The organism is Sulfurovum sp., assembly GCF_015493435.1.
Lineage (GTDB): Bacteria > Campylobacterota > Campylobacteria > Campylobacterales > Sulfurovaceae > Sulfurovum.
The window spans coordinates 1-44,036 of record NZ_WGDD01000022.1; the positions used below are offsets into that span (position 1 = coordinate 1).

The following is a 44,036-nucleotide window of genomic DNA, read 5'->3' on the forward strand; positions in this document are numbered from 1 at the left end:
ATTTTGTATCTGGAGGTTTTTATAGATGAACTCTGCCCTGTAAGTGTTGTTTGCAACAATCCCCCCTACTTTGGCAGCTGCCAGAAAAACATATTCAGGCTTTTCTGTTTCAAAAAAATCGGCTACGGCTTGTTGGTTTGTAAGATCAAGTTCCTGATGTGTTTTGCAAACCAGATTTGTGTAGCCTTTTTGTTGCAGGTTTTTAAGTATAGCACTACCAACCAGACCTCTATGCCCAGCCACATAAATTTTACTGTTTTTATGCATGCTTTTATTCAAAATAACTCATAATTTTATACCCACCCTCTTTGAGGTAGAGGTCTTTTTGCATCAGTTTCAGATCTGAAGCCATCATATCGTTCACGAGTTCCTCAAGCCTGTACTCACGTTTCCAGCCAAGTTTCTGTTCTGCCTTGGCAGGGTTTCCAAGCAGCATATCGACCTCTGTAGGCCTGAAGTATCTTTTGTCCACTGCAACAACAGGAGTGCCCGTGGTCAAGTGTTTACCGTCCAGGGAAAGCATCTGCATGCGTGCCTGATCGATCGATTTTATGTAACCGACTTCATCAACGCCTTTCCCTTTGAATTCAAGCGCTATTCCCACATAGGCAAACGCCATACGGACAAAATCACGTACTGCCGTGGTTTTCCCTGTGGCGATCACCCAGTCTTCAGGTTCGTCTGCCTGCAGGATCATCCACATCATACGCACATAATCTTTTGCATGTCCCCAGTCTCTTTTTGCATCAAGATTTCCAAGATACAGCTTTGCCTGAAGTCCCAATGCTATTTTCGATGCAGCCCGGGTGATTTTCCGTGTCACGAATGTTTCTCCCCGTACCGGAGATTCATGGTTGAACAATATGCCGTTGCAGGCAAACATGCCATAGGCTTCTCTATAATTTACCGTGATCCAGTAGGCATACATTTTCGCTACGGCATAGGGAGAACGCGGATAAAAAGGGGTGCTCTCAGTTTGCGGTACCTCCTGAACCTTTCCATACAGTTCGGAAGTAGAAGCCTGGTAAATCCTGGTCTTTTTCTCAAGGCCCAGCAGCCTCACTGCTTCCAAAATACGCAGTGTCCCGGTGCCGTCTGCATTGGCAACATATTCCGGTGTTTCAAAAGAAACAGCAACATGCGACATCGCTGCCAGATTGTAAATTTCATCAGGCTGCACTTCCTGTATGATACGTGTCAGGTTCATACTGTCCGTCATATCACCGTAATGCAGGATGAAATCCCTGTTCTTGATATGAGGATCCTGGTAGAGATGGTCAATACGGTCCGTATTGAAAAGACTTGAACGTCTTTTGATACCATGGACGATATATCCTTTTTTTAAAAGAAATTCTGACAGATAGGCACCATCCTGCCCTGTCACACCTGTGATCAATGCTACTTTACCCATTGTCTGCTCTCCTGTAGTCATCTTCTATTCTAATTATATCATCTTCTCCCGTATAGCTTCCTACCTGTGCTTCGATCAGAACGATAGGTTCATCCGTCTTGTTCGACAGTCTGTGCAGCTTCTCTTTCTCGATATAGGTTGATTCATTTTCATAAATGGTTTTAAGCGTATCACCTACCTGTACCGTAGCTTCTCCCCTGACTACGATCCAATGTTCATTCCGGTGCAAATGTTTTTGCAGCGAGAGTCTCTTGCCCGGATTTACCACAATGCGCTTGATCTTGTAGTTCTCATGGGTATACAGCACTTCATATGTTCCCCAGGGACGGTGTACAAGATTGTGCAGCCTGGTCAAGTTTCCCTTGTGTCCATTTAGCCGAGTGACGACCTCCTTTACTTTTTGCGAACTTCCTTTTTTGGAAATGAGCAGTGCATCAGGAGTATCTACAATGATACTATCCTCAATATCTACCAGTTCCACCACTTTGTCTGCAAGTATGAAATTATTGTTTTCATCGTTTGGCAGTTCTTCTGCCAAAGCATCGAAACTGCCTACATCCGACCACCCTATATCGGAGGGAATGACCTTTACCCTGTCTGATTTCTCCATCAGCGCATAGTCGATACTGTTATCCGGTATCTTCATCATATCCTGATGTTTGATCCGAACCATTATTCCCTCTTTGTTCGCATTTTCATAGGCATACAGTGAAGCACTGTAGATTGCCGGGGCATATTTTTGGAGTTCATCCAAAAAAATACCTGCTTTGAAACAGAACATCCCGGAATTCCAATAATAATTGCCTGCCTTATAGTAGGATTCCGCAGTTTCGGCATCCGGCTTTTCATGAAAAGCTTTGACATCATAACCATCTGCTTCAATGTATCCAAATCCTGTTTCCGGAAAGGCAGGGCTGATACCAAAAGTTACCAGGGCATCATTCAAAGCAAATTCTTTCGCCTGTTCAAGTACACGGGCATAGGCTGTTTCATTTTTAATAAGATGATCCGAAGGCGTGACCAATACAATTTCCTCAGGGTTCAGTGAAAAACAGGCCAGCGCAATAGCCGGTGCAGTATTGCGGCCTATGGGCTCCAGCAGGTATTGGCTGTTTTTCTTCTCCAATGCTTCAAGCTGGTCGAGCGCAAGGAAATACTGCTCTGCATTGGAAACGATATACTGGCGTTCGCATATCCTGGAGTTTCTTTCTACCGTTAATTGAAACAGAGATTTGTCATTAAACAGTTTTACAAATTGTTTAGGCATAAGTGCACGGGAAAGCGGCCACAACCTTGTTCCGTTTCCCCCACATAAAATAATATTTGTCATGTATGAGCCTCGTCAAAAGAATAAACGATTATACCTAAAAGCACTTATCTTCTATGCTTTTTGATCATCCCGTATTTATCAAAAAATGACACGGTGATGCCATATTTAGCCTATATCCTGATATAATTTGACCCAACGGTTTAGCATCAGGAAAAATATGAAACACAAAAATCTTTTTTTACCTTTATCGGAGTCAAGAAAATCTTTCTTGCTTGCCACAATGCTCAGTGCCATTCTGTTCTGGATCGGCCTGGGGGTCGGCAGCAACCTGTCAGATACTTCTTTCTGGATCAACAGTACCTGGCAGACAGTAAAACTTGAATGGCTTTTTATGCTCGCATATATTGTCCTGTACCAAAAGCTTCCGTCTCTGAAAAAATTTTGGAAAAATTATAGATTTGTTACCCTTCTGTCTGTTTTGTGGCTGACCGTTGTTGTTTCCTCCTACCTGCTGTCTCCCGTTTACAGTTGGCAAAACCCTTTGGCTTCCATGCGACTGGCAGAAACGGTTACCCATTTTCTTTTTTTCCTGTTTCTATGGGATTTTTTTGCCCAAAACACTGTCAGTTACCGTATGATCTTTGCTGCTGTCATCCTCTCCACACTGGTTGTTATGGGCTATTTTATCTACATCCATTTTGCTTTCCCCCACCTGGAAGCAGAGAAGCATGTTTTCAGTATGCGCTCAGACAAGCTGATCTTAAATACTCATTTGCATAGAATCGGGTATCAGGTAGAGACAGCTATAGGATTTGCTGTAGCATTTCTCTTTATGAAGAAAACAAAATATTTTTCCCTTTTTCTCATAGGATCCCTGTTTGTCTTTTTATTGTGGCTGGGAGGCCGTGCAGCTATTCTTGGAAGCATTATTACATTGCTTATATGTCTGTTTTACTTTAGAAAAAACATTTCTGGGAAAACACTTATCTGGTTTGGAGCTTTTTCCATCTTGTCGCTGTCTGCAACTACTTACTTTCATTTGATAAACCTTGACTATTTTTTCCATGCTCTGAACAAAACATTTCAGGCGGGTTCTTTGGACCACCTTCTGACCGGTCGTCTCGAAGTGTGGTCCCTTGTACTGAAAGAACTTCAGGGACATTGGCTTCTGGGTACCGGGCCGCAAAGCTATTTTTTTTATCTGCACAGACATACAGATGTGGTTCATGCCCATAACTTTATATTGCAGATGCTTGGAGAATGGGGTATTGTCGGTACGGCCCTTTTTGCTATTTTACTCTATCGGGCTGTCAGATACGGGGTACTGCTGCATTTGCACAAACCTGTCTCTGCGGAAAAATATCATATTGCTGCAGGTCTGGTTCTTCTTTCTTTAAGCATTACAGGGCTTTTTGGCGGCATTTATTTTTTTGTTCAGACATCCGTCTATCTGGCTGTCGCTTTTGCTTTATGGGTCATACCTTCCGACTCAGCCGGAAATCTGCACCCGGTAAAAGAATAAGCACTAATATGAAATCAGAGCCCCGCCGAACACAATCAGCTTGGTTCCCTCCAATCCTTTTTGGGCAGCCGCCTTCTGTGCAGCGTCGCAGTAAGGTTTGCCATCATCACTCCCGCCATTTGCAACAGAAAGTGACAAAGTCTGATTGGCTATCAATACATTTGGTGCAAAACAGTTCAACTTGACATTGGTATGGTTTGCCGATACATTTCCTGTTGCCATATAATAGGTTGTGATATCGTTCAGATACACTGACAGATTGTTCAGCTCCTTGCTGGTTTTGGCATCATCTCTGCTTGCAGCAAGTCTGGGTATGGCAATGGCTGCCAGTATTCCTATGATCACTATGACAAAGATAAGCTCGATCATTGTAAATGCATTTTTCATGACTGTTTTCCCCTTTTTGTATTTATATTATTCATTTGCCCGCTTAACCCTGAAAATCTTCATTCTTCCTGTCTCACCCACTTTTTCAAACAGCTTGTGGTCATAGACATCCAGCAGCATTGCCTGTATGTAAAAAGCATTGTAAGCTTTTTTGTTCATCCAGAGCAGCAATCCTTTTGCATCGAGTAAATTCATATTGGAATTCTTATGAAAGGAAAAAGACTCTTTGCGCGTATTGTTTTGTGCAATCATCAGAGTATTGACAGGTGTTTTGTTCCCGTTTGCGTCTACTACCATACCGTCACTGCTGTCAAGAATATAGCTGTATCCCTCCAACAAACTGTAATTATGGGAAAAAGGCCTTGTAACTGGTGTGGCTTTGTAGATAGGCATTGCCTTATATTTACCTCCTCTGAAATCCCAATAGGCATACTTCATTAGAATTCCAATATAGCTTAACATATTTTGATGAAGTATAATATAGACGTTACCTTCTTCTCCGGGTAAAGAAATCTTTTTTTGCTGATGAAATGACTTGAAAAGCTTGGTCAGGTTATGATCTTTTGCCAGTTTCGGCAGGGTAAACCCTGCTCCTGCACTGTTCGACGGCGGTCGGTAATAACTGAGATATCGTGCAGCATTTGCTGTAAAGTAAGGGTCATCACTCAAAAGTATCTGTGCAACCAGATGCGAATCCGGACCGCCATGATAGCCATTGTCTGTCAGTGTATTGTTATATCCCGTATAGTACCAAAGCGGCCAGCCGTAATCCCACCATGTTACAATGGTGTCTTTTTTACTGAGGTTTTTGGAAAAAGATTTCAGGAGTGCCTTGTCCCAGCTGTAAAACTGCAAGCCCATTGCCGCAGAGGTATTGAAGGCAAAAATATTATATATCATGAGAAGCAAAACCAGCGTTGTCCCGTAGTAGGGAAGACGACGGACATAGCAGGAACGTTCATATCGTTTCAACAGTATATTTTTGAACAAAAAAAGCAGATAGACAAAACCAAACGCCAGTACCGGCGTTGCATACATTGCAAAGCGTAAGCCTGCCCAGGTCGACATATATCCCAAAATCATCAAAGGAAGTGTCAACAGCATCAATGGGTAGGCTGTAAGCATAATAAAGTATCCGCCGGTTGCCACCAGTACATAGATCACCGAAATAAAAAGTGGAGCATAGGCTTTCCACAGATCAACACCGCCCACTTCACTGACAAACTTCAAGTCATTGAGATAATGATAGGTAATGCCCTTTCCGCTGAAAATCTTTTCATTTGCCGGTGTCAGATAGGTTACAGCCCTGTGGATATATTGATCCGGATGCACCAAAAACAGTGCTGCCACAAACCCTATCGACAGCAGTATCCAGTAAAAACGATGGTCTACCTTCTCATACCGGTTCAGTACAGAAAAAAAGCTATAAAACAGTACGATGACGACAAGCTTTGTCAGGACTGCTGCAGGGGCTATGGCCAATACCAGCAGGATAAAACCGCCAAGCATTGTTTTGTTTTTTCTATGATAAAGAAACAGGTACACCAAAGCAGTCAGGACGATAAGAAGATTGATAATCGGTGCCGAATGGTACCACCATCCGAAAAGCAGCAGGGCAAGTGCCCCTAAAAAAGTATAAAACAGACTTTTGTGTTCAAACCCTTTAATGATCCAGGCGATGCCCATCATCATCAAAAAAAGGTTGACACCATCGGTATCCATATAGCCTATATGGGTACGCATATAGAAAAATGTCCCGCTGACAGCCACAAGAGCACTCAGCAGCCCCAGTACCGGCTGTCTGATCGATGTACCGATCATTACCATAGGGATGGCTATAAGAGGTGCTATGAAAATGGGCAGCAGTACCATTGTCCAGTCCAACGACAGATGGAAGAACCCCGATACAAAAGCGATCAGGTGGCCCAGCAGATAGTCATCTCTAAAGGGCAATTCCACACCCGCAAGAATTTCTTTGGCATAAAACCCATACCGGCCTGCATCCGGCGTCCAGATAGCGATGGGGTCGCTGCCATCCCAAAGAGGTCCGATCTGTCCGGCTTGATAGAACAGTATCAGGCGAATCAGTACACCAAACAGATAAACAATAAAAATATAAATAAACAGCTTCGCAAAAGAGAGCTGTTGCGGGGGAAAGTGAATATATCTTTTAAATGTATTATCCATTATAAATCGCCTTTGGTTTCATATAGTGCAATAAAATATTATTATAGCAGAAGTAAGGTATGGAGAATAGATAAAGATTGAAGATAGGAAAAAACCGTACTGAAATACCCGGTCTGCGCAAAGACAGACCGGACTGTAAGTTTGGGAAACTGCAGCTTAGTAAGAAACACCTGTACCGGCAAACACATGGGTACCTCTCATCCCTTTTTTGTTTGCCGCTTTCTGTGCAGATACACAATATGGATCAGTATTAGTACTATTAGCAACTGTCAGGTTACCCCCTGTATTTGTCACATCAAAACAGCTTGAAACAGCATTACATGCCGTTGTATTACGATTCAAAGTCCCTGTTGCTGTATATGAACTACCTGCATCATTGATACATGTTGAAAGGTTATTCAATACTGTAGATGCTTTTGCATCATCTCTTGTCGCTGCCAGTTTTGGAATGGCAACTGCTGCCAAAATACCGATAATTACGATAACAAAGATCAATTCGATCATTGTAAATCCGCGTCTCATGTTAGTCATGATTAACTCCTGAAATTTTTTAGTACCAATTCAATAATTGGTCTACTCTAATTATACCTATAGTAATCTTTAATGAATATAAAATACACACTATATATAATATTTTTTTATACAACTGCCTATTTGACATGCATGCAAATTTTTAGTTATACTAAATTTATATTTCAAACTTGTTTATGATTGCATAAAAGAAAAGGGGATGGATTTTATGTATCTGTCTAAATCACGTGAAGCTTTCACACTCATAGAATTCATCTTTGTTATCATTATTATTGCACTGCTGGCAGGGATCGCCATACCGAAATTTGCGGCAACAAGAATGGATGCAAAACTTTCAACCAAAGCACAGAATATTATGACGGCTGCCAATGAAATAGCTTCCTACGCAGTAGCCAAAGGATATACCGAGGCCAATTTGTCGAAAATGTCAAGCAGCATTGCCAATATGGTAAGAAGAGGCGAAGCAGTCGATACAGGTGCTTACAGAGCAAAGATAAAAGTAGAAGATATAAACGACTGTATTCTCATTAAGATAGACAATCACGGTAGCAATACCGAAACACTGGTCATTGACTACGGAAGCAGTACAAACCATTATTGTGACAGGTTACGCAGTTTAGTGGATAGTGAAGCCTTCCCGATGGCCTTACATGGTATTTTGGTCAGCTATTGATATTATCGGGTATTCATATTTAGAACAGGAGAAAAAATGAAACAGGATCTATCTACTTATCGTATTACTTTATTGCTCTATTTGGGGGTACTGCTTCTTCCTTTCAGCTTTTACTATACGTATTCTTCCATGCAGAATTTAGCCTCTGACACCACTGCTATAAAACAGGTAAGCCAAACCGGTGGTGACATGCTTGCTTTTGTGGCAACATCCGATCAGCAGACCAAAAAACAAATACAGCTGAAAATTGACAAAAACCTGAAAGAACTTGGCCTCTGGATCACATCCAATAATAAAAAAGAATTTTATGTGGGAGGCAGAACACTCCAAAAAGATTTTAACCGTTTGAAGCAGCAGTGGAATACATTGAAAAAAAATCCGGATAAACCCCTGGCACTGAAAGAGTGGAAAGCAGCAAATTCTCTCAGTTTCACGATCGATAAAATGCTTTTGCTCAAGCAGGACAAAATGAGCAACATTTTCTATATCAATATAATTGGAGCAATGGTATTTTTACTCCTGCTGATTTATTTTACCAGAATGTACATTCAGCAGCAAATAAAAAAACATGCCATTTACGACTATGATACACACCTTTTCAATCAAAAGTATTTCCTTGCCAGACTTCATACCGCTGTAGAAAGGGCCAAACGGGAAAACACTCCTCTTTCAATTCTCTTTTTATCTATCAATAACTTCTCCAATGATGACTATAATGAAAAACAGCAAAAACATCTTTTGCAAAAAGTTGGACATATACTTGCCACTGCTACCAGAGACAGCGACACGGTTTGCCGCTATGATGACAATCATTTTGCCGTACTGATGTCCCAGACAAAGAAAGAACAAGGTTCGCCGCTTAAAAAGCGTTTAAAAAGCGGTTTGGAGAGTTATGACTTCGAGCTGAACCCAAAACCTGTATTCCATTGCGATATTACACAATTTGAAATGAATGAATCAGAAGAGTCATTTGTAAAGAGAAGCAGAAACTAAACATCATGAGGCATTGGCTGATGCCCCAATTCCTTACAGTCCATCCAAAGTTTCAATAAGCAGTTCGATCTCGTCTTCATAGGATGTAGCCTGTTTCGCAAGGCGGAGGTAGGCTTTAAGCAGTTTGTCCGGTTTGTTGTCTGTATGCAGATTCACCCCGGCTTCTGTAAGATCTTTATTGATAAAATCTGCAAAATCATCCTCGAGTTTGATTTCATACCGGTTGCCGCAGACAGTCACTCCAACATTCTTCATATTTGATCCCTTGTGTTAGCTTTACAAATGACGAATCGGAAATACAGGAGTGGAACTTATGATTCCTGACCCTTCATTACCGATTCAAAAAACTTTAAGACAGCAGTGCCTCGACCTGTGCAATGATCTTTTCGATCTCCGCATCTTTTTCTTCCAGTTCTCTTCTAAGCTGTGCGATCTGTGCCTCTTTTTCATTTTGCGAACCGGATACACTTGCCAACTCTGTTTTCAACTGTTCATTTTCACTTTTCAGCGCTTCATGATCTGCTTTCCATTGGGTGATCTTTTCCTGTAGTCTATGTAATGCGCTCATACTTTTTCTCCATGAATATTTTGTTGTGTTATAATAGCAAAAAGAGTTGAAATTAAGCATCTATGCTATAATTTAAAAAAGAGGCGAAGAGTTCTATGCCCAGTCAACATCAAATATTATCTTCTCTGCTTCAAGAGAAACTTGACAGCCTTATGATCAGTTTATTGTTTAGTTCGATATAATCACTCCAAAAGAATACTATGGCAGCCGTAGGGTACAACACCCTACCTCATAAATGATAGAGATAATACTAATAAAGGATGAAAATGCCAGACTTTACTGTGAACAGTCCCTACAAACCTGCCGGTGATCAGCCGACTGCCATTGAGACACTTTCAACTTCTATTGAAGCAGGGAACAAGTATCAGACACTGCTGGGAGTGACAGGTTCAGGGAAAACCTATACCATGGCAAAAGTCATAGAAAAGACAAAAAAGCCTACGCTTATTATGACACACAACAAGACGCTGGCAGCGCAGCTCTACTCCGAGTTTAAAAGTTTTTTTCCCAACAATCATGTAGAATATTTCATCTCATACTACGACTACTACCAGCCCGAAGCCTACCTTCCGAGACAGGATCTTTTTATAGAGAAGGATTCTTCCGTCAACGAGGAACTCGAGAGGCTTCGGTTAAGTACCACCGCTTCACTGCTGAGCCATGATGATGTCATAGTCATCGCTTCGGTCTCTGCCAATTACGGGCTTGGTTCACCGGAAGACTACAAAACCATTGTACAGAAACTGACTGTGGGTGAAGAATACAACCAGAAAGAACTGCTGCTTAAATTTGTCGATATGGGATACAAGCGCAATGATGAATTCTTCGATATCGGCAATTTTCGTGTCAGTGGCGAAGTTGTGGACATTTATCCTGCCTACTCGGACGAATTTGCCATACGCATCGAGTTTTTCGGAGATGAGGTGGAAGCAATCTACGAATTTAACTCCCTGACAGGGGAGAAGAACAAGGACCTCAAAGAAGTCACCGTCTACTCTGCCAACCAGTTTATCGTCTCCAAAGAGAAACTGGCACGTGCCGTCAATACCATAGAAGAAGAACTCGGAGAACGGCTTGCCTACTTTCAGAGGGAAGACCGGATGATAGAATACAACCGGCTTAAACAGCGTACCGAGTTTGATCTTGAAATGATAGAAGCCACAGGAATGTGCAAGGGAATAGAGAATTATTCACGTCACCTGACAGGCAAAAAACCCGGTGAAACTCCCTACTCCATGATGGACTATTTTGAAGCTATGCATGATGACTACCTGGTGATCGTCGATGAATCACATGTTTCTCTCTCTCAGTTTCGGGGTATGTATGCCGGTGACAGAAGCCGGAAAGAAGTACTGGTAGACCATGGGTTCAGACTTCCCTCGGCACTTGACAACCGTCCTTTGATGTTTGACGAATACATTAACAAGGCACCCCACTTTCTTTTTGTCTCCGCCACACCGAACGCATTGGAGCTGGAACTCTCTTCTGTCGTGGCAGAACAGGTTGTACGACCTACCGGACTGCTTGACCCACTGATAGAAGTGGTAGATTCCACCTATCAGGTGGAAGACCTTCATGACCGAATGAAACCGGTGATAGAACGGGGCGAACGGGTGCTTGTCACTGTGTTGACAAAAAAAATGGCAGAAGAGTTGACACATTACTACAATGACCTTGGCTTGAGAGTACGTTATATGCACTCCGACCTTGACGCCATAGAGCGAAACCAGGTCATCCGTTCTTTGCGTTTGGGAGAATTTGATATTCTTGTCGGTATCAACCTGCTGCGTGAAGGACTTGACCTGCCCGAAGTCAGTCTCGTTGCCATACTCGATGCAGACAAGGAAGGATTTCTGCGTTCAAAAACATCGCTTATCCAAACCGCAGGGCGCGCAGCAAGAAATACCAACGGACACGTGCTCATGTATGCCAGAAAAATAACCGATTCCATGAAAGCAACCATTGAAGTCACACAAAAACGGCGTGAAAAGCAGATCGCTTACAACAAAGAACACGGTATTACACCCAAAACCACGATCCGTGAACTCGATACCAATCTCAAAGTCGAAGATGCAGGTGAACTCTACAACAAACGCAGCAAACTGGACAAAATGCCCAAAGCCGAACGACAACAGCTTGTCAAGGAACTTAAAGCGAAGATGCTTGCAGCGGCAAAGAACCTGGAGTTTGAAGAGGCAGCACGACTGCGCGATGAGATAGCAAAGGTCAAAAAACTGTAATTTTACGGGATACGATAAAAACCATACACACAAAATTCATATTCATGGTGTTGTCGCGGGACAATACCCTACAGGTACCCCCTATAGGATATGATGATTTCCCACCCTGCAAAAAATTCGCTATAATACGCAAAAAATATACATTATACAGGCGAATTACATGGCATTGGACTTAAATTCATCACAACTCTACTTCAACCGTGAACTCTCATGGCTTCAATTTAACTCCCGCGTACTTGCACAGGCACTCGACGAAAAACTTCCTCCGCTTGAACGTTTAAAATTTTTAGCCATTTACGGAACGAATCTGGATGAATTCTACATGATCCGTGTTGCGGGGCTCAAAGCCCTGTTCAAAGCACGCATTCAGGAAAGCGGTGCCGATAAACTGACGCCGACAGAACAGCTCGATGCCATACGGAATTATCTGCACAAAGAACAGGAAGTGCTGGAGAACTGTTACACATCCATCATTTCCGAGCTGCATACACACGGTGTGCATGTCAAAAACTTCGATGCTTTGCACAAAGATGAAAAAATACAGATAGAAGAAGTCTTTTTTAATGAAATCTTTCCTGTCATCATTCCCATTGCCGTAGATACGACACATCCTTTCCCCCATCTGAACAACCTGAGTTTCGGTCTGGCAATGACACTCGAGGATGATTCAAAAAACATTAAGCACGGGCTGATCCGAATTCCCCGTATTCTTCCGAGATTTATCCAGCTTGAACAAACTTTTGTGCCTGTAGAAAGTGTTGTGCAGCATTTCTCTTCCGAACTTTTCCCCGGCTTTACCCAACTTGCTTCTGCCTCTTTCAGGGTGACAAGAAATGCCGACATCGAGATAGAAGAAGAAGAGGCAGACGATTTTCTTGAAATCCTTCAGGAGGGTCTGCGTTCCCGTAACAAAGGTTCTCTTATACGCCTTGAACTGATGGAAGGCGCAGACAAAGGTTTGCTGAATTTCCTGCTTTCACATCTCAACCTCGATGAGGATGATATCTATTCGTACAAAAGTGTCCCGTTGAATCTGGGAACTCTATGGCAGATCGTCGGAGACAAAGCACTTTCCCATCTGGTACTTCCGACCTTCACCCCCAAGACACTGCCGCCGCTTGACAGCGAAAACATTTTCGAAGCCATCGAAAAACAGGACATACTGCTCTACCATCCTTTTGACAGCTTTGAACCTGTCATACAGTTTATCAAGATGGCTGCTGCCGATCCAGAGACACTTGCCATCCGTATGACACTTTACCGTGCAGGACAGAAATCTCCCATTGTCAAAGCCCTGATCGATGCAGCCCGGGACGGGAAACAGGTAACCGTACTGGTAGAACTCAAAGCCCGTTTCGACGAAGAGAACAACCTGCGTTGGGCCAAAGCACTTGAAGATGCCGGTGCACATGTTGTATACGGGATCCCTGGACTGAAAGTTCACGCAAAAATCGCCCAGATCATTAAACGCAAAGGAAAAAAGCTTCAAAGCTATGTTCATCTTGCAACAGGAAACTATAACCCGACCACCGCAAAAATCTATACCGATATTTCCTACTTCACTTCCAAAGAGGCATTTGGAAATGATGCCACACACTTTTTCCATTTTCTGACAGGTTTTTCGACCTATACCAAACTGGACACACTTTTTATGGCACCGGTACAGATCAAACCCAAACTGATCAAGCTGATAGAAAAAGAAGGCAGGGAAGGCAGGAACGGACATATTATTCTCAAAGCCAATTCACTGGTCGATACCGATATTATCAAGTCACTTTACAAAGCTTCACAGGCGGGATGCAAGATCGATCTTATTATTCGCGGTATCTGCTGTCTCAAACCGGGTATCAAAGGTGTTTCCGACAATATTGCCGTTTCTTCGATCATCGGAAAATATCTGGAACACCCGAGAATTTACTATTTTAAGAACCACAAAGTGAACTGTTTTATTTCCAGTGCGGACCTCATGCCCAGAAACCTGATCCGCCGTATTGAACTCATGACACCTGTTTTGGAAGAAAAGCTGGCACAAAAGATCGTGCAGATCCTGATGCTCCAGCTTGCAGACAATCAGCTTAGATGGGAACTCCGGGAAGACGGAAACTATATCAAGGTGCCGCTTCTGGGAAAAGCGGTCAATAACCATGAGGTACTTGAACAGTATGTCAACAAAATTTACGACAAAACAAAAAAAGAGACGCCGGACTATGTCAGCCGGCTTGCCAGCAAAATACTCAAAGAAAGCTGAGACAAAGGAAACGATATGTTATTGAAATTTAAAGAATGGACACCGAAAATCGGTAAAAATGCATGGATCGCCGAAGGGGCATCGGTCATAGGAAGAACCACTATGGGAGAAGATTCTGCGGTATGGTTCGGCTGTGTTATCAGAGGAGATGTACACTTTATCACCATTGGTGACAGAACCAATATTCAGGACCTCAGCATGATCCATGTCACACACTATAAAAAAGAAGACATGTCAGACGGGCATCCCACTGTCATCGGCAATGATGTCACGGTCGGCCACAGGGTGATGCTGCACGGCTGTACTATTGAAGATGCCTGCCTCATCGGTATGAGCGCAACCATTCTCGACGGAGCCGTCATCGGGAAAGAATCTATTGTAGGTGCCGGAAGTCTTGTCACCAAAAACAAAAAATTCCCTCCGCGTTCGCTTATCATGGGAAGCCCTGCCAAAGCAGTCAGAGCACTTACAGACGAAGAGGTGGCAGAACTTTATGCCTCGGCCAAACGATACGTAGCATTTAAAAATGAATATATGTAGGGTGTTGTCCCCCGACAACACCCATATCATGTATGCACAAAAATTTCAATAAGAAAGGTTAGGATGACACAAATTATCACCAAAAGCTTTAAAGATATTTTTTCAGGGGACGTCCTGTTATTTACGGTAAAGGTTACCCTCCTCTCTGCTGTAATCACCGCTGTTGTCGCATGGCTCTTCGGCGGAATACTCAGCAGTTTCATTAAAAATTACCTGAGCTGGATACCCTGGGAGTGGCTCCAGACAACCGGTGCCTCGGTAGCAACTATTGCGGTCGCCTACATGCTCTTCATCATCACTATCGCCATTGTTACTTCACTCATGGTCGAACCGCTGCTGATAAAACTGGCTGCAAAGCACTACCCCGGCAAACCCGTGGTAGGCAGCCCCAGCATCACCAAGTCCCTTCTGCTCAGCCTTAAGGCAGGGGCAATCTTTCTTCTCATTTTTCTTTTTACTTTTCCAGTTATGTTCATTCCTCTTGTCGGTGCGGTCTGGATGCTCTGGCTTTGGTCGATACTCATCAAGGAACCTACACTTTACGATGTCGGTTCATTGTTTATTGCTGACAAAACAGTCATGAAACAGAAAAAGAAAAAAACGACAATCCTTGCTATGATCGCTGCGGCATTCAACTACATTCCCGTCATCAATATCTTTGCAGCTGTTTTTGGGCAGATACTTTTTTTGCATCATGTACTGGGCGAAGAAGAGAAATAGATACTTTTTTTAAGTATCGTTTTTCCGTTTGGTTATCAGGACCTATTGCCTGTTCTTTTCGCTGCATTCCTTCTTTATCCGTCTTGTTTTTTTACTTGATGTAGAGAACCGCAGCAGATCATCTGTCGTTTTGACATAATCCGGTACGTTTTCAAAACTTCTCTCCAGTACCTTGGAAGCACAAAGTGCATCGCTGTAGGCACGGTGGTGTGTAGCTGTTTTGATTTCGAGAAAATCTATCAGATAAGCCAGGCCGTAACGTTCGCTTTCAAACGTTCTTTTGGCAAGCTCGATAGTACAGAGTTTGGGATTGCCGATACCTCCGAGACCGAAACGCTCGAAAGAAGCTGTCAGAAAACTGTAGTCAAAGCTGGCATTGTGTGCGACAAATACTGCATCGCCCATAAATTGGCGCAGCTCTGTCAATGCTGCTCTTCTTGTCGGAGCATCAATCAGGTCGGTCGGCTCGATGCCGGTGATCTTCGTAATATATTCCGGAAGAAAAGCACATTCGACAAATGTTTCAAACCTGTCAACAATATTTCCCTCTTCAACCATGACCGCCCCGATCTCTATGACCTGGGAGGTACCTGGTTTACTGCCATTCGTCTCAATATCTATGACACAGTAGCGCTGAGTTGTATACGGGGTAAAAAAAGTATCAAGCCTGTATTTTCCTGCTTCATCCATACTGATCGGATACCCGGAAGCCTGAAGCAGAAAAAAGATCGTATCACTGTCTTCCAGCAATGTAGTATGCTTTTCCGCTATTGCTTTATACTGCGTTTCATCAAGTATGCCGTCGTGTTTACGAAAGGCCGAGGTAAGTTCATCAAAGACTTTTTGCATTGCGCAGGAACCGCTCCACTTTATGGGGATCTTTTTTTCCCTTGACCGATTCGACACCGGAACTGACATCGACCCCGTAGAAACCGAAGGTTTTCACCTCAGCTATATTTTCAGGAGTCAACCCTCCCGCAAGGATGATCCGTGAACAGTCCACACCCTCAAACCATTCAAGGTTCAGACGCTTTCCGCTGCCGCCGTACCCTTCACAGAATACATCGACAAGACGATAGCGGTCAGCAAATGTTTGCACATCTTCTGCTGATCTTGCGCGTACCACGGGAAGTGTTTTGGGCGCAATGGCATCAAGAGATTTTTCATCGACATCAAAATGGATCTGTGCAAGCGAAATATTCGAATATCGGCACACCGTATCGATAGTTTCAACCCCTTCATTGACAAACAGTCCCACTCTCTCTACAAAAGGAGGAAGCTGATCGATGATACGTTTAGCCTCTTTGGGGGTAATATAGCGCGGCGACTGGTTGTAAAATACAAACCCGAGTGCATCCGCTCCGCATTCAACTGCATGCAGGGCATCTCTCAAATTGGTGATACCGCAAATTTTTACTCGCATTGTTCAACCTCGTAGGGTGTGTACTGCCCGCGGGGAATACCCCTGGGCACACCTCATTGATTATATTTCAGCCTTTCGGCAATATAGGATACCTATAGTGTTCTTTCTAAAGGGAACCTCTAATAATAAGTAATTCCATACCGTGCATAGTGGTGCACCCTGCATTATTTCAAAGAAGCAATCGCTTCCGCAACCCCTTCAGGATGTTTGTACACATAGGACCCCGCAACCACAACATCCACACCAGCTGCAGCAAGCTCCCTGACATTGATGTTGTTCACACCGCCGTCTACTTCAATAAGACAATCCGGGTTTCGCTGTTCTATCAATCTTTTCAGTCTTTGCGCCTTTTCAATCACAGAAGGAATAAACTTCTGTCCGCCAAAACCGGGGTTGACACTCATCAACAATACCATATCCAAATCTTCTATCAAAAACTCCAATTCTTCCGGAAGCGTATTGGGATTGAGTGCAATGGAAGGCCTGATCCCCAGTGAACGAATCTTCTGGATCATTCTGTGGGGATGTCTCTCTGATTCAAGGTGAAAAGAGATAGACTCCGGTTTCAGAGGAGCAAAAAGATCCACGAAAAAGTTATTGTCTTCAACCATTAAATGTACATCGAGCGGTTTGGAAGCCGATTTTGCCACTGCTTCCACAACAACGGGGCCGATTGTCAGGTTGGGAACAAAATGCCCGTCCATCACATCGACGTGAACAAGGTCACATCCGCCTTCACAGATCGCTTTGACATCATGTGCGAGATGCCCAAAGTCTGCAGAAAGTATACTGGGTGCCACTAACATGGATCTCCTTTTGTTCATCCGGAATAAATTGGCGCATTATAGCATAATGCAGGTAATATTCACGTGCGCCTACAAAAACGTTTCATGTGTAATGGTGATCAGTTTGATTCCGCTTTTGCGTATCATATCCGCAATATCAGTTACAATTTTATGCCGCATATCACTGTACAATGCTTCTTTCTGTGCCTTGACAAAAAACCGCAGTTCAAACAGTATCCCCCTGAGTGTATAGTCGTTCACCCCTGTCAGAATCACTTTTTCATTATCTATATCGGGATGGGTATGCAGAAAGTCTGACACTTTCTGATCGATCTCGTCGAGAAGGGTTTTGGGAGTATCAAGATCAAAAAGAAATTGTGTATCGACCCTCATTGCATCACGCGCACTGTAATTGTCGATCATTTTCTGGGTGACCATATTGTTCGGGATCGTCAGTACGGTATCAAAAGTGGTTCGTATCTTGGTTGAACGTATTCCCACATTGATGATTACACCTATATCATCCCCTATTTTAATGCGGTCTCCCGTTTTAAACGGTCTGTCCGCAATAATAATAGCCGATCCGAAGAAGTTTGCAATAGTATCTTTGGCAGCAATAGCGAAGGCCAGACCACCGATACCCAGTCCGGCAAGCACTGTTTTGTACGGTATGTGAAATATTTCTGCAATGATGAACAGTGCTGCGGTAATCAGAAGTATACGCAAGATACTTCCAAGGAGGGAAATGATGATCTCATCAACATCCGTCGATGTCTTTCTGGCATGGATCTGAAGCCTCGAGAACATGATAGAGATCAGATTGTAAAGGATCCATGTTATACCGATGACAGTATCCATAGGCTTTTCTTCTGCACAGTTCCACCTTCCGTATTTACGTTCTTTTATTATAACAAAAAGTTTTTCTCTTCCGGGTTCCATTAAGCAAAATTTATGCTGTTTTTGTCTATAATCGCACAAAATTTTCACGTTTGTAATTTTAAAACGTAATCAACTTAAGGAATAATTATGTCAAGAAGATGTTCAGTCTCCGGAAAAGGCCCATTGGTAGGAAACAATGTTTCTCACGCTAACAACAAAACAAAAAGAAGACAACTTCCAAACCTGAGATCAGTAAAGATCACTATGGAAGACGGTACAACCAAAAGAGTCAAGATCGCCGCTTCAACGCTCAGAACCATGAAAAAGAAAGCTGCGCAAGCTGCAGCAGCGAACTAAACCTTTTAAGATAAGGGAGGGTATACTCTCTTATCATGACTTCTATAGAAAAGCTTAAAAAGTTTCTCGGCTGGAGAAGCACTCCAAAACCGCATATTACCCTGAATGATGAATTTTATTCTCACTTAGCCCCTTTTAGATTTCCTCTGATCCTCACCGTTCTTATTATGCTTCTGGGTACCATAGGCTATATGGTCATTGACCATTTTCCGCTCATGGATGCTATTTACCAGACAGGGATTACTTTTACCACTGTCGGTTTTGGAGAAATAAGACCTATCTCGGATATGGGACGTATTTTTACCATTACACTGATTATTTTCGGGTTCATTGTTTTTTCCGTCGCGGTAGGTATTATCGCTGAAGTAGTGAAGAAGGGAGACTTTCAAAAAACTGTCAAGGAGCGTAAAATGCTTTATGAGATCGCCAGACTGAAACAGCACTTTGTTGTCTGTTACCACAATGAATTTACCATACAGGTTACCAAGCAGCTTCGCGCCAATCACATTCCGTTTGTAGTCGTAGACCCCAGAGACGATATGGAAGAGATCGCCAAAAAGTACCACTATCCCTACTTTGTAACCGCAGAACCGCATACTGAAGCCGGCATATTGAAATCACACCTCTCTTCAGCCAAAGGTGTCATCACGCTTGCAGACAACGTAGCAGACAATATTGCAACCATTGCCTCAGCGCGCCTTTATGAAAATGAGATAGGACGAAAAAGAAAATTCCTCATCATTGCAAATGCCAAAAGCAACGAAGATGATCAGAAACTGCTCAAGCTCGGTGCTGACAAAGTCGTTACGGCAACCAAGCTGATGGCTGAGCGTATCAATGCCATGGCGGCACGTCCCGATATGGAGAACCTGCTGCAGGAATTTCTGTACAAAAAGGACACTCCTCTGGACCTGGAAGAAGCAAAAGTCTCCAAAACTTCCTGGCTGGTGTTGAAAAAGATCAGGGCAGCCCGTTTCAGAGATATTGCGAATGTAACGATCATCGGTATTCGGCAAAAAGACGGAAAATTCATTCCCATGCCGAAAGGCGATACTATTATTATGCCCGAATCGCGGCTGCTTCTCATCGGTACGGAAGACGGCATCAGACATGCCAAGAAGATCATCCGTAAAAAAGAGAAGCCTGACGAGTTAAAATATATTTAAAAGGAAAGTGTTATGTCCAACTATACTGTTTTACCGCTTGAGGGCGGACTTGCAAATGTCAAAGGTTTCTTTTGTGATGCCGTAAATGTCGGCATGCGTACCAATCCGGCCAATTCAGGGCCTACAGATGTTGACGGCGATGTAGCCTTTATCCGCTCTGAAGTTCCCTGTGACATTTCAGCTGTGTTCACAAGCAATACCTTTCAGGCAGCACCCATCAAACATTTTAAGCGTTACGGAAAAGAATTTCAAACAGATTTTGTACTGGTCAATGCCAAAAATGCCAATGCTATGACGGGAGAGAAAGGCATAGAAGATATTGACATGATTATGTCAACTCTGCAGCAGAAACGGAAAGTGACAAACCCTGTCATGAGTTCTACCGGAGTGATCGGCTACCGTCTTCCCGTGGACAAGATTTGTTCTGCATTTGATACACTGGACTTCAATGCCAAACATTCCAGCAAGACGGCAAGAGCCATCATGACGACTGACAGTTTTAAAAAAGAGCTGGCATACCGTGTAGAACTTTCCAACGGTACCCACTTCAATATTGCCGCCATCTGCAAGGGGGCAGGGATGATCAACCCCGCCATGGCCACTATGCTCTGCTTTATTATCACTGATGCAGATATCCCAAAGCCGGAGATGGATAGTTTGCTGACGGAAGGAACCGGGCAATCGTTCAACCGTATCTCTGTTGATGGCGATACCTCCACCAATGATACGGTTATGCTGCTTGCCAACAGACAAAGCGGCACTTACGACAAAAAGGCTTTTGCCGATGTTTTGAACACACTCATGTTTGAACTGGCCATGATGATACTCAAGGATGGAGAAGGTGCCAACAAACTGGTCGCCTTTGAAGTCAAAGGTGCCCTTACAGAGGCAGAAGCACAGAAAGCTTCTCGTGCATTGAGCAATTCCCTGCTGGTCAAAACAGCACTTTTCGGAGAAGACCCCAACTGGGGGCGCATCGCTTCGACCATCGGTGCAAGCGGGATATCCTGTGACGAGACAAAGCTGACCATTCACTACGATGATCTGCTTATCTACTCCGATACTTTCAGGGAGCTGGACAAAGAGCGGGAAGAAGAAGCTTACAGGATCATGAAGCAGGAGCAGTTCAAAGTCACCTGTGACATTGGCCTCGGAGATGCTTCATTCACTTCCTACGGCTGTGACTTGAGCTATGAGTATGTGAAGATCAATGCAGAATACCGAACCTAGTTCCGGTTTAACAAAGCTCTAACCACAAAGAAGATAAAATACGGACAAAATACTACAGATCAGGAGTAACAATGTTACACGAATACAGAGATGAAATACATGAACTCAAGCAGAAAGATGCACACTTTGCACATATTTTTGAAAAGCATAATGAACTTGATAAAAAAATAGCACATGCTGAGCAGGGAGATGTACCCATGACAGATATGGAACTGGAAACATTGAAAAAAGAAAAGCTGCTTCTCAAAGATGAAGCATACAAAATCATCATGGATTACAGAAAATCCAAAGCATAATTTGTCTTTAGCGGGCTTGCTGCCCGCGTATCCGCCTTTTTATTCCATACATCTTCTTATCACAAATTTCAACTATAAAACATTATTTCAGGATAGTCTGCCATGAAAGCATTTCATACAATTCCCCACATTGACAAAGCCCTTCTTTCCACATTAGAGACACTGCACTTTACCACCATGACAGAAATACAGCAAAAAAGTATTTCCCCTGCACTGGAAGGAAAGGATATTCTGGCACAGTCCAAAACCGGTTCGGGAAAAACACTTGCCTTCGGTATCCCTGCAGTCATGCAGACCGATATGGGCAAGAACAAACCACAAACCATCATTATCACCCCGACACGGGAACTGGCAGAACAGATCGCCGTAGAACTCAGAAGAATTGCTTCCTACAAAGCAAATCTCAAGATCCTGACCCTCTATGGCGGTGTACCCCTTAGAGCACAGGCAGACTCTTTAGCCCAGGGAGCCCATATTCTTATCGGAACCCCCGGACGCATACAGGACCATCTTGCCAAAGGGACATTGACACTTGAAACTATCAGGAGACTGGTACTTGATGAAGCAGACCGAATGCTTGATATGGGATTCTATGACGAGATCGTCAAAATAAGTTCAAACATGCCCAAAGAAAAACAGACACTCCTTTTTTCTGCTACTTTCCCGCCCAAAATAGAAACGCTGGCAAAAAAGCTGCTGAAAGCGCCTTTGACCATTAAAGCAGACACACAGCAGCAGGCAGACAAGATCGATGAACGTGTCTATGAGACAGAAGACAAGTTCAGAACACTTAACGCGCTCATTCAGTCCTACCGGCCCGAATCTCTATTGATATTCTGCAACACAAAGGCAGAAGTGATCTCACTTACCGACAAACTGCACAGGCGCGGCCACTCTGTCATTGACATCCACGGAGATCTCGACCAGAGAGAACGCAACGAAGCAGTGATCCTCTTTTCCAACACGTCCAAAAAGATCATGGTCGCAACCGATGTAGCTTCCCGGGGTTTGGACATTAAAAATATTTCTCTGGTCATCAATTATGATCTTCCGTTTGACAAAGAAGTTTATACCCACAGGATAGGCCGTACAGGACGTGCCGATGCCACAGGCATGGCAATTTCCCTTTACAGTCCCCATGACAGTGAAAAATGCAGCTGGATCACTTCCAGGGCACAAAAAGCAGAACAAAAGAACTTGCGTGTTGATGCTGCATTCAAAATGATATCTGACTTGGATACACTTTGTCTCAACGGCGGGAAAAAGACCAAGCTGCGTGCAGGGGATATACTCGGTACTTTTTGCAAAGAGATCGGTATTGACAATTCCCACATAGGAAAGATCACTATTACGGATACCAAATCGTATATTGCCCTGCATCACAGCAGCATCAATACCGTCTTGAAAGCATTGAAAAATACCAAAATAAAGAAAAAGAAATATGTAGCGTGGCGACTGTAGGCACTATACAGAAACCGATACTTAATCCTCTCCGAGTATCTCTTTTTTTCTTTTGTTTCTGATCATATAAAAAATCGTGATCAATACCACACTGACCAAAGCGATCAGTGTAGCAGTATGAAGATACTTGGAGATCAATGCTTCATTGGAACCAAGAATGTATCCCAGAAAGACCAGTACTACTACCCATATACCCGCACCCAGCGCAGAATAAAAGGAAAATTTTACGATGTTCATTTTTGCCAAACCGGCCGGGAGGGAGATAAGCTGGCGGATACCGGGGATCAATCTGCCGTTGAAGGTTGAAACCTCGCCATGTTTTCGGAAAAATATTTCAAGGGTTTCAAGGGTTTCTTCTTTAACGAAAACATATTTCCCGTATTTGAGCAGGAATTTTCTTCCGAAATGCATAGCAAGATAATAGTTGAAGAGTGCACCCCCCACAGATCCGGCAATTCCTATAATGACAACAAGGTAGACATTCATGTCACCTTTGTAGGCAAGGTATCCTGCCGGTATCATAATGATCTCACTGGGGAAGGGGAAGAAAGTACTTTCAAGGAACATAAGAAGAAAGATCCCCCAATAGCCCATATCTCCTATTTTATCGACAAGGAATGCAGCGATCTCCTGTAACATTCAAATGATGCTATTCAGAAAAGGCACCGACTGAAGTCAGTCGTTTATAGCGCTGGTCAAGCATCTCGTCAAGGGGAAGTGCTTTAAGCATCTCTACCTGCTCAAGGAAATATTTTTTGATCACTTCTGCTGCCGTTACTTTGTCCCGGTGCGCACCGATAAGAGGCTCATCAAGGACGTCATCGACCAAATGGTGTTCCAGAAGATCGCTTGGTGTGATCTTCAATGCCTTGGTTGCCGTTTCGACTTTCGAAGGGTCATTCCATAAAATAGCCGAACATCCTTCCGGAGAAATAACGGAAAAAACCGAATAGCGCATCATGGCAAGCTTGTCTGCTACACCTATTGCCAATGCTCCCCCCGAACCGCCTTCACCGATCACAATGGATATCATCGGTACTTTGGTTGCGGAAAATTCAAAAAGGTTTCTTGCAATTGCTTCACTCTGCCCGCGTTCTTCGGCACCCAACCCGGGATAGGCACCCGGAGTGTCAATGAGCATCAGTACAGGTATATCGAACTTCTCGGCCAGTCTGACGGCACGAAGCGCTTTTCTGTATCCTTCAGGGTTGGGCATACCAAAATTTCTTTTGATCTTGTTTTTGACCCCGCGCCCTTTCTGTTCGCCGATCAGCATCGTCTTCTGTCCGTCGATCCAGCCGATATAGCAGAGAATAGCCGGATCATCGCGAAAAGCCCGGTCCCCGTGTATTTCATAGGCATCATCCATCAGCAGTTTGATATAGTCAAGAGAATAAGGTCTGTCCGGATGACGGGCAAGTTGAAGCTTCTGATAGTCACTTAAAGAACCAAAGGTTTTCTCAACCTCTTTTTTAAGCTCTTTCTGGTATTTTTCCACTGCTTCCAGATTGGCAATGGCATGTGCAGATACGATCTCTTCCTGTATCTTCTCTATTTTACTCTCAAAATCCAGATAAGTTGCCATAGGATGTCCTTAAATTTTCTTGAAAATGACTACACCGTTCGTACCGCCAAAACCGAAAGAATTACTCATTACTACATTGACGTCTGCTTTTCTTGCTTCATTCGGCACATAGTCAAGATCACAGTTCTCGTCCGGTGTCGTATAGTTGATGGTCGGAGGCAGTACGCCGTCTCTCATTGCCATGAGTGAGATGACTGCTTCGATAGCACCGGCTGCACCGAGGCAGTGTCCTATCTGACCTTTGGTCGAACTGACCGGTGGGCAGTTCTCTTTTCCGCCGAACAGTTCTTTCAGTGCCGCTGTTTCATTTTTGTCGTTGACCGGCGTAGAAGTACCGTGCGCATTGACATAGTCAATTTTCGGTTTTCCTGCCATTTCATAGGCACCTTTCATCGCACGAAGAGGACCATCCATTGTCGGCGTAGTAATGTGGTTTGCATCTCCGCTTTCACCAAAACCGACCAGTTCGCCGTAAATTTTTGCTCCGCGTGCAACGGCATCTTCGTACACTTCAAGTACCAACGCACCGGCACCCTCACCCATGACGAAACCGTCACGGTCTGCATCGAACGGTCTTGAAGAAGCCTGAGGGTCATCGTTCCTTGTAGAGAGTGCTTTCATCGCAGCAAAACCGCCCATCCCGGAAGCACAGATAGCAGATTCAGCCCCGATCACAAGCATTTTGTCCGCTGTACCTATCATAATGGATTTAGCCGCTTCGCCAATGGCATGAGTACCCGCAGCACATGCGGTAACAGAAGACAGGTTCGGCCCTTTGAGTTGCTGATAGATAGAGACAAACCCGCCAAGCATATTCACGAGAGAGGAAGGAATGAAAAACGGAGAAATTCTTCTTGGACCTCTGGTTTCACATATGATCGCATTCTTTTCAATATTCGGCAATCCGCCGATCCCGGAAGCGGAAGCCACACCGAATCTTTCCCTGTCTGTATCTTCCGGAAAATCGGCATCTGCCATGGCTTCGGCAGAGGCTTTGAGCCCAAGCTGTATAAATCTGTCTGCTTTTTTGGTCTCTTTGGCATCCATCACTGTCGTAGGATCAAAATCAGTGATCTCGCCTGCGATCTTGGAAGACTGTTTCTCCGGATCAAACAGTTCAACTGTTTTAATACCGCATTTCCCCTCGAGGATCGCGGAAAATGCACTCTCTTTGTCGAGTCCCAAAGAATTGACCATTCCCAAACCTGTCACTACTACTCTTCTCACTGTCTCTCCTGTCTCTGCTTAAATTAAGATATATATCAATCCATCTCTATGGACTGAGACATATGTTATACCGCCCCAAAAAGGGGAAGTACGCTTATACGTTTTCGATGAATTTAATTGCATCACCGACAGTAGCGATCGCTTCTGCCTGATCGTCAGGGATTTCAATATCGAATTTCTCTTCGAGCGCCATAACCAATTCAACGACATCAAGACTGTCTGCCCCAAGGTCCTCTACGAATTTAGAATCTTCTTTTACCTCATCCGGGCTCACGTTCAGCTGTTCTACAACTACTTCTTTTACATCATCAAATAATGCCATTGATTTCTCCTTAATTGTGTTTAAAATACGCACAAGTATAGCAAAAAAATGATAAAAAGGAGTTAGTTCCCCTTTCTATTCATCAAAAAACAGGTACTTTTTCTTTATGAATACAAAGTAGAATGTATTAATGTCCCAAGAGCTTCTTTTTTACAAAAGGGTCATGCAGATTTTTCCCTTGAAGCATTAAAAGTTTCATTTCATCATAAGATATAAGACCCTTACTTTTCTTTTCATACGCAGCAAATCCATAACCCATAGGGTCATGTGCAATACGCGTATACCATGCTTTTTTGACATCTATCCAGTGATGTGTATCAAGTGTTTTGGTGACGATCTTTGCAATGACAGGCTTATGATTCTGCAGCCAGAGCACCACACACCCGATATCATCAAAGAAATAGGTATCACCCCCTTGGGTAATAATCTGTGCCTCATATGCCGTTGCTTCAATATTCATATTACATTCGGAACACTGATACTCCTTGGGCTTGATCTTAATAATCTTATGTGCACTGTTGCCTTTATAGACATATTTTGCCCCTTGATCATTACCAAAAGAGAGAAGCAGTATCACCAAAATGGCAATCACCACCGCAACTGTCAATATATTCATCACTATTTTTTTCATAACCATACCCCGTTTTTAAAATAATAAACAGCCACATACCCGCTGCATAGAAAAACAAACATGCTTAGCAATACTATTGCAATTCGCTTTAAAGTTTGTGAAACAGTGTGAAAAAAAACATTCATGACCGCATAATCAATCGCAAAGAATGTTCCCAAAAGCAGCAATCCCCAAACAGCATAACCGACATAATGGTAATGATCCTGCAACATACAGAAAGGACATTTATGGGTAGGGAGTTCATAAATATAGGTACCGAAGAAATAGACTACCGCATAATATCCGACCACAACGAACAATATACTTGAAGCCACACTGACAAGGGAAAGGTTGGAAAACAGACTCAAAACGATCAATGCAAAAAGCAGATAAAAGAGCATCAGAAGTTTAGGAATATCCAACCCGAACGGCAGGCTGTTTGCACCACCTGTTTGACCGAAGATCACAGAACAGCAACTGACAGGATTTGTGGTTTCAATATGGGTAAAGTAGAGTATGTCCAAAAGAAATTCTGCACTGAGCAGAACAAAGATAAAGAGGAAAAACCATGATTTCAGTTTGAGGTAGGGATAACGCTTTGCTTTCAGGTCTATACTGTTGATACTGAGCCACAGTCCGCTCAGAAAGAGGATCACTATTTTCAATGCCAGCAAAGGATTGCCGTAGGCATTTGCCTTGATCACACCGGCACCACACATCGCACCGGGGACAAGATCGGAAAGAGCATCGATGGTATAGACAAAATAGGGCAGCAATATGATCTTGAGCACGATGCCAAAAAAGATAATGGTCATAACCAGATAGGAGCGGTTTTCAAGAGTGAACTGTTCTGTGGTAAAAGCGTCAAAATTCCACTTTTTAACCAACCCGACAGTCACGAGAAATGCAACAAAAAGAAGAAGATAAAGCACTGTCTCTGAAAGCAGATAAACGATGACTTCATTGTTTAAGAGTATCTCATTCACTGTCTTTTGCCTCTACAATAGTACCATCTTCCATATGTACCACTTTGCGCACAAAAGAAAGTCCTTCAAACAAAGGGTCATGTGTGGCAACGATAACCGTTTTACCCATGTTATGCAATGATTGAAGTATCTCTATGAATTTCAGGGAATTGGCTCTGTCGAGATTGGCAGTAGGCTCATCACAAAGGATGAGTTCAGGTTCATGAATCAATGCTCTGGCGATTGCACAACGCTGTTTTTCACCACCGGAGAGCGCTTTAACTTCCTGTGATGCTTTGTGTGAAATTGCTGATAACTCCATACTTTTATCCGCTAATACTTTGATCGTCTGCATATCAAATCCGGAATTGATCAGCGGGACAATAACATTCTCTTCTACACTGAGTGACTCTAACAGATTAAAGTGCTGAAAGATCACGCCAATGGTTTTTGCACGATACGTTGAAGCATGCAGGTCAGGCAGTTTTGAGATCAACTCTCCATTTACCATAATCTTTCCGTTGCTGGGTTTATCGAGTGCGGCAATCAGCGAAAGAAGTGTCGACTTGCCACTCCCGCTTACCCCGCTTAAAACAACTGTTTCTCCATGGGAAACACTTAGGTTGATCGATTTAAGTGCTTCAAATGCTTGAGGGGTTCCCTCGTTATAGATTTTATTGATATTTTTAAGAACTACCATAATCCATCCCTTGTAACCATTGGTATTGAGAAACACAACACCCTGCATTTTAACAATACAAAGCAATACCTTCCCTTGCTGCTCACTACTATCACAGCATCGCCTCCTTGGGTGGTGTCACGGCAACTTTCCAAGCCGGGATCAATACCGCTGCCAAAAACGGAACTGCATAAAAAAGAAAGATCGACCCCAGTATCCCAAACTTAACAACCGGCACAAAGGTAACATGATTGGCAAGGTTGGAGCCTCCAAGGAAAATATGGCTCAGCAATGGTGCATTCAATACAAACACATACAGGTATGCCAATACAACACCTATGATAAAACTTATTATAACAATCACAAGATTTTCATAAAATTTCAATTTCAGAATATCTTTAATACTCCAGCCTACCGCACGAAGGATCCCTATCTCTTTGCGCTCTGTAGAGTAAACCATGGAATACCGCTGATACAATATAAGCATAAAAGTGACAATGGTTACGAGATAAAGGATTAAAAAGAGTCCTCCTTTGTAATTATAGAGGTTCTCGTAGGCTTTTTTCACTTCTCTTTTTTCTATGACACGAACATCATAGAAGAGAAGATGCAGTTTGGTAATAATATTGTCCCATTCGGCATCATTGGGCACATTAAAGGTAATATCGGTCACCTCACCTTCTCCCAAACCAAAAATCTCTCTGGCCAGTTCTATAGGCATAATGATCATATCATTGTCAATAAGGTTAGCTTGTTTTGGAAGGGTTTGATAAATGTTTACTTTTTTAAACGTACCTTTGGGGGTTTTAAATGTGAAATCATTTTTAAAATAATGTGCCTCAAGAAATTTCCTGACCCCCTCACCTACCAACATACTGTCTTTGGAAAAAAAGCGTTTCAGGTCTACATCTTTTAAAAGTCTTTGCAATGCCTGATTGTTCTGTTCATCAAAAAAATCGATACCAACCACCAAAAAAGCGTTTTCTCTTGGAGCAAAAAAATACCTTCCGTAAATTCTGGGTGCTACGTGTGTCACACCATTGATACCCAGAATTTGATCAACCCATGCTACGGGTGTATTAGCAGGTTTTCCTGCCTGTATACGGGTCACCACAAAATCTCCCTGCTTCTGCAGTGCGGACAAAAGAGAATATTGTAAAGACGAAGAAAGGAATAGCACTGCACTTAAAAGAAAAATGATGATTACCGAGATCAGTACTGCTCCGATATGTTTACTCTTCTGCTTAAACAGCAAAAGGGTCAAGAAATGTAAAAAAGCATTATTTCTCATAGACAAAATCCATTCTGTTCAATGCCTGCATCTGGGGATAGGCAGGGTTTGAAGCAGTTTCATAAAAAAGTATCCTCGGTTCGTAATAGGATACACTTAATGCAGGAGAAGAAAAATTTGTCACAGCACTAATGCCCTGCAATGCCTCTTGCGGTGTTTTCCTGTCATACTGCAGATAATGCCCTGCTACCATACCTATTAACAAAAACAATATTGTCACCAATACAAAAAAAGGCTTGATCATCTATTGCACTATTCCATCTAATGCCATGAGCATTTTACCGGTAATTTCACCAAATCTTACAATCTTTTTACCATGATGTTCAGCCATGAATGTCTGGGCACTTTTTTTGTCCTTAAAGGCTATCAGTTCATGTCCCATCGGCCCAAATACATCTGCATCCAACACATAAAATGCTTCTTTTGCAGGAATTTCATCTATAGTGTAGTAATCACTAACGACCATTTCGGAAATATGACTGCGGTCATAGGGAAAATCTCCATCAAAGATATAATACTTCATCATATCTTTTACACCATCAAAATAGTACACTTTCCCATCATGTTTCATCATTGCAGCCCATTTTGGATATTTGGAAACGAACATACCGCATACTGGACATTTTGCATCATCAGGAACTGCTAAATGCTGACTGTTCTCTTTGATGCTTCCCTGCTGTAGATAATAGGCTACTGCTTCCAGTTTGTCAGGAGAGAGATGTTTACACGATCCGGAAGAAAGGATCTCTTTTTCAATTGTTTCAATATTACCTGCAGCATGGGGAAGCGTACTTTGCTCACACATCACTTTGACAATACGTTCCCCTTTTTGTGCAAGTTTCATTGCTTTGACAGCATTACTTTCATCTGCAAAGAGAGATATTAGACTCCATAATGCTATAAAAATAATTTTTACCATCTTCATTTCCCTTGTAGGGTGTTGTCTTATGACAACACCATCAATCTATAATTTTTGTATCTCTCAGTATTGTAAGGGTACAGGTATGAAAATTCGGTGCAAGCGAAGCACTAACTGCTGAGTCATACAACACTATGCACACATTATCTGTTTTTCAGATACAATCCAATAGCCTGTAATTGTTTGCCATTCAACCCTTTACACAGCTTATTACTTACAATAAATGCTTTTGCTTCAGCAGTAGAAACAAACTTCTTATCGGTTTTCTGGCACATTTTACCATACATCATTTTCCCTTTTTGAGCCATCATTGCCTGTTTTTTGGCAATCATCTTACTATCTTTGGCAAACTCTGCTTTGGCTGCTTTAAGTGCTCCGGTAAAGTCTGTCACTTTACCACCGTTTACTTTGGCAAAAGCTTCTGCATCTGCTTTTTTTGCAAACGCATATTTACTGACTGCTGACATTGTCCCTTTTTTACGGCTTCCCACTACATATGTTGCTTTCTCTACCGGGATGAACTTCAGTGTTGTTACATCTACCACTTTCATCTCTGTAAGCTTACTGCCTTTTTTTAGATCTTCTGCCAAACAGTGAATAGAACAATACTGCTTCACTTTACCATTCACAGTAGCTGCATGATTTGTTTTGTAGAACATTGGAAGTGTCATACCACATTCAGGACAGAATGCTTTAGCTTTACCTTCCTGTAAAAGAGTGGCCTTTCCTTTTGGTACCGCCTGAAACATTTTAATCATTTTTTTAGGCTGACCTGCCTGTTTCATTGCAGCTCCACATTTACCTGCCGCGCATTTCATCTCAGCATGCGAAAAGCTTATTATAGTCCCCAATACCAATACAGCCAATAACAGTTTTTTCATATCCTATCCTTATTATTTTGATAAAATATTATAATACATTAGTGTTAAATTAATGTTAATACAGTCTATGGATCTCTTCGAGCAGATTGTCAACAGTAATATCATCACCGTACGAGCGGAGAAAGTCATTCAGGTACGTTTCGGAAGCTTCCATCCCTCCTTCTTTCTCTACTTCTACCAGTTTTTTATAGAGCGGGTCAAGTACATCGGTAACATGCTTCGATATTTTTTTCCGCGACGCTTTGTATCCGGTCGGATTTCCCTCTTCGTCCCTCAAAATATCAAAATCGGTAAAAACCCAGTAGTATCTGCCGTCTTTGGCAAGATTTTTAACCGCTGCAATAAAATTGTGCCCATTCTGGATGCGGTCCCAAAGAATCTTAAAAAGGATTTTGGGCATATCGGGATGACGCACAATACTGTGCGGCTGCCCGATCAGCTCCTCTTTGGTATAACGGGATATTTCTGCAAAGTAGTCATTGACATAGGTGATAATACCTTTCAGGTCGGTATCACTCTCTATATAAACATTGTTTTTAAGCTCTATCTCTTCATCAATGGGTTCTGGTCGTTTCATCTCATTACTCCTTTTTTAGGTCATAGCACTATTATGAATGTATATTCCCCGCTTTCGCGTGTCGCTATGCTCTACTGTTCGGTTTCACAGCCAAGATCGTGAAGCCGTTCACGGTCTTTTGCGCTGCTTACATATCCAGGTAGCGTATCAGTCCTTTGCTTAACTTCGTAAAGGGAAGGATTTTGGTTCCCCCATTCTTCATCATAAAAAGTTTTGCATTGGTTTCTGATTCGAACGGGATCAGGTCGTCGCCATGAGGACCGGTTATTCTGCTCCCGAAGACATATACAGCTTTGGTCGCATCAATTCTTCTGCCCGTATTGAAATCCTGGACATAGAGTTTATCGATACCTGCACTCAAAAGGCCATGTTTTTTAAAATACGGCTCATGCTGGGCTACCTGCATCATTGATTTTACAGAAACAAACTGTATTTTCTTTTTATTTTTGAGTTCTGCTTCACACAGCCATTTGTCATACTTTTTCAACGGCAGAATATAGACAGGATCTGTTGCATTCTGATCAAGCAGTATGATCTTCCCGGAAAACGGCGCCTGGGCGAAGAGGATCCCTATTCCCAGGATCATTCCCAACACGATTTTTTTTATCATCTGTCTCTCCTTACAAAAGATCTTTTTTTCTAAATGCAATATATCCAAAATAGGATAACAGTGCACCAATGACTATCGGATAGAAGATCGCATAAATGATCAGCCAGGTCGAACCGAGTGTATCGAGAATATAATAGGCAACCGGTCCGATGACCGTCAACTCGGGATCGAACAGCGAAATGGCCCCGATACGGAAGACTTCTATGGGGTTGAGCATGGCCAGAAATACGATCAATCCGTCATTCATTCTGTTCTGCAGCATCAATCCTATCAGTCCGATATCGATAAACGCCAGCATGACGATCCATACAACGAACGAGCCGCCCAGGGCAATATCGGTCGATTTGACAAGGGTAGAGAGGAAAAAGGCAAGTCCAAGAAAAACAAAACTCAGTGAAAACAGAAACGCCGAGTAGAGAAAAACCATTTTCCATGGAAGTGCTCCGCCTTTTAAAAGACCGAAAACAACACCCAGCAGCAACGCAAGAAAAACCGGCATGAAAACAGTCAGGAAGCGGCCGAGCATTTTGCCCCAGTAATAGTCTTTCAGCGATACCGGAAAGGAGAGCATATATTCAAGGACATTGCTTTCTCTGTCTCCGGAAATCGATTTGACCGTAGTAATGAGAATGAAAATAGGCAGGATGATAATGGTGACTTGTATAAAGATCAGCAGCATACGGCTCAAGCCGGTAAACCCCATGACAACAGAGTCCGAAACACCGCTGATAAAGAAAAGCGCCATCAAGCCGCCAAAAACGACAGAATAGACATAAAACCATTTCGAACGCAATGATTCTTTGACATCCAGATATGCAACAAGAAAAAGATTTTTCATCAGTACGCCTTTACTTTCTTGGAATTAGACTGCTCGATCTTTTCGATCTGCTTGACAATACTCTGATAGTCAAGCACCTTTGAGCCTGGGGGAAGGGTTTCTTTGCTGTAGGCGGCAAAACCGTATGCCATCGGTGTGATTGCACCTGAAACATACAAGGCTTTGCGTGCATTGATCCACTTTCCTGTTTTGGCATCAGTGACCCAAATGTTCGCTTCTTTTTTCCAGGGTATTTTTTCTTCTTCCAGCCAGAGTACGGCACAGCCGATATCATCGAATTTATAGGCTTTGCCTGTCTTTGGCGCAATGATCTGTACGGCAAATTTACGTTCGCTTATAGCCATTTTACAGCGTTCGCACATATCTCGGTCCCAGTGCATTTGCACGGCACCGCCTACCGTTTTTTTCTCACATCCGGAAAAGCCCAGCACCATTAGAAAACCCAGCAGCAGCAAAAAACTAAATTTTTTCATCTTCTACCACCTTTCCGAGATCCATATATATCTGACGGTTTACCAAACCTTTTATTTCGTCAAGCCTGTGTGTAATGAAGAGGGTAGAACAGCTTTCGTCTATCTCGGTGAGGAGTTCATAGAATTTCTCACGTCCTTTCGGGTCAAGATTGGCTGTGGGTTCATCAAAAATAAGCAAATCGCTCTCTTTGGAGAGTGCAATGGCGATCAGAAGTTTCTGTTTCATTCCGCCGGAAAGCTTGAAAAAAGGTTTGCTGATATGTTTTTGGATATCAAGGTCCATCCTGCCGGCTTCCTGCAGAACTCTCTCCCTGGGAATACCTGAACTGCGCCCGATGTACAGCAGCAATTCTTCAATACTAAGCTTTACCGGCGGCGGCAGCTGGGGGATAAAGCTGATGTTCTCCAAAACCTTTACTCTTTCTTTTACCGGATCATGACCGTTTACGGTAATCTTTCCGCTGTTGATATGATAAAACCCGAGCATGGCGCGTACCAATGTGGTTTTTCCTGCACCGTTTGGCCCCATCATCGCGATACGGTCGCCTTTGTTTATCGTTATATTCACAGAGTCAAGTACTTTGCTTCCCATGAACTGTTTGCTCACTTTTTCGGCTACAACCAACATTTATACTAAATCCTTCAATCTGAATTCATAATTGTATGCATCGGTATGGCATACATCAAAACAGCGTCCGCACATTGTACAGTCACCATTGACAACAAGTTGTGTGGTCACACCTTTTTCTGTTCGTTCTTTATCATGTTTGGGTTTAATGAATTCAAGCACATGATCTTCAAAACAGGCATTCAGACAGGCACCGCAGTGGTCGCACTTGTCCATATCCCATTTGACTTTGGTCATGCTGACCCATCCGAGCATATTGTAGGTTGTTCCTACCGGACAGATATACTTGCACCATGCTCTTCTCGAATAAAAAATTTCAATGGAAAGCACTACAAGCACCCAGACAGCAGCGAGACTCCATCCGTATGTGATGGCACGGCTCAGGTAACCGATAGGGTTGATCACTTCAAAAACAAGATAGCCGTCTACAGCTGCGGCGATCAAAAAAATAGCCCAGAATATAAAACGTATATTCGGATTGAACCGATGTTCTTTGATGATCTTCTTTCGGACAAGTATCTGATGGATACGTTCACCTATTTCGCTGAGAAAGCCGTAGGGGCAGACCCATGCGCAGTATGCCTTGCCTCCGACAAGAAAGTAAAAAATGATCAGCGTTGCACTTCCGATAATGACATTGACATGAAAATGATGTTCTGCCGCAAATATTTCCAGTGCGGTAAAGGGATCTATCAGGTGAAACCCGAAAAGTCTGGACCCGTTCAACGTTCCTTCAAGCAATTGCATATCGATATGAAAAGAGAGGAAAAACAGGAGATTGATAATAATCACACTCAGCCATCTCCATGCTCTTATGGTCAGCCGGAACTTGCCCTTTTTGGTTTTATAGTACAAGGTACTCAGCAAAGACGCATTGATCAGTTCTTTGACGCTACCGTTATATCTATCCATTTGTTATCCTTTTATGCGGCTTCAAAACAGTGACTGAGCCACTGTTTCTGTCTTACTGTTGTGCTTTATACTTTTGTTCGAATGTACCGATTTCATCTGCAAGCTCTTTGAGCTGGCCGTCATTCATTTTACTGAGCAATCCGTACATTACATAATTTTTTCTTACCCCGGACTTGAAGTCCCCAAGATCTTTATATACTGTTTCTGCACTGAGACCTCTGAGTTTCGGACCGATGATACCGCCTCCATTCACACCGTGGCAGGAAGAACATTTTTGTTTGTAAAGCGGGCTGACTTTGAATGCAGCAACATTTCCTGCCTTGTTTTTCAATGCCTGCAGTTTTTCATCAAGCTCTTTCTTCTTTTTCTCCTGCTCTTTTTCAAGATCGGCTTTTGACGCTTCACGGGAAGCAGCCGATTCTTCCTGAACAGGTGCCGTATTGTCCAAGTGTACTTTGATCTCTGATTTCGCAATCATTTTACTGATCTCTCCTACTTTGTTCACTTCTCTGTCAGATTGGTATATCATGAACATTGCACCGAGTGCAAGTATCGTTACGATTGCAGCTAAGATATGTTTCATTGTGGGTTACTCCTCATTTTTTTAATTGCTTTGTTGAATCTGTCTATCTCATTGGCGATATTTTTCAGTCTTGTCTCATCTATACGTGTTACAAGGTCTTTCATCAATTCATTTTTCTTCTCGCCTGTTTTAAATGCCATAATCTGATTAAAGATAAACGTGGCATTTTTATCGAGAAGGGCCGGTCCTATCACTCCGTTCGCATAGTCATCATGACACGCGGAACAAAGCAGACGGTAATCCGGACTGAGCTGTTTGACCATCAGTGTGATCCGTACCCGTTCATAGGGAGAACGGATATCTCTGTAGGCATCGAGCTCTGTTCTGACTTTTGAAGTTTCACTGTTGTAATCGCTTTCTTTTTTGTCATTCTCTTTATTGTATGAATAATAGAACTGTCCGCTGTTCTCTTTTGACTTTCCTTCTTTTTTCAGTGCTTTGACCGCACCTTCCGTCACAACAATACTCCCGGCTTTTCCTGTTTTCTGTGTCGATTCTTTCGACTGGTCTTTGCTGCATCCGCTTAGACAGAGCAGTACTGCCCCGAGCGACACGACCCATACTCTGTTACGCATTTTTGCTTCCTTTCTTTTTTTCATATACTTCAGCATAGGTTGCGCGCGGAAGTACTTGCAATACTTTCGTCGGACACAGTTCCACACAGGCACCGCATCCGACACAGGCTTCCCGAATTTCCGGGAAAAGCCCTCCGTCTTTCGAGATCATTCCTATCGCATGGCTCGGATCAGGCTCGAACGGACACAGATCGGCACAGATACTGCAGTTTTTGCCTTCCTGCTTACCCAGCTTTTCCAGAAGCTCTTTCTGGAGTTTGACTTTTTCCGTGTCGTTGGCATAAATTTCTACTTTTCTGTTCCTTCGTTCCTGCGCCGTAATGACTTTGGTATGATCGTAGATCCTGCCGATCATCTCTTCTGTCACCTTCTTGTTGGTCAGCGCAAGACAGGCACTTTCATTCACGACAATGGCCATACCCATATGCACTTTTTCTATGACATTGGATTCATGGTCAAGCGCACCGGTCGGACAGGCCAAGACACAGGGAAAGGCTTCGCATAGATAGCATCCTCTTTCCAGCGGTGCAATGTAGGCTGTTCCCACACCTGCTTCACCCTCTATGTCTTCCAGTTTAATCGCATCATACGGACAGACCTGCAGACACTGTCCGCATTTGATACACATCGTAAGATACCTGTCTTCTTCTACCGCTCCGGGCGGACGCAGTCTCTCTTTATGCGGTTTGAAATCTTTGGCAGCCCATATTCCGCCTGCTGCTGCAATGCCAAGTACACCAAGTCCCGCAGCCTGCTTCATAAACTGTCGTCTTTTTTTCTCTTCTTTTGAAGTCATGTTTTGCACTTTTTTTTCCATTACACTTGTCCTTCATACATTTTGGGATGCTTATCGCTCAAAAGCAGTACCGGCTCTGAAAACGGAGCCAGTTTTGCCAGAAAATTCAATATGGAGATCACAGGCGAACCGTAAAAAAACTTGACGTTTGGATTGAGAAGCCAGATTTTGTCTGCATAGGCATAATAGTTGTACGGTCTGTCACCTATACCGTCACCGTTCCGGTCAAATCCTTCATAATCATCCCAGTAATTTCCGTCAAACAGATTTTCGGTAACTTTACTGTTGTAGGAATCGTTCGTAACATTCTCAATATTGCCCTTGAAAGTATTGTCCAGAAATTTGTTATGCAGGCTCAAAGAGTGAAAATGGATCCCTTCACTGTTGTAAATGATCCGGTTTCCCTCTATAATATTGACCGTATCGGGTTCATAGGGCGACCTGTCTATGAACAGACCTCTTGCGCAATAGATGATCGTATTGTCTTTCAGGACAAAATTGCTTGCATCCTTCATGCCTATACCCAGTCCTGTCGTACCCAAAGAATTTTCGATAATATTTCCTGTCGCTACCGTATCTTGCGAATACATAAAAAAAATACCTACAGAATTGTGTTTATATACATTATTTTTGACGATGTTTTTGCCGGTATACATAAAATGGAGCGAGTAGCGTCCATATTCACCCCGGTTCTTTTCTATGAGGTTTCCATGCGAATACCATACCACAAAATCACGTGACTTGTAAAGATGGTTCTTGCTTAAATGGTTGTCATTGCTGTACCATAGACGCACACCGTCCCCTCTGAGTCCAAGTGCAAAAGGCTTGGACTCAATATAGTTCCCGTTGATCTCGGAGCGTGTTACCTGGGCCATATCAATGCCGAAAAGGCAGTCAACTATCTTGCAGTTCTCGACCGTGCACTGCTGCACTTTGTTCATAGAAATACCTGCATCTACCCGTTCATGTTCTGCACCGCTGTGCCTGATGGTCAGGTTCTTGAGCGTTACGCGCGAACTGCCAATCGTAACTACCGTACCTTTGCCGTCACCTTCAATTATCGCGTTCTGGTCTTTCCCGTCAATGATCAAAGGTTTGTTGATAACGATATTACCATGATAGATCCCGGCCGGAAGTTCCAGCTTTGATCCCGGTTTTGCCTTGTCAATAGCCTCCTGAAGTGCATTATTCGCCCATAACAGATGCGACAGTACCATAAGAGAGACTATAAACTTGTATATCATTTTAGGCTGCTTGTCTGCTTTTCTGGTATTTTCGTTTTGAAGCCAGTGCCAAAATACTCAGTATACTTATCGCGACCAGAAGCCAGAAACCCAGTGACGGATAGGAGTGTGTCGTAAACTGTGCCACTTTCCCGTCACCAAATACCGTAGGGGTGAACGGTTTGATCTTGAATGCGCCCCAGGCATGCATGTGGTGACCGAACCAGTAGAGCCAATAGGAATAAAACCCTATGAATACAACAGGCAGTGCCACAGGTATCAACATCAGAAGATTGAATATTCTGTTATTGTAGATCATGAACATTGCCATGAGCCACGCTACGAAGATCAGGGCATACGGTGCAAGCATACGAAGATACGGTGCCCCTCTTTCCATCGGATCCATGCCGATATAGTGATTGATCGTATTCATTTCATGCACATCTCCGCTGAATCCGTCAAAATGGTAAAAGACAGGGATCCCTTCCGGAAATGCATCTTTGGGATAATTCGGTGCTTCAAGAGAAACATACCAGATAGGCGCAGTGACCACATTCAACTCCATGTCGTCTGCGATCCTTTTTTTCAGACTGTCCGCATCTTCTTTGGGAATATTGGGAGAGACATACCGCCCCTTCTGATAATAATCCCATGTATCTACTGTAAGTGCAGAAAGTTTGTCTCCTTTTCCCTGACGCCCCATTTCGACGACATTATGCGTGAACACTGCAGGAATGACGAACCAGTAAAGCAGTATTCCGAGTGCCAGCAGTGTAAATATTCTTGACTTTGCCAAAGAACTCATGTGTATCCTTTCTTTTAGATATGCCAAAAAGCTTCAATGTACCAAGCTCTTTGAAATACCTATATATCGTTAGTTATATTTTACCTCATTCTCCTGCGAATAGGCTTGATAGGTATCAAGATAAATTATATTTTCTGTAAATAAGTGAAGATTATAGTGTAAGACACAAAGGGCAAAGAAATGCCCTTTATGCAGTGTAGATCCTAGAAGAGATTCGCATTCTCGTCGATCCACTTGAGATATTCGATAATATCTTTTGTCTGTTGCTCTGTCATACCCTGGTTAGGCATACGGAGATTGAAGTAGTTGATCATAGATTTGATGTATGGGTTGCTATACATTGTTTCTGGATGCATGATCCATCCGGTAACCCACTTCTCGGCATTTTCATGTCTTTGAAGTACACCTGTCAAATCCGGTCCGGAACTTACTTTCCCGATAACGTGACATCCGTTACATCCGCCTTCAAGATACGCTGCTTCACCGCGTTTTGCAGCAGGGCTCATAGGTTTCGCTACTTTCTTGACCAGAAGGTCTTTCGCACGAATACCGACGTCGGCTGTTTTAACCATGTACTGCCAGATCATATTTTCGAACAGGATCGCTTTGTTCAGATTGCCGGCTTTCACCGCTTCATCCGCTTTTTTCTTCTGCTCTGCGATCTTTCCGTACTGGTCTAACGCATCTTCCACCAAGGCTTTGATTGTCGGATACTTCTCGTAATGGTTCTCTTTGAGGAACTTCACAACACTCTGGATGACTTTGTCTGTTGCATTGTTTACCGCAACAGTCTGATCATACTCTTTTTTAAGCTGTGCAGGACTCATTTTTGCCATTTTAAGCTTTTTAGCCGCTGTATATTTTTTATTTGGATCTTTCACCAAAAGGTAACCCATCATTTCCAAGTGAAGCGCTGAACAGAATTCCGTACAGTAGTAAGGGAATACACCTTCACGGTCTGCTTTGAATGTAACTGCAACTGTTTTACCCGGTTCGAGTGATGTGTGTACATTGTACTGATCCACCGTAAATCCGTGTGTTTCATCCTCCGCTCTTTCGAGGTTTGTCAGATAGAAAGTAACCGTATCGCCTTTGTTTACTGTAACATGCTCAGGGTTGATATGTGATCTGACCACGGTTCCGTAAACATATACATGGTTGCCTTTTCTGACGATTTTTTCCTGACCGGCAAGTGTTTTACCTACATGCACTTTACCGGTAAAGGCATTGGTACCCATTTTGTAACGTACTTCAGGGTGCAGTTTGCTTGCTCTGATCGCTACTGCCTGGTGCGGTTCTCCAAGAGGTACCGGCATATCGTAAAGCAATTGCATCTTTTTACCGCGGATATCGATCAGCTGGTGGTTCTGCGGATGCAATGGCCCGATTTCGTTAAATCTGTCGATCGCGAGTTTGTTCAGTGCAATGATATACTCACCCTGAGGATCTTCTGTTTTACCTTCCATTCCGCAAAGGTGGCCGATGTTGTAGTTTACGTTCTGTCTGTCTTCTACTTTACATGTCAGGTAATCCCATTTGACAACCTGGGAGTCAACATAGAGAGAAGTATAGATCTCGCCCTCTGTTTTCCACTTTGGACCAAACTGGTTATGTAACGGCCCGAGACCCAGCTCTGCCTGGCAATGCATGGCTTTTTTCATATCGAGGATAGGGATACCGTACGGATCTTTTCCTGCATAGTCTTTGTTTTTGATCAAATCCATGATCTTCGCAAAATCATACACAGTCGCATGGGTGTCAAGTTTACCGCAGACTACAATATATTTACCGTCCGGAGTGACATCTACACCGTGCGGTGATTTAGGCTCGGGGACCAGGAAGAGAGCATTGTTTTTAACCGCCACATCTATAGGAATGACACGTGCCCCGTTGATGATTTTTACATTTTTGTCATCTTTGGCCAACTCTGCCAGTTTTTTCCAGTTGTAGACATGCAAAAAGTCCGTATCGTTTCTTGAACATCCCGCTTCAAACGGAGGAAGTCCTTTTTCGATACCGCCGGTATACATTTCGGAGTTAAATGAGTTGGTGAAACCCCAACCGTAACTGGCTTCTTTACCGGCATCGGAGAGATCCTGCATGTAAGGAGGCATTTCAATTGTAAATGATTTGTCTGGCTGGATCCTACCCTTGTCGTGGTTGAAACTCCAGACAGTCACACCGCCGCGGTATGTCTCTTTATACTCATCCATCGGGTGGTAATTGTTGTCGAGCGGTGCACCGTACTGACATGCTTCCAGAATATACTTGGAATCCGGCGTAAAGAATGCACCACCATGATCGGATTTGAATACAGGGTTTACTACGATCTGCTTGGTGACAAAGTCGTTCAAGTCAATCACGGCAAGTCGCGGATTGGCTTTGTCATTAATGATCAGCCATTTACCGTCATATTTACCGTTAGTCTCGGAAAGTGCCGGGTGGTGGGTATCTCCCCATGTGATCTTCTTCCCTCTGATATTACCTTCCGCCAATATTTTTTTGGTATCATCGTCATAACCCCATCCCTGCCAAGGCTCCGGGGTAAAGACACCGATATATTTGAGTATTCTCATGGACGGTACGCCATATACCATCATTTGTCCGGACTGTCCTCCCGAACTGAATACGATATATTTGTCACGTCCGCCGCTCGGCGTATAGGTTTTCGCTGCTGCGAGCAGATCTGCCTGTGTCAAACCTCTTTCTTTCATTACTTTATCCAAGGCTCCTCCACCGAAAAGTGTTGTCACACTCAGTGCAGAACCTAGAACAAGTGATGTAAATTTGCTTAACTTGTAGCTCATTCTTTCCTCCTAAAAATTTTAGTCAATCATACGACAGTATCATTGCCCATGTGGACATTATACCTTATTATAATAATAAATATGATTGACCTGTGTCAAGAATTTAACACTAATTTAACACTTAGGAGTTTTTTACATGCAGCATTTGCAAGGTATACAGGGTAAATATATCACCCTGTATGTCTATTTAAAATTTATAGCTCAGGTTGGTGTAGACATAGCGTCCGGGTTCGTTCATAAGCATCACTTCACCGCCGCCGGAAATGAGGGTCAGATCTTCATAGGTATTTGAAACAGCATAGGTTTTACCGAAGAGGTTGTCTACCCCTACCGTCACTTCAAAGTGATCTGCAAATGTTTTGCTCCCTTTCAGGTTGACAACCGCATAGCCGGGCAAATACTGTTCACCGTTGTCTGCATCATAGTCTTTCCATGCACCTGCAGCAACGACTTCGGCACGAAGCAGATAGTCATCCGGCTCTTCAAAGTTGATCCCCGCGACCAGTTTCATCGGCGGGATCTCAGGCATATTGGTCCCGGTCTGTCCGCTTAGAGGATGATCTTTCTCACCTCGTTGGTAAGAAAGAGCGGCATCCGTGTACATGGTCTCGGTCAAAATATACGTTCCGCTTACTTCAAAACCATACAGTTTCGCATCCATATTTTCAAAACGGTTGGTCATTTTGTCTGCATTGTAGAAGATAAAGTCGCCCAGTTGACTGTAAAAGAATTTTGCCTTGAGTGTCGCATCTTCAAACTGTGTTTCCCCGCCAATGTCAAATTCCGTATTGGTCACAAGGTCGAGTGTAGGGGTGCCCAGTACTTTACCCGCTTTTTGGAAATAGAGCTCGCGTCCGTCAGGAACCCGGGAAGAACGGCCTGCCCCGCCATAGAGTTTTGTTTTTTCATCCACATGATAGGTTAACAGTACATTGCCGTTCAAGGCATTGTAGTCATTGCTCTGCAGCGTACCCAGACCGGGCTTGACCGATGTATCGTCATATCTCAGGCCAAGATCGACTTCCCATTTGTCCAAATGTATCTTGTCTTTGGCAAAAAAAGCAATATTTTCAGTATCGACATCCGGAATACTGATACCTTTATATCTGTCATTTTTCCCATAATAAGCACCATTCCAGTTGCGCAGACTGTAGTCTATGCCTACTGTTAGCTCATGGTTGTCAAGGTCGAACCTGTTTTTGATCCTGGCCCCCTGTGTATCGGTTGTCAGCCAGTTTTTCATCAGCATCATACGGGAAGCTTTTCTGTACATATTGCTCATAGGGTGGTCCACATCTGATTTGTACAGATGAATATCAAGTTCTTTGGAATAGCTTCCCAGGTCTTTGAGGATATATTTGGCATTGTAGATATTGGAATTATCATACAGGGCATCCATCGGTGTTGTCGGGTAGAGTATATCGTCACTTCTGTTACCCGTATAGCTCAGTTTCAGCTGCTGTGTATCTGTAATATCCCAAAACATTTTTGCCAGAACGGTCTTTTTGGTAAAAGCATCCATGTCACGGTACTGCGGCAGAAGTGCCTGTCCTTTCAGCTTTTTGTCGTGTACCGGATTTCCATTCAGGTTCTGGGCGATATAGTTATCCATCTGCTGCGCAAAATCGTTGCCGTCGCCATCTTTATACTGTCCGCCGCGTTCTCCCGAAGCACTCAGAAGAAATCTGATGCGTTCTGTACCGCCGCTGATCATCGCAGAAGCTTTTTTGTAATCCCAGCTTCCAAAGTTCAGATTGGCATCACCATGCAGCTCTTTGGTGGGCTTCAGTGTTTCAACATCGACGTTGGCACTCAGTGCACCGAAATTCTCCACATCATACGG

The 44,036-nt window shown here is 43.2% G+C and carries 48 protein-coding genes; 12 read left to right on the forward strand and 36 right to left on the reverse strand.

Features of this window, described 5'->3' with window-relative positions:
* From F8L24_RS03340 to F8L24_RS03350, 3 genes are all read right to left on the reverse strand, one after another.
* Positions 1–267: NAD-dependent epimerase/dehydratase family protein (locus F8L24_RS03340; RefSeq protein WP_294951854.1), on the reverse strand; the 267-nt coding region annotated here is incomplete at its 3' end.
* Between the two features lie 4 nt (positions 268–271).
* Entirely contained in the window at positions 272–1,411 is a 1,140-nt protein-coding gene (gene gmd, locus F8L24_RS03345; RefSeq protein ID WP_294951740.1) for a GDP-mannose 4,6-dehydratase, read from the reverse strand.
* Positions 1,404–2,741 (reverse strand): mannose-1-phosphate guanylyltransferase/mannose-6-phosphate isomerase, encoded by a 1,338-nt coding sequence (locus F8L24_RS03350; protein ID WP_294951743.1) that lies wholly within the window; start codon positions 2,739–2,741, stop codon positions 1,404–1,406. Before F8L24_RS03350 ends, gmd begins: the two co-directional genes overlap by 8 nt.
* Before the next feature lie 157 nt (positions 2,742–2,898).
* Here F8L24_RS03350 and F8L24_RS03355 point away from each other — a divergent pair, with 157 nt between their 5' ends.
* Positions 2,899–4,203: an O-antigen ligase family protein gene (locus F8L24_RS03355; protein WP_294951746.1), complete on the forward strand. Its 1,305-nt coding sequence runs from the start codon at positions 2,899–2,901 to the stop codon at positions 4,201–4,203.
* Positions 4,204–4,206: 3 nt separating this feature from the next.
* On the opposite strand, the gene F8L24_RS03360 is transcribed toward F8L24_RS03355, so the two are convergent.
* From F8L24_RS03360 to F8L24_RS03370, 3 genes are all read right to left on the reverse strand, one after another.
* Positions 4,207–4,590 carry a prepilin-type N-terminal cleavage/methylation domain-containing protein gene (locus tag F8L24_RS03360; RefSeq protein WP_294951749.1) on the reverse strand — a complete coding sequence of 128 codons (384 nt, stop codon included), beginning with the start codon at positions 4,588–4,590 and terminating at the stop codon, positions 4,207–4,209.
* Between the two features lie 27 nt (positions 4,591–4,617).
* On the reverse strand, positions 4,618–6,777 hold the full coding sequence (locus F8L24_RS03365) for an STT3 domain-containing protein (RefSeq protein ID WP_294951752.1): 2,160 nt from the start codon (positions 6,775–6,777) through the stop codon (positions 4,618–4,620).
* A gap of 156 nt (positions 6,778–6,933) precedes the next feature.
* The gene (locus tag F8L24_RS03370; protein ID WP_365937959.1) at positions 6,934–7,308 is read right to left on the reverse strand and encodes a type II secretion system protein; all 375 of its coding nucleotides are present in this window, start codon (positions 7,306–7,308) and stop codon (positions 6,934–6,936) included.
* A 199-nt stretch (positions 7,309–7,507) separates the two neighbouring features.
* On the opposite strand from F8L24_RS03370, the gene F8L24_RS03375 reads away from it, so the two are divergent.
* Positions 7,508–7,981 carry a prepilin-type N-terminal cleavage/methylation domain-containing protein gene (locus tag F8L24_RS03375; RefSeq protein WP_294951753.1) on the forward strand — a complete coding sequence of 158 codons (474 nt, stop codon included), beginning with the start codon at positions 7,508–7,510 and terminating at the stop codon, positions 7,979–7,981.
* A 36-nt stretch (positions 7,982–8,017) separates the two neighbouring features.
* Positions 8,018–8,974 (forward strand): diguanylate cyclase, encoded by a 957-nt coding sequence (locus tag F8L24_RS03380; RefSeq protein ID WP_294951756.1) that lies wholly within the window; start codon positions 8,018–8,020, stop codon positions 8,972–8,974.
* A 33-nt stretch (positions 8,975–9,007) separates the two neighbouring features.
* On the opposite strand, the gene F8L24_RS03385 is transcribed toward F8L24_RS03380, so the two are convergent.
* Positions 9,008–9,229, reverse strand: coding sequence for a hypothetical protein (locus F8L24_RS03385; protein ID WP_294951759.1), 222 nt, complete (start codon positions 9,227–9,229; stop codon positions 9,008–9,010).
* A 94-nt stretch (positions 9,230–9,323) separates the two neighbouring features.
* Entirely contained in the window at positions 9,324–9,542 is a 219-nt protein-coding gene (locus F8L24_RS03390) for a hypothetical protein (RefSeq protein ID WP_294951761.1), read from the reverse strand.
* A gap of 266 nt (positions 9,543–9,808) precedes the next feature.
* On the opposite strand from F8L24_RS03390, the gene uvrB reads away from it, so the two are divergent.
* From uvrB to F8L24_RS03410, 4 genes are all read left to right on the forward strand, one after another.
* Entirely contained in the window at positions 9,809–11,782 is a 1,974-nt protein-coding gene (uvrB, locus tag F8L24_RS03395; protein ID WP_294951763.1) for an excinuclease ABC subunit UvrB, read from the forward strand.
* Between the two features lie 160 nt (positions 11,783–11,942).
* Positions 11,943–14,030: an RNA degradosome polyphosphate kinase gene (locus F8L24_RS03400; RefSeq protein ID WP_294951766.1), complete on the forward strand. Its 2,088-nt coding sequence runs from the start codon at positions 11,943–11,945 to the stop codon at positions 14,028–14,030.
* A 15-nt stretch (positions 14,031–14,045) separates the two neighbouring features.
* A complete protein-coding gene (locus F8L24_RS03405) occupies positions 14,046–14,570 on the forward strand; it encodes a gamma carbonic anhydrase family protein (RefSeq protein WP_294951769.1) in 525 nt (174 codons plus the stop codon).
* A 63-nt stretch (positions 14,571–14,633) separates the two neighbouring features.
* On the forward strand, positions 14,634–15,290 hold the full coding sequence (locus F8L24_RS03410) for an EI24 domain-containing protein (RefSeq protein ID WP_294951771.1): 657 nt from the start codon (positions 14,634–14,636) through the stop codon (positions 15,288–15,290).
* Between the two features lie 42 nt (positions 15,291–15,332).
* Here the strand turns inward: F8L24_RS03410 and F8L24_RS03415 are convergent, their stop codons facing one another.
* From F8L24_RS03415 to F8L24_RS03430, 4 genes are all read right to left on the reverse strand, one after another.
* Positions 15,333–16,139, reverse strand: a complete 807-nt coding sequence (locus F8L24_RS03415) for a 3'-5' exonuclease (protein ID WP_294951775.1) — start codon at positions 16,137–16,139, stop codon at positions 15,333–15,335.
* Positions 16,123–16,713, reverse strand: a complete 591-nt coding sequence (locus tag F8L24_RS03420) for a phosphoribosylanthranilate isomerase (RefSeq protein ID WP_294951778.1) — start codon at positions 16,711–16,713, stop codon at positions 16,123–16,125. Before F8L24_RS03420 ends, F8L24_RS03415 begins: the two co-directional genes overlap by 17 nt.
* 164 nt (positions 16,714–16,877) lie before the next feature.
* Entirely contained in the window at positions 16,878–17,519 is a 642-nt protein-coding gene (rpe, locus tag F8L24_RS03425; protein WP_294951779.1) for a ribulose-phosphate 3-epimerase, read from the reverse strand.
* A 69-nt stretch (positions 17,520–17,588) separates the two neighbouring features.
* Positions 17,589–18,356 carry a mechanosensitive ion channel family protein gene (locus F8L24_RS03430; RefSeq protein WP_294951781.1) on the reverse strand — a complete coding sequence of 256 codons (768 nt, stop codon included), beginning with the start codon at positions 18,354–18,356 and terminating at the stop codon, positions 17,589–17,591.
* A gap of 168 nt (positions 18,357–18,524) precedes the next feature.
* Between F8L24_RS03430 and rpmB the strand changes: the two genes are divergently transcribed.
* The 5 genes from rpmB to dbpA all read left to right on the forward strand — a co-directional run bounded on the left by rpmB (position 18,525) and on the right by dbpA (position 22,887).
* Positions 18,525–18,734, forward strand: coding sequence for a 50S ribosomal protein L28 (gene rpmB / locus F8L24_RS03435; RefSeq protein WP_294951783.1), 210 nt, complete (start codon positions 18,525–18,527; stop codon positions 18,732–18,734).
* 35 nt (positions 18,735–18,769) lie between these two features.
* Complete coding sequence (locus F8L24_RS03440) at positions 18,770–19,900, forward strand: NAD-binding protein (protein ID WP_294951785.1); 1,131 nt, start codon at positions 18,770–18,772, stop codon at positions 19,898–19,900.
* Between the two features lie 12 nt (positions 19,901–19,912).
* Positions 19,913–21,130: a bifunctional glutamate N-acetyltransferase/amino-acid acetyltransferase ArgJ gene (gene argJ / locus F8L24_RS03445; RefSeq protein ID WP_294951787.1), complete on the forward strand. Its 1,218-nt coding sequence runs from the start codon at positions 19,913–19,915 to the stop codon at positions 21,128–21,130.
* A gap of 71 nt (positions 21,131–21,201) precedes the next feature.
* On the forward strand, positions 21,202–21,426 hold the full coding sequence (locus F8L24_RS03450) for a DUF465 domain-containing protein (RefSeq protein ID WP_294951788.1): 225 nt from the start codon (positions 21,202–21,204) through the stop codon (positions 21,424–21,426).
* Positions 21,427–21,528: 102 nt separating this feature from the next.
* Positions 21,529–22,887 carry an ATP-dependent RNA helicase DbpA gene (gene dbpA, locus F8L24_RS03455; protein ID WP_294951790.1) on the forward strand — a complete coding sequence of 453 codons (1,359 nt, stop codon included), beginning with the start codon at positions 21,529–21,531 and terminating at the stop codon, positions 22,885–22,887.
* A gap of 21 nt (positions 22,888–22,908) precedes the next feature.
* Here dbpA and F8L24_RS03460 read toward each other — a convergent pair whose 3' ends face one another.
* The 24 genes from F8L24_RS03460 to F8L24_RS03575 form a co-directional block, all read right to left on the reverse strand.
* On the reverse strand, positions 22,909–23,526 hold the full coding sequence (locus F8L24_RS03460) for a DedA family protein (protein ID WP_294951793.1): 618 nt from the start codon (positions 23,524–23,526) through the stop codon (positions 22,909–22,911).
* A 10-nt stretch (positions 23,527–23,536) separates the two neighbouring features.
* Positions 23,537–24,472 carry an acetyl-CoA carboxylase carboxyl transferase subunit alpha gene (accA, locus tag F8L24_RS03465; protein ID WP_294951796.1) on the reverse strand — a complete coding sequence of 312 codons (936 nt, stop codon included), beginning with the start codon at positions 24,470–24,472 and terminating at the stop codon, positions 23,537–23,539.
* A 9-nt stretch (positions 24,473–24,481) separates the two neighbouring features.
* A complete protein-coding gene (locus F8L24_RS03470) occupies positions 24,482–25,699 on the reverse strand; it encodes a beta-ketoacyl-ACP synthase II (RefSeq protein ID WP_294951799.1) in 1,218 nt (405 codons plus the stop codon).
* A gap of 94 nt (positions 25,700–25,793) precedes the next feature.
* Positions 25,794–26,021, reverse strand: a complete 228-nt coding sequence (gene acpP / locus F8L24_RS03475) for an acyl carrier protein (RefSeq protein WP_012083936.1) — start codon at positions 26,019–26,021, stop codon at positions 25,794–25,796.
* Positions 26,022–26,148: 127 nt separating this feature from the next.
* Positions 26,149–26,652: a hypothetical protein gene (locus F8L24_RS03480; protein WP_294951806.1), complete on the reverse strand. Its 504-nt coding sequence runs from the start codon at positions 26,650–26,652 to the stop codon at positions 26,149–26,151.
* Positions 26,649–27,617 (reverse strand): hypothetical protein, encoded by a 969-nt coding sequence (locus F8L24_RS03485; protein ID WP_294951808.1) that lies wholly within the window; start codon positions 27,615–27,617, stop codon positions 26,649–26,651. The genes F8L24_RS03480 and F8L24_RS03485 overlap by 4 nt, the downstream gene beginning before the upstream one ends.
* Entirely contained in the window at positions 27,610–28,296 is a 687-nt protein-coding gene (locus F8L24_RS03490) for an ABC transporter ATP-binding protein (RefSeq protein ID WP_294951811.1), read from the reverse strand. The genes F8L24_RS03485 and F8L24_RS03490 overlap by 8 nt, the downstream gene beginning before the upstream one ends.
* 91 nt (positions 28,297–28,387) lie before the next feature.
* The gene (locus F8L24_RS03495) at positions 28,388–29,566 is read right to left on the reverse strand and encodes an FtsX-like permease family protein (protein WP_294951814.1); all 1,179 of its coding nucleotides are present in this window, start codon (positions 29,564–29,566) and stop codon (positions 28,388–28,390) included.
* On the reverse strand, positions 29,556–29,810 hold the full coding sequence (locus tag F8L24_RS03500) for a hypothetical protein (protein WP_294951817.1): 255 nt from the start codon (positions 29,808–29,810) through the stop codon (positions 29,556–29,558). Before F8L24_RS03500 ends, F8L24_RS03495 begins: the two co-directional genes overlap by 11 nt.
* Entirely contained in the window at positions 29,811–30,485 is a 675-nt protein-coding gene (locus F8L24_RS03505) for a nitrous oxide reductase accessory protein NosL (protein WP_294951819.1), read from the reverse strand.
* 143 nt (positions 30,486–30,628) lie between these two features.
* Entirely contained in the window at positions 30,629–31,366 is a 738-nt protein-coding gene (locus tag F8L24_RS03510) for a nitrous oxide reductase accessory protein NosL (protein ID WP_294951821.1), read from the reverse strand.
* A gap of 55 nt (positions 31,367–31,421) precedes the next feature.
* Positions 31,422–31,943, reverse strand: a complete 522-nt coding sequence (locus F8L24_RS03515) for a PAS domain-containing protein (RefSeq protein ID WP_294951824.1) — start codon at positions 31,941–31,943, stop codon at positions 31,422–31,424.
* A gap of 127 nt (positions 31,944–32,070) precedes the next feature.
* Positions 32,071–32,553 (reverse strand): nitrous oxide reductase accessory protein NosL, encoded by a 483-nt coding sequence (locus F8L24_RS03520; RefSeq protein WP_294951827.1) that lies wholly within the window; start codon positions 32,551–32,553, stop codon positions 32,071–32,073.
* A 10-nt stretch (positions 32,554–32,563) separates the two neighbouring features.
* Positions 32,564–33,391 carry an ABC transporter permease subunit gene (locus F8L24_RS03525; RefSeq protein WP_294951830.1) on the reverse strand — a complete coding sequence of 276 codons (828 nt, stop codon included), beginning with the start codon at positions 33,389–33,391 and terminating at the stop codon, positions 32,564–32,566.
* Positions 33,391–33,864 carry a nitrous oxide reductase accessory protein NosL gene (locus F8L24_RS03530; protein WP_294951833.1) on the reverse strand — a complete coding sequence of 158 codons (474 nt, stop codon included), beginning with the start codon at positions 33,862–33,864 and terminating at the stop codon, positions 33,391–33,393. Before F8L24_RS03530 ends, F8L24_RS03525 begins: the two co-directional genes overlap by 1 nt.
* Positions 33,851–34,492, reverse strand: coding sequence for an ABC transporter ATP-binding protein (locus F8L24_RS03535; RefSeq protein WP_365937961.1), 642 nt, complete (start codon positions 34,490–34,492; stop codon positions 33,851–33,853). The genes F8L24_RS03530 and F8L24_RS03535 overlap by 14 nt, the downstream gene beginning before the upstream one ends.
* Positions 34,493–35,404, reverse strand: coding sequence for a NapH/MauN family ferredoxin-type protein (locus F8L24_RS03540; RefSeq protein WP_294951836.1), 912 nt, complete (start codon positions 35,402–35,404; stop codon positions 34,493–34,495).
* Between the two features lie 52 nt (positions 35,405–35,456).
* On the reverse strand, positions 35,457–35,987 hold the full coding sequence (locus F8L24_RS03545; protein ID WP_294951838.1) for a c-type cytochrome: 531 nt from the start codon (positions 35,985–35,987) through the stop codon (positions 35,457–35,459).
* Positions 35,984–36,562 (reverse strand): hypothetical protein, encoded by a 579-nt coding sequence (locus tag F8L24_RS03550; protein ID WP_294951841.1) that lies wholly within the window; start codon positions 36,560–36,562, stop codon positions 35,984–35,986. The genes F8L24_RS03545 and F8L24_RS03550 overlap by 4 nt, the downstream gene beginning before the upstream one ends.
* Complete coding sequence (locus tag F8L24_RS03555) at positions 36,555–37,379, reverse strand: 4Fe-4S dicluster domain-containing protein (RefSeq protein WP_294951844.1); 825 nt, start codon at positions 37,377–37,379, stop codon at positions 36,555–36,557. The genes F8L24_RS03550 and F8L24_RS03555 overlap by 8 nt, the downstream gene beginning before the upstream one ends.
* Entirely contained in the window at positions 37,379–38,599 is a 1,221-nt protein-coding gene (locus tag F8L24_RS03560; protein ID WP_294951861.1) for a nitrous oxide reductase family maturation protein NosD, read from the reverse strand. The genes F8L24_RS03555 and F8L24_RS03560 overlap by 1 nt, the downstream gene beginning before the upstream one ends.
* 4 nt (positions 38,600–38,603) lie before the next feature.
* Complete coding sequence (locus F8L24_RS03565) at positions 38,604–39,386, reverse strand: cytochrome C (RefSeq protein ID WP_294951846.1); 783 nt, start codon at positions 39,384–39,386, stop codon at positions 38,604–38,606.
* Between the two features lie 203 nt (positions 39,387–39,589).
* Positions 39,590–42,193 (reverse strand): Sec-dependent nitrous-oxide reductase, encoded by a 2,604-nt coding sequence (nosZ, locus tag F8L24_RS03570; protein WP_294951849.1) that lies wholly within the window; start codon positions 42,191–42,193, stop codon positions 39,590–39,592.
* 187 nt (positions 42,194–42,380) lie between these two features.
* On the reverse strand, positions 42,381–44,036 hold a 1,656-nt coding region (locus tag F8L24_RS03575; RefSeq protein WP_294951852.1), incomplete at its 5' end, for a TonB-dependent receptor.

What these genes read in the sequence shown, in the direction of transcription:
- F8L24_RS03555 (WP_294951844.1), bottom strand. Translation starts at nt 37,379, where the DNA reads ATGGAAAAAAAAGTGCAAAACATGACTTCAAAAGAAGAGAAAAAAAGA.
- F8L24_RS03405 (WP_294951769.1), top strand. Translation starts at nt 14,046, where the DNA reads ATGTTATTGAAATTTAAAGAATGGACACCGAAAATCGGTAAAAATGCA.
- F8L24_RS03450 (WP_294951788.1), top strand. Translation starts at nt 21,202, where the DNA reads ATGTTACACGAATACAGAGATGAAATACATGAACTCAAGCAGAAAGAT.
- F8L24_RS03365 (WP_294951752.1), bottom strand. Translation starts at nt 6,777, where the DNA reads ATGGATAATACATTTAAAAGATATATTCACTTTCCCCCGCAACAGCTC.
- F8L24_RS03480 (WP_294951806.1), bottom strand. Translation starts at nt 26,652, where the DNA reads ATGAAAAAAATAGTGATGAATATATTGACAGTTGCGGTGGTGATTGCC.
- F8L24_RS03490 (WP_294951811.1), bottom strand. Translation starts at nt 28,296, where the DNA reads ATGGTAGTTCTTAAAAATATCAATAAAATCTATAACGAGGGAACCCCT.
- F8L24_RS03515 (WP_294951824.1), bottom strand. Translation starts at nt 31,943, where the DNA reads ATGAAACGACCAGAACCCATTGATGAAGAGATAGAGCTTAAAAACAAT.
- rpmB (WP_294951783.1), top strand. Translation starts at nt 18,525, where the DNA reads ATGTCAAGAAGATGTTCAGTCTCCGGAAAAGGCCCATTGGTAGGAAAC.
- F8L24_RS03505 (WP_294951819.1), bottom strand. Translation starts at nt 30,485, where the DNA reads ATGGTAAAAATTATTTTTATAGCATTATGGAGTCTAATATCTCTCTTT.
- F8L24_RS03355 (WP_294951746.1), top strand. Translation starts at nt 2,899, where the DNA reads ATGAAACACAAAAATCTTTTTTTACCTTTATCGGAGTCAAGAAAATCT.
- F8L24_RS03420 (WP_294951778.1), bottom strand. Translation starts at nt 16,713, where the DNA reads ATGCGAGTAAAAATTTGCGGTATCACCAATTTGAGAGATGCCCTGCAT.
- F8L24_RS03350 (WP_294951743.1), bottom strand. Translation starts at nt 2,741, where the DNA reads ATGACAAATATTATTTTATGTGGGGGAAACGGAACAAGGTTGTGGCCG.
- F8L24_RS03545 (WP_294951838.1), bottom strand. Translation starts at nt 35,987, where the DNA reads ATGAAACATATCTTAGCTGCAATCGTAACGATACTTGCACTCGGTGCA.
- F8L24_RS03525 (WP_294951830.1), bottom strand. Translation starts at nt 33,391, where the DNA reads ATGAAAAATCTTTTTCTTGTTGCATATCTGGATGTCAAAGAATCATTG.
- F8L24_RS03400 (WP_294951766.1), top strand. Translation starts at nt 11,943, where the DNA reads ATGGCATTGGACTTAAATTCATCACAACTCTACTTCAACCGTGAACTC.
- F8L24_RS03370 (WP_365937959.1), bottom strand. Translation starts at nt 7,308, where the DNA reads ATGACTAACATGAGACGCGGATTTACAATGATCGAATTGATCTTTGTT.
- F8L24_RS03410 (WP_294951771.1), top strand. Translation starts at nt 14,634, where the DNA reads ATGACACAAATTATCACCAAAAGCTTTAAAGATATTTTTTCAGGGGAC.
- F8L24_RS03495 (WP_294951814.1), bottom strand. Translation starts at nt 29,566, where the DNA reads ATGAGAAATAATGCTTTTTTACATTTCTTGACCCTTTTGCTGTTTAAG.
- acpP (WP_012083936.1), bottom strand. Translation starts at nt 26,021, where the DNA reads ATGGCATTATTTGATGATGTAAAAGAAGTAGTTGTAGAACAGCTGAAC.
- argJ (WP_294951787.1), top strand. Translation starts at nt 19,913, where the DNA reads ATGTCCAACTATACTGTTTTACCGCTTGAGGGCGGACTTGCAAATGTC.
- F8L24_RS03530 (WP_294951833.1), bottom strand. Translation starts at nt 33,864, where the DNA reads ATGAAAAAATTTAGTTTTTTGCTGCTGCTGGGTTTTCTAATGGTGCTG.
- F8L24_RS03440 (WP_294951785.1), top strand. Translation starts at nt 18,770, where the DNA reads ATGACTTCTATAGAAAAGCTTAAAAAGTTTCTCGGCTGGAGAAGCACT.
- F8L24_RS03430 (WP_294951781.1), bottom strand. Translation starts at nt 18,356, where the DNA reads ATGGATACTGTCATCGGTATAACATGGATCCTTTACAATCTGATCTCT.
- F8L24_RS03390 (WP_294951761.1), bottom strand. Translation starts at nt 9,542, where the DNA reads ATGAGCGCATTACATAGACTACAGGAAAAGATCACCCAATGGAAAGCA.
- F8L24_RS03385 (WP_294951759.1), bottom strand. Translation starts at nt 9,229, where the DNA reads ATGAAGAATGTTGGAGTGACTGTCTGCGGCAACCGGTATGAAATCAAA.
- gmd (WP_294951740.1), bottom strand. Translation starts at nt 1,411, where the DNA reads ATGGGTAAAGTAGCATTGATCACAGGTGTGACAGGGCAGGATGGTGCC.
- F8L24_RS03535 (WP_365937961.1), bottom strand. Translation starts at nt 34,492, where the DNA reads ATGTTGGTTGTAGCCGAAAAAGTGAGCAAACAGTTCATGGGAAGCAAA.
- F8L24_RS03550 (WP_294951841.1), bottom strand. Translation starts at nt 36,562, where the DNA reads ATGCGTAACAGAGTATGGGTCGTGTCGCTCGGGGCAGTACTGCTCTGT.
- F8L24_RS03460 (WP_294951793.1), bottom strand. Translation starts at nt 23,526, where the DNA reads ATGTTACAGGAGATCGCTGCATTCCTTGTCGATAAAATAGGAGATATG.
- F8L24_RS03520 (WP_294951827.1), bottom strand. Translation starts at nt 32,553, where the DNA reads ATGATAAAAAAAATCGTGTTGGGAATGATCCTGGGAATAGGGATCCTC.
- F8L24_RS03565 (WP_294951846.1), bottom strand. Translation starts at nt 39,386, where the DNA reads ATGAGTTCTTTGGCAAAGTCAAGAATATTTACACTGCTGGCACTCGGA.
- nosZ (WP_294951849.1), bottom strand. Translation starts at nt 42,193, where the DNA reads ATGAGCTACAAGTTAAGCAAATTTACATCACTTGTTCTAGGTTCTGCA.
- dbpA (WP_294951790.1), top strand. Translation starts at nt 21,529, where the DNA reads ATGAAAGCATTTCATACAATTCCCCACATTGACAAAGCCCTTCTTTCC.
- accA (WP_294951796.1), bottom strand. Translation starts at nt 24,472, where the DNA reads ATGGCAACTTATCTGGATTTTGAGAGTAAAATAGAGAAGATACAGGAA.
- F8L24_RS03510 (WP_294951821.1), bottom strand. Translation starts at nt 31,366, where the DNA reads ATGAAAAAACTGTTATTGGCTGTATTGGTATTGGGGACTATAATAAGC.
- F8L24_RS03500 (WP_294951817.1), bottom strand. Translation starts at nt 29,810, where the DNA reads ATGATCAAGCCTTTTTTTGTATTGGTGACAATATTGTTTTTGTTAATA.
- uvrB (WP_294951763.1), top strand. Translation starts at nt 9,809, where the DNA reads ATGCCAGACTTTACTGTGAACAGTCCCTACAAACCTGCCGGTGATCAG.
- F8L24_RS03540 (WP_294951836.1), bottom strand. Translation starts at nt 35,404, where the DNA reads ATGGATAGATATAACGGTAGCGTCAAAGAACTGATCAATGCGTCTTTG.
- rpe (WP_294951779.1), bottom strand. Translation starts at nt 17,519, where the DNA reads ATGTTAGTGGCACCCAGTATACTTTCTGCAGACTTTGGGCATCTCGCA.
- F8L24_RS03380 (WP_294951756.1), top strand. Translation starts at nt 8,018, where the DNA reads ATGAAACAGGATCTATCTACTTATCGTATTACTTTATTGCTCTATTTG.
- F8L24_RS03415 (WP_294951775.1), bottom strand. Translation starts at nt 16,139, where the DNA reads ATGCAAAAAGTCTTTGATGAACTTACCTCGGCCTTTCGTAAACACGAC.
- F8L24_RS03360 (WP_294951749.1), bottom strand. Translation starts at nt 4,590, where the DNA reads ATGAAAAATGCATTTACAATGATCGAGCTTATCTTTGTCATAGTGATC.
- F8L24_RS03375 (WP_294951753.1), top strand. Translation starts at nt 7,508, where the DNA reads ATGGATTTTATGTATCTGTCTAAATCACGTGAAGCTTTCACACTCATA.